Origin of the sequence: Sphingobium salicis subsp. salicis, from assembly GCF_049472635.1 — a bacterium.
GTDB classification, from domain to species: domain Bacteria; phylum Pseudomonadota; class Alphaproteobacteria; order Sphingomonadales; family Sphingomonadaceae; genus Sphingobium; species Sphingobium yanoikuyae_A.
The window spans coordinates 2,053,578-2,111,248 of sequence record NZ_JAYRCS010000001.1; the positions used below are offsets into that span (position 1 = coordinate 2,053,578).

Here is a 57,671-nt window from a genome sequence, read left to right on the forward strand (position 1 = left end):
TCGGCGACTATCTCGTCAATCCGACCGAACCGGCCGCGCGCGCGCCGATCCTTGAACAGACCAAGGCCAGGCCCACGCTGCCCGATAGCGATATCCCGGCGCCGCCACAGGAGCAGGATCAATGAGGGGGCTCGGCACACGCCATGGCGGCGGCATGACCATCAAGCGGCTGCAACAAAGCGTGTCGCGCGACGCTTATTCAGACTTTTTGCCCATGGTGAGCTGGGTCGAGGAAGAGGAAGCCTTCCTCACCATCGACGATGGCTGGGGTCAGGCCTGGGAGCTGGTGCCGTCGGCCTATCTCTTCGCCCATGTGCATCAGGCGCTGCTCGGCCTTCTCAACATCCAGTTCGGCACCGGCACCGTGGTCCAGCTCCACTGCTTTGCCGATCCGCTGATCGACCAGGCGCTCGATGCCTATCTCGATCTTAAATCCCGGCCCGATCCACTCGTCCAGGCATCGGCCCGGCGCACGGCACAATATCTGCGCCATGGAACCGAAGGACTCCCAGCCCTTCATGGCATTCCCGTCCGTAACTTCCGCGTGCTGCTCGCAATCAAATCGCGCACCCCGCTGGGCGCGGACCTGCGCCGCCAGATCGAGGAGCAGCTCTCCAAGCTCGGGATCGTGCGCATGGCGCCTGAAGCGCTAGTGAGTTTCTATCGCCGCATCTTCAACGGCGCCTTCGATCCGGCTCCGGGCGTCTTTGCCACGGGCGCCCCTGACCATCCCGCGCGCCCGGTGCGCAAACAGATCATCGATGCAGGCCCGGACCTGCTGTTCGATGGCCCGGAGCTTTATTTTGGCAATCAGGTGGCTCGCTGCCTGACGCCCAAATCACCAGCTCGCCGGGTTACGGCCGAGCGCTGCAACCGGCTGCTCGGAGGCATGCGCGGCGCGGCCGAGGATAGCGACCAGATTGGCGGCCCCTTCCTCTATACGCTCAACATCCTCTTCGATCACTCGGCTTTCGAGATCCACAAGCGCGCGCAGATCCTTTCCGCGCAAAAGGCGGCCGGAAGCTTTGCCGTCGAGGTCGGAAAGCAGATCGAGGAGATTGGCTGGGTGCTCGATGAAGCGGGCAACAGCCGCTTCGTCTCGGTCATCCCAACCGTCTGGGTCTTCGGCCGCGACAGCGCACAGGCCCGTGAAATGGCCGCCCGCGCCAAGCGCCTTTGGGAAAGCGAGCCGCTGCCATGGATGATGCAGGAGGAGAGCTATCTCAATCCCATCCTGCTGCCTATGAGCCTGCCCTTCGGCTTCTACCCTGAGCGCCGGACGCTGCGGATGCTGGAGCGCGATCTTCCCATGCCGGCCAAGGCGGCCGCATTGCTGGCGCCTGTCCAGACCGACTTTCGTGGCGGCGGGCGGCCTGCCCTTCTCTATGTCGGGCGCAAGGGCCAGCTCATCACGCTCGATCTCTTCGACCCGCGTATCAACAATTATAACTTCATCGTCTCGGCCGAGAGCGGCGCGGGCAAGAGCTTCCTCCTCAACAATCTCTGCCTGCAATATTATGCGCAGGGCGCGCTCATCCGCATCATCGATATCGGCGGCAGCTACCGGAAGCTCTGCACCCTTTGCTCGGGCCGCTATATCGACATTGGCGAGGAAGCGCTGGTCCTCAATCCCTTCGACATGGGCTTTGCGCTCGATGGCGATGATCGCCAGTCAGCCATCTCCATGGCCGTTGCGATCGTCGCTGAAATGGCCAATGCCGCGACCCGCAAGGGCGTCACGACGTCCGAATGGAATTTGCTCAAATCCGCCGTCCAGTGGACGATCGACAGCGGGCGCGCGGAAGCGGGGATCGATGCGGTGCGGGATTGGCTCGGTGCCTATCCAGCCGATGCCATAAGCGATCTCGACAAGGTCGACCATCTCGTCCCCGTTGCGCGTGAGCTCGCCTTCAACCTGCGCGATTTCGGCAGTTCGGGCGCCTATGGCCATTTCTTCAACGGGCCCTCCACCTTCGACATCTCGGCCGACGAATTTGTCGTGCTTGAACTCGAACGCCTGAAAGCCATGCCGGACCTCTTCAACGTCATCGTCATGGTGGTCGTGAATGCGGTGAGCCAGGAGCTTTACCTCTCCGCCCGGGACCGACCGAGATTTGTCCTGTGCGATGAAGCCGCCCAGTTCATGACCCGAACCGATGGCCAGGATCTCTCCCGCCTCGCCGAAGTGTTCGGCCAGGGCTACAGGCGCGCGCGCAAATATCAGGGGAGCTTCGGGGTCGTCCTCCAGTCGATGAACGATCTGCTGCTGTTCGGCGGCACAGGGCAGGTGATCCTGGAAAATGCCGCTACCCGCTTCCTGCTTCAGGGCTCCACCTATGAACGCGCGGTCGAGAACAAGATCCTGGATTACTCAGGCTTCGTCCTCGATCTCCTGAAGTCGGTCCGGAACAACAAGCCGCATTATTCCGAGGTTTTCATCGACTCGCCGCTCGGCCTCGGCATCGCCCGTCTGGTCGTCGATCCCTTTTCTTACTGGATCAACACCTCAGCACCCCAGGAGGTAGCCGCGTTCGAAGCGCGCCTGCGCGCCGGCCTCTCGCCGCTCGAAGCGGTCTGCGATCTCGCCGGCGTCGACCCCGCGGAGCTGCTCGGCGCGCCAAGATCCTACCCGTCGCAGGAGCTCTCATGATGCGAAATCCTCCCGCCCAGCAACCGCACACTAAGCCTACAGGCCCACAGCTGGACCTCGATCTCGATCCGACGATCGAAGCTTTGATCGAAGCGCGCGCCGCGAGCCTCGCCCAGCACCAGGCCCTGTTCTGGCGCTTCCGGCTCGTGACGATCGAAACCTTGATGATGGGCGCGCTCATCCTCTGCGCCGGCCTCGCCCTCCACCAACCTGCCGCCATGGTCCTGCGCGCCGCCATCATGGTGTCGGCCGGCTGCTTTGCGAGCGGCATGCTGCTCATCGGCCTCACCGGTGCCTTCGATCGCGGCCTCGATCATTTCACCCGCTGGCGGCGCGGCCAATGAGCGGGATCCTCACCTCTTCCCCCGCCCATGGTCCGGTCCGCCTGCTGCTCGGCACCCATCTCCTGTTGCTGATCCAGACGGTGCTGGTGCTGCAGGCATCGGATCCACTGCCCACATCCCTCCGCCTGTTTCTCGGTGTGACAGGTGTGCTCGGTCTCGCCGCGCTGATCGTCGCTGTGCGCGGGGAGCGTGATGACGAGGGCAAGCCATGGTGGGCGAAGCGTCATGTCCACTGAAACCCGCTTCCCCGCTCGCGCGCGCCACGCGCTTCTCGGTGCCCTCATGCTGGGCCTCGCCTGCCAGCAGGCACAGGGCGCGACCTCGACGATTGGCCGCACCTGGCCGATCGCTGAGCCTGACGCGATGAGCGAGATCGAGGCACGGGTCGCCAATGCGCCTCACATGGCGGCGAAGTTCGGCCCTCGCGCCAAATGGTCGGCGCTCAAGGCTGCGTCGCTGGGACCAGCTCCGGCCGATCGGACCCGGACCATCATTCCCTTCTACACGGTCGATGAGGATATCCGTCTGCCTGACGGCCGTGTCCTTTATCCCAAGGGCTTCACCTTCAATCCCCTCGAATATGTCTCGCTGCTCCAGCGCCTCATCATTGTCCATCCGCGCGATCTTGCCTGGGCGCTGAAGGCCGCGCGCTTCACCGATTTCATCCTGCTGACCGCTGGCGATGCGCTTGAACTCTCCGAACGCACCGGCCGCCCGCTTTTCATCCTGGAGGAGCGCGTAAAGGAAAGGCTCGGGCTTACCGTCGCGCCGGTCATCGTCGCGCAGGAAGGGAAGAAGCTCGTCCTTTACGAATATGCGCCGGAGCGTCCCGCAGCTCGGAGCGCCCGGCCATGAAGTGCCAGCCCCTCCTACGTGCCGCCGCCCTCTCTCTCGCGCTTGCGCTCGGCTCTGCCAGTGCGCCCGCGCGGGCCTCCAAATGCGAGGCCGGCACCATCTTCAATCCGCTGACCAAAGTGCGCTGGACCTGCATCTTCCCGATCACCATCGGCGGCGTTCGGGTCGGAAGTTTCGACAAGCTCGACAAGGAACTGGACGCCCAGTCAGCCTCCAAGCCGCTATGCGCCTGCCGCAAGGGCGCCACCTTCTGGTTCGGCGTGAAGGTCAGCTTCTGGTCGCCCAATCGCATGATCGATGTGGTGACCGAGCCCGGCTGCATGATGGCGCTCGGCGCAGATCTCCTGCCAACCGGCGGCAAGCTCCAGGGCAGTCAGTCGTCGATCGCCGATGGCACAAACAGCCAGAAAATGTTCGCGCAGATGCATTATTATATCTCGCCGGTCTGGAAGATGCTCGACATGTTCACCGACCTGCCCTGCATCGAGGACGACGGGTTCGATGTGGCGATGATCACCGAGGTGCTGCCGACCTGGCAGTCGGGGACGCTGGGCGCGATCATCCAGCCCGAGGGCATTCTCTTCGGCAACCCCGCAGCCGGCCTTGCCTGCATGGCCGACAGCGCCGCGGCGGCGGCCGGCAAAGTGCTCGATCCGCTTTTCTGGTGCATGGGCAGCTGGGGCGCCACCTATCCGGTCGCGGGCGACATCCATTTTGGTGACAGCGTCGAGGCCTGGGCAGGGCTTGCCGCGCGCGGGACTTATCTGATGGGCCGTCTTGGCGCGCTCACTATCAGTTCGGCTGACGGCTGCTCCTTCAAGGCGCAGCCCATCTGGACCAAGAGCCGTTACAAGCTCCAGATCATGGAGCCGGTCAAAGGCGGCAAATGCGTCAATATCGGGCGTCCCGGCGCCCTCTGGTCGAGCGGCAAACATGCGCCCGGCAAGGACAATGCCCAGTTCATGTCTTTTGAAAAAGTGATCTGCTGCGCGGGAGTATCCACCCCGTGAGCCAGATACCTCCCCCATCCCCCGTAGCGATCAACGAGCATTCCGGATGGTCTGCCCGCCTAGGCCATGCCGGCACGTTCGATCGCGGCGAGGGCGGGGCGACGCCGTTCTTCCACAGCGTCGCTCCAACCCCCATTTCCCTCGCGCGCCCGATAACCGCCAGATCGGGCCCAAGCGTGGGAAAGGTCAGCACGGTCGGTGAGCCCCCTGCTCGGATCGGGTGCCCCCCCTCTCTAGCGCCTGATCCGACATCGGCCGTGCTGACCACCTTTAAAAGGCCGTGCCTGCGCCCGCGTGAAAGCCAGCGGACAGGCCTTTCGTCTGCCCCCTGCGGAAATTTCGAGTTCGCCCGGAGGCTTCCGATGAAGAACATGATCCTCATCTTCATGGGCAGCGTGGCGCTCGCGCCGCAAGGTACCCAAGCGCAGGATATGGAGGCCCGCGCGCGCGCCGCGACGGCTGCATCGCGGACGAAGTCGAGCGACAGCGACGCGATCACCAGCAATTACGTCAATCCAGGTCTGTCAGGTGAGGCGATCAGCACCGTCGACAACAGCCGCACCTTCACTACCAGCCTGGCCTGCCAGAAGAGCGCGACGATGCTGGAGCTGCTGGTCCAGCCCGGCACGACCGGCGACATCACCCATTTGAGCATAGCGCGCGACAGCGATCTCGACGGCAGCTTCGATCAAAATTTGACCCTTCCCGTCCCGGTCTCGGGTATCTGCGCGAACGGCATCGTCTCCTGCGACCCTGGCAGCTGGAACAACTGCACCCCCTTCCAATGGGATGTCGCGTCGTCCGGCAACCTCAAGCTTACCCAGGTGCCGCTGACCGACCTCTCCGCCTGCTATTGCGTCAATGCGAGTTGCGGCAGCAACCTGGTGCTCGGCAACCTCAATTCTGTCCTCAAGGATTTGGGCGGGGGCATCATCGGCGCGCTCACCACGGCCGATCCCCGGATCGGGGTGGCGCAGGCAAGCATCGAAGGGCCTGTCATCCGTTATCTCGGCGCCCAGACGACGGCCTGTACCGCGTCGCCTTCTCTATCTTCGACCAGCTATCGCGCCGATCCAACCGCGATCAGCGGGGACGCCAGTGCGAGCGCGCAGGCAAGCAGCGTCTTTCAGGCGCTGGCCGGTTCGGCGTCGGCGACCGGCAAGGCCGAGGTCACGCGGAGCTGCTCGATCGATCGGGAGATCAGCGTCAAATCCTGGGACTATGACGACATATTGGGCGTTGCCGGAACGGTGACCTCCACCGCCTGCGGCACCGGCTGCCGTCGCTATCAGATCCGCGGTTCCGGCACCTGCGGCAGCGTTCCGCCCATTCATACAGCCACCTTCGACCCAATCGCGCCGGCACGCATCGTCTCCGCCCGGATCGTGGAAATGGGCGCGGACGACTGGGTCCAGGCACGGGTCAACGGCCAGATCGTCGGCTATGCCGGGAAGCGCCCCTGGACCGGTGAGGCCCTGCCATCTGGTGACTGCCGGATCAGCGGCGATCCCTATTATAATCGCACCGCCATCGACATCACGCCCCAGCTGCGCGCCGGCGCCATGACGGTCGGCGCGCGGGTGCGAGCCGGGGGCGATGGCAATTGGGGCTATGTCACTGTCGAGGTTCAGGTCGATACGGCCTGCGAGGTTTCCGAACGGCTGGTGGATCTCTGCGCAGGCTATGCCCAGGACGCGGCGTGCAGGCTGGACAGCGAGAGCGTCGACGGCGTCACGACCTTCGCCAATGGCGTGAATACAGGTCTCAAACCCCTCGCCCAGACCCGTCTAATCGGTACGGGCCATTGCACGTTCCAGTATAGCCGCGACTTTTTCGAGCGGGACCGCCGCTATAAATGCCTGATTGATAGCGGTGAGCTCAGCGCGCCCGATCTGTCGCGCAGCGCCTATATCATTGACCATTCGACCGAAACCCTGCTCGCTGATCGCACCCTGTCGAGCGACGGAACGATCTCGACCTCGACGCGGGCATTTTCCCTGCCCGATCGCGGGACGGTTCCGGCCTGCGAGCCGATCTGCAAGACCCGTGCGCCCAGGGCGAACAGCGACGTCGCTATCTCCGGTGTGGTCGGGGCTAGCCAAAATGATCCGGCCGGCTGGAACAGTTTCTATCATAGCTGCACCGCGGACAATGTCTGCCCCTTGGGCGAAGGGGAGGAACTGGTCACCGCCTGCGGCTGCCTCGACGATTTCCCTGAAGCCGCCGTCATGATGCAGACCGTGCGCCTCGCCGGCTCCGACCTTGCCTGCACTGCGGGGACGCCATGAGACAACGGATCATATTCGGACTGCTGAGCGCCGCGCTCGTTGCAGTCACCATTCCTGGGCCGGCATCGGCGGCCCAGCTCTGCGCCGCTGATTTGAACGGCAATGGCGATGCGGCTGACGAAGGCGAGATGGCGAGCTGCGTCACCATGGCTGGCGGCGCGACGCAGTGCCCGATCCAGCAAATACCCTGCGTGGTCGACGCCGCAGGCGCCTATAGCTGCCCGCTGGGGGCCGATCATCAATGCCTGGTGCCAGCAGCAGGCGGAACACCGACCTGCTCGCCCGTCGCCTGCATCGACACCGCGCTCAATCCGGTCGAGGATGAGCTTCTGGTCGATGACGCGGGACCGGACAATGACGGCCCGGTCGACGCCGATGGCAACTGCCTCGGCACGATCGAGATATTTGGCGGCCGGGCGCTGCGCTGCCGTCCGCCTGGCGCCAGCGTCACCTTCCAGAATTGCTGCAAGGATCGGGACAAGATCGTCAAGGACGGCATGGGCGGTTCGATCAGCTCGATCACGACCAAGATCGCGATCGCTAAGGGCGTGTTCACCGGCGCCAAGGCCGCCTATCTCGCCTTCAAGGCGGGCGCGACGGCGGGCCAGGCGGCCAGTGCCGGCGCCAACGCGATCATCGTCGGGCTCGATCCCACCTCGATCGCAATCAGCCTTGCCATCAACTTCATGATGGAGGTGCTGCTCCAGGGCTGTGACCAACAGGATATGGAAACCGGCATGCTGCGTGGTTCGGGGATGTGCCACGAGGTCGGCACTTATTGCTCCTCCTCGATCCTTGGCATCTGCATCCAGAAGGCCCGCGGCCATTGCTGCTTCAACACCAAGCTTGGCCGCATCATCCAGGAGCAGGGCCGACCGCAGCTCAGCGCCTTCAACGCCATGGGATGGGGAACACCCAAGCAGCCCTATTGCCGGGGCTTTACCGCTGAAGAATTCCAGGCGCTCGATTTCAGCCGAATGGATCTCTCCGAATATTATGAGGAGATCGAGGCGCGCGCCCAGTCCAACATCCAAATCGATATGGAGGAGAAGGTCGATGCCTATCTGCGCATCGTCAATCCCTGACAGCCATATGGCCCCGCTCGTGCTTGCACTCGCGCTTATGGGCGCCGCGCAAGGGCAGGCCCGGGAGGCTCAACCGGCAAACGAAGGGACGGCCGCCATGGAGCGGCTTCAAAAAGCCAAGGCAAGCGCAAACCCAGCGGTGCACGCCGGGCCTGACACGATCCCTGACCCCTCTCCGGCTCTCAAACGACGTGCCTTCGAGGCCATGCGGAAACGGCGGGTCGATCCGCGGATGGAGGCGCAGGCGCGCGCGGCGCAAATCGAGGCAGCCAATGCACTCGCCGCGGAGCAGCAGGCCATGAGTGCCCGGCTCCACCAGGCATTGGGCCTGGCACCGTTAGATGCCACCGCGATGCCCAACCCCGCCACTTCGAACGCATCGGCCAAGGCCTGGGTGCCGCTGCTGTTCGCTTCCTCATCGATGCCGATCGAGACGTTGCGCACCTACGCCAGGCAGCTCGAACGGGTCGGCGGCGTGATCGCCTTCCGCGGAGTCCCCGGTGGCCTCACCAAGATCGGCCCCATGGCCGAGCTTACGGCAAGGATGCTCCGGGTCGATCCCGGATGCGAGGGTCCGGCCTGCACGATGCGCAACGTCCAGGTGGTGATCGATCCGATCCTCTTCCGCCAGCATGGCATAGGCCGCGTACCGGCCCTCGCCATGGTACCGGGTGACCCCACCCAACCCTATTGCGAGCGGGAAGACGAGACCGCCCCCCGTGCCGCCCATCTCGTGCTCGGCGATGCAGCGCTTTCTGGCTTGCTGGATGAATATGCCCGCCTCGGCGGCAAGGAGGAGGTGCGCGATGCTTCGGCTCGTCTGGCTGGCCGCTAAAAGGCTTTTCCACGGATTGAAAGCGCTCCCGCGCGAGGCAGTGCTGGCGCTGGGCGGCGCGGTCGGCGATCAGCCGGTGCGTCCCAAGCGCTTCTGGCTGGCGCTTGGTATCACCGTGCCGCTGGCGACGCTTACCTGGCAGGCAATCCCTTCGGTCACCATCGTCATGAGCCCCTCGATCGACGCCTGGGCCGTGCGCGCGGCGCCTGGGGCAATCCACAAGGGCGATCTCGTCATGTTCGCACTGTCCCATCCGATCGCCGGTCCCCGCCCCGTCAGCGTCACCAAACGGGCGATGTGCATGCCAGGCGAGCGCCTGCGCGAGGTCGAGCGCCATTCAGTCTTCGATGGCAGGGTCACAAACAGCAGCTATTATTGCGGAGATCTCCTGCTGGGTATCAGCCGTCCTGTGGGCCGTGATGGCCAGCGCCTCGATCATCTGCACTGGGGCGATCATGCGATACCCGCAGGCTTCGTCTATGTTGGTTCCGACCATCGCGAGGGCTTTGACAGCCGGTACTTTGGCCCAGTGCGGATCGAACGTCTCACCCGCATGGAGCGCGTGCTGTGAGGCGGAGCATCGCCGCTGCCGCGATCGCGCTGGCGGTCGCCATGCCATCGGCTGCCGCGCAGCCCAACGGCGAACCCAAGCTCGGCTACTGGTGGTACGCCCCCAAACCCGCGGAACCCGGCGAAGCGGACGAGGATCAATTGCCTCCGGCGCCCGTCATCCCACCGATGACCGAGCTCGCCAGATGGAGCCCGCTCCGGATCGCCAAGCTCATTACCGAGCAGCGCGACTACGCTGCCACGGTGCTGACGGTCGATGCCGTCACTGATTTCTGGCGGCTCCAGGACTTCGCCAGGCGCAAGGCCCGCGCCTTTGCCGGCGTCACCCAACTCGCCATGCTCACCCACCCGGAACTGAGCGCCCGCTCCGCCTATCCAGTCGTGGGCGACGCGCGCGACGCCATGGGCGCGCAGAAGGACGCCACCCGCCGCGCCTATCTCCGGTCCAAGGGGGGCGAGTTCGCGCTTATCATGTTCTCGCGGGCCAGCTGTGGCTATTGCCGCGTCCAATGGCCGATCCTCCAGCGCTTCCAGGAGGAGATGGGCTGGCAGGTCAGCAGCCAGGATCTCGATCGCAAGCCTGAGCTTTCCAGTCGATTTGGGGTCGATGTGACCCCCACGACCATGGTGATCCGACGCGGTTCGTCCCAGCGCATGGTAATCGCCAATGGGGTCGAGGCCTATCCCAATCTCATCCAGACCGCCTATCAGGCCGTGAAACTGCTCTCCGGCGACATTCGTCCCGAGCAATTCCTGACCGGCGCGGGCGAGGAAAATGGCTTCTTCGACGCGCTGGCCAACGGTCCGGTTGCGGCCAGTGACCCGGCCGTCAGCCAGGGCGCCCAGCCGTGAGATCGGTGGTCATGTTCTTGGCAGCTGCGGTGACTGCGGGCGCTACCACAGCGATCGCCGCGGGGCCGCCGAGCCGGGCCGAAGCCGCGCGCGCCGCGGTCCATCCGGTCAGCAGCGAGCAGGCGATGAAAAGCTGGCTCGATCGCGTTCCGCGCACCAGCGTCTTTCCGCCCGACTTCGAGGCGACCCTGCGAGGCCAGGGCGCCGCCTATGTGGTCGAAATGAGCACGGCGCCCGGCTGCCTCCCCTGCGGCGATCTCTGGACCAAGCTTGGCGTGCTGAAGGCCCGCTATGGCTGGACCGTCCGAACCATATCGACCCCGGAAGCGATGATCCGGTCCGGCCGCCTCGGTCTCCCCTGGGTCGGGCACCCTGTTGCCTGGGTCCGGCCATTGGCCGACCCCAATCGCGTCATACCGGTAGCCATTGGTACCGATCACTCGGTCAACATCAGTCGCAATCTCTATCTGGCGGCCAAGATGCAGTCGGGCGTGCGCGTGGCCGTAGGGGTGCGCGCCATGTCCAAATTCACCGGGATCGTCGGTGTGCCGGCGTCCTCCCCATCCACCCATCGTCGGAAAGGCTGAGCAATGGCGGGCGCAGTCGATCCTGATCCGTCAACCCATTGGAGCCCGCCATGCGCCACGCCCCCACCCCCTGCCGTTCGCACCTGAAGATCAAGGCGCTCCTTCGCCGGTTCGCCGCCTTCCTTACCCTCTGCGCTGCCAGCTGCGGCATGACGCCCGCCCCCGCGCAGGCGCAGAGCTGGGCTGAGCATTGGTTCGACAATGTCACCTATACCAACCCGGGCAGCTTCGAGGACCAGACGCGCGGCTATGTCACCGCCGGCGGCATGTCGGGCCGCATCGACGTCCATAACGACTATCTCATGAGCTTGACGCTGCCGAAGGTAAAAGCCGGCTGCGGGGGCATCGACATGTTTCTTGGCGGCATGTCCTTTCTCGATCCAGACTATCTGGTCGAGAAGCTCGAAAGCATCTTGCAAGCGGCCCCCGCAGTCGCTTTCCAATATCTGCTCGAAACGCTCGATGAGAAAATGGGCAACATCATTTCGAAGATGGAGGCGGCCACCAATTACCTGAACTCCATCCAGGTGAACGACTGCCGCCTCGCCAACCGCATGGTCCAGATCGCCAAGGGCGACGACAATATGTCCGGCATCATCGAGGAGATGACCGGCTACAAATCGGTCAAGGAAGGCTATGCCAAAAGCTATCAGCAAAGTCGCGAGAAAATCCAGTCGAATGGCAATAATCCGACCGAGGATCTGCGCGATGCGCTCGCCAACTGCCCGGCTGAGGTGACGGAGATATTCAGGACCGGATCGCTCATCTCTCACGCCGCAAACCGGGTCGGCGCGGCGGACTGGGCCGCCGTCATGCGCGCGCGGGTGGGCGACGTCTATATGCGCTGGGACGCGACCGACAAGGTGCCGCTTTTCTCTGCCATTCCGGCCTGCGCCGGCCAAGATAGCGAATCTTCCGACGACTTCTTGAGCGGTCGCGTCATGCGGCGCGCGCTCAACATCCCCGCCACCAGCGCCGATTGCACACGCGACGGAGCCAAGGGCGCGCTTACCCTCACCCGCGAGCGCATGACAGCGATCGCCGAAAAAATCCGCACACGCGCTGCGCTGACGGCCGAGGAGCGGCAGTTTGTCGCCAATGTGCGCACCCTCCCTGTCTACCGCATGCTCGAGTGGGGCGTCCGCCAGGATGTGGTGGACTCTGTCATCGCGGATACCGACGAACTGGTGGCGCTGACCCTCGCCTATCAGATGCTGAATGACCTCACCCGCAGCATTGATTTCGCGCTGACCAACGCCGAGCGTGGCACCAACGCGGCAGGCGCAGCGGATAGCAGTAACGCCAATATCTGCCAGACCCGGATCCTCACCAAGGGGATAGAGCAGCTTCGCGATCTGCGCGAAGAAGTTCTGCGGCAGCGCTCGCAGATGCGACAATCCTATATGGCAGCGCTTGAGGCTGCGAACCTCTCGACCAACTATGCCGGCCTCGTCCGCCAGCGTGATCGGGACGCCCGCGACGCCGCCGGCACAGCCACCAACCGCAATCGCTAAAGGGGAGCCGTTCCCATGCGCCTTGTCGTTCGCCTCATTGCGATCTTGACCGGCCTTGCCCTCGCTGAGCCGGCCCTTGCTCTGGAAGCCAGCTTTCATAGCTATGATGGCTTTGCCGAGACAATCGATGCCTTTCGCCTCGTCTCGATGATCTTTGCCGATCCGCGCTACGAGACGCTGGTGCTGATCGTGGCGGTGGTCGGCATGGCGTTTGGAGCCGTGCTTGCCATGGTCCGCGGCACAGGCATGGGACTTGTTGCCTTCGGATTCCAGATGCTGGTCGGGATCGGCATGTTCGTCGGCCTGGTCGCAACCACCGGCACAGTCCATGTCTATGACCGCGTCCGCAATGCCTATCAGCCGGTGGGAGACGTTCCCAACCTCATCGTGCTGGTGGCGGGCGTCACCAACATGATGGAACGCGCGCTGGCCGAGACGATCGACGACAATACGCTCGATCCCCATGCCAAGCTGGAGTTCGGCGCGGGCGGTCATGCCTTCGATCTGTTCCTGAACGCCGTCTCGCCGCGTGGCCCCATGACTGACAGCTTCCTCGATGCGACGGTCAAGGATTATGTCCGCCAATGCTATCCGGTCGCCCGCGTGTCGCCGGCTTACGGCGTCGACGATGACCAACTCTTCCGCGCCAGCACCGATCTCCCCACCGCCTTTGCCGCCATGGCGGGTCCATCAACCTTCAGCACCGTCTTCACAGCGTCGGACAAGGGCGGCACGACGGTCAGCTGTCAGGAAGCCTGGGAGCATATCGCCGATCGCCTGTCAGACCCTGCCATCTTCGAAAGCTATTCGGCGCAGGTCTGCGCCCGAACCGGCTATGACATCGCAAAGCCAGATCAGCTCGCGCGTTGCCGCAGCAATCTTGGCGAGATGGGCGACATGATGATGGGTACACCACTCACCGCACAGGCCTTCCTCACCAACATCCTGCTCGGCAATAGCGTGGGCGATGTTCTTTTCGAGGACAGCCCGACAACGGCCTCTCGCGTGATGGCAAACCGCGCCGTCGTATCGAGCGGCCTCGCGACCATGTCGACGGCGAATGAATGGTTTCCAACGATCCGCGCTGTCGTGTTCGGGATCATGCTCTTCATGGTGCCAGTCGCGCTCCTCTTCATCCTCACACCGATCAATCTGCGGGTGGCGAGCTTTGCGCTCGGACTCTTCGTCTTCGTTGCACTGTGGGGCGTGATCGACGCCGGCATCTACCAGCTCACCCTTGGCCGAGCCACGGCAGCACTTGCCGAGATGCGGGCCAATCATCTTGCTGCCAATGCCTGGATGCTCGCCCCCTCCTCCGCCATGAAGGCGCTCGCCATATTCGGCAGCTTCCGCACGGCAGGCGCCGGACTTGCTGGCGCTTTCGTGTTCACCGTTTTCCGTTTTTCGGGTAATGTCTTCTCGTCCTTCACCGGCGGCTCGCTCGGCGTCACGGCGCAGGCCTCCTCCGCAGCGGCGACGGTCTCCACATCAGAAGGCTATGCATCGGCACTCGAAGCCCAGGCATCGGCCGCCGGCACCAACACTCGCCGCGGCGCCGCTTCCTCATTCGGCGACTTTGGCGCCCGCTCCAGCTTTGGAGCAACGCGCAGCTTCGGCGCCGCCGGCGCCGTCGAAGGCGCGCATGGGGGCGTTCCAGGTCAGGCCGCGCTGGGGCTCGGCGGGATCGACGCCGGCCGCGAACTGGGTGGGCTTGCACCAGCGCTCGCCGGCCGGGATCTCGCTGATCCGTCAGTCAAGAGCGCTGTCCAGGCGGCGGCCGCCACGGGCGCCATCCACAATTTCGCCGAAAAAGACGCGCTCCGGAAGCTGGGTACGGGCTATTTCGGCACAGGTCAGGGCGGAGAAAAGGCCTTTGCCGCCTTCACCCAGAACCTTGTCCAGTGGCGCGCCTTTGGCGATACCCGCGCCTACGACATGATGATGCAGGGCGCGAGCCGGCATTTCGAGCGCGCAGGCTATTCCCCTGAGGATGCGGCGCTCAAGGCCAGCGGCCTCATAGCAGAAGCCCATGCCGATCCGACCTTTGCCAAGCTCATCGCCAACAGCTTCTCCCAGGAGGAGATGCTCCGGAATGAGCTCACCGGCGCGCAAACGCAGGTCGGCGCGATGGAAGGTCGCCGCGACTATGCTGGCGATCAGGTTTCCGCCGTAGAGCGAGGCAATGTCGCGACTGAACAGGCGCGGCGGACTGGCGGGAATGACGGCCAGCGCTTTGCAGCGCGGATGCTTGGCCTGCCGGTGGATGAAATGAACCGCCGCATCTCCTTCATCAACGCCCTCTCCGGCGAAGCGCGCTCTTCCGCCATATCCCAACTCTCCCGCTCCACCGGCCGCAATGAAGCGCAGGTCATGCATGCCCTTGAGACCTACCGGGCGGCGAGTGAGGTCGGCACCGCCGATGGGGCAACCGCAGAGGCGGCCCGGGAAGGCACGAGCATCTACGGGCGTACTCGCGAGGCCGCAGGTTATGATTTTGCCGAACGCTCAGGCAAGCTCGATGCGCAACGCGAGGTCGGCCATGATGGCACACGCGGCGCAGCCAGGATCGGCGAGCAACGACGCCAATCCGAGAATTTCGGCTTTGCGGAAGGTGCTGCCGCCGCGGGCATGTCGACGCGTGAAGCAGCACGCCTCGACAGCTTCATCCGAGCCCTGTCAGACGGTGCCGGAAACCAGGTCGACATGGCTGAGGGCGGCGCTGAAGGCGTGGCTGATCGCGCGCGCAATTCCAGAATGACCAGCATTGTCGACAAGGAACGCCTGTCACGCGTGCAATCGATGCTCAAGGACAACGGCATTGAGATGACCAAGCGAGAGATCGCAATGGATCAGAATGGCGATTTCAGCCTCAACCTGACACCTGCGACGGCGGCCCAGATGTGGAAGGCTGGGCTTCTCAATGAGAGCCAACTCGGTGCGGTCGCGAACGGTGGCCATGCCCGCTTCAGCCTCGCCCACAATGACCTTCTCGTCTCCAGTAGCGCGGGATTTGAGAAGTCGGCACGGAATGACAGCAGCACGAGGTTCGAGGCCGGAAAGCAGGCCGGGCCCGACACGATCGAACATTTCCTCGGAGGCGGTGCCGAAGGCAAGGCAGCGATGGCCGATTGGCTCCGCGGCGGATTTGAGATGGACCGCAGAGGCAACTGGCGCCTCAAACCCCAGGTCGCAGACACCCTTCAGCGGGATGTGCAGGCGATCATGGTGCAGACTGGATGGGAACGAACGATCGCACGTTCCGCACAGGACCAGACTGGCGTTTCAATCTCGGTCAGCGGAGAAGTCTCAGGCGGATCGGGCTCTGGTACGGGTGGACGATCCAAAGGGAGCCGAAGCGGGATTGCCTTCGGCCGCGCAGGTGGCTCATTGGGTGTGTCGAGCCAGGAAAGCGGAATGACGAATGAAACGGCTACCGCGCAACTGAACATCATCAACTATGACGTCCGGCAGGCACTCGCGAATGCCGAGCAGTCGGCCGCTCGTTCGCCCAAACCCGCCGAAGCCTTCTCAACCCGGCTTGCCGACGAGATACTTGGTTCTACGGGGCTGAGAAACCGATATCTTGGCGATGCTGACAGTGGGCGGGGGGTGGTCGACCTGGCAGCACCGATGACATCGATGGAACAGGTTTCGATTTTAAAAAGTGGTCGGCTATCAACCGACCTGAAATCAGGCCCATTTGACGGTAATCCCGATTTTAAGAAGGGTGCCGATTGATGTATCCTGGGTTTAACGGGTTGAGAGGATTTCCAACCCATAAAGCCCCCGACGCCGGATCGAGCGGATCGAACTCGCGCAGCATACCAGAAGGACCGTAGCGCTTACGTCGCCATTCCAGATATCCTTCCGCTTCCTCATCTAGCTCGAAGTTCGCCTTTGCGAGCCGGTCCCTAAAAAAGCCGTAGCATAAAACAAGCCCAACAATGGGCGGGAAGAAGAGGACGTTAGCGAAACCGGCCGCTGCGGAGTGATAGAAGCCGGCCAATGCATCTATCCAAAGCGATGCAAGCATCGTCCCCCAGTATAGCAGCACCGCAGACCACCAAAGTTTCGCTCGCCTAGGTCGCCAAAGCCAATCAGCGGCCTTGGGACTTGGCATAGTTTCAATTTGCTTATCCGACACTTTAGAGTTCGACATTCTAGCTTATCCTCAAACCAAGGGTATCATTTCCTCCCCGTATCGCAAAATACTCCTTCCCTCCCCAAGGCCGGATGCGACGCAACGACCGCGTAAGGCGATACAGAGAGGTGGCCTGGAGAATCTGCACACTGAGATAATTGGATTTTCTGCCTCGGAGCAGCCAGGAAGGCTGCGAGACAGGAGCAGAGAATGAGCAGACGACCCCGGCGCAACCACAGCCCGGCATTTAAGGCGAAGGTGGCGCTTGCCGCGATCAAGGGCGAGAAGACGCTGGCAGAGCTGGCGCACGACTATGATCTGCATCCCAACCAGATCACGACGTGGCGCACGCAGTTGCTCGAAGGGGCGGCGGGCGTGTTCGGCTCGGAGAAGGCGTCGGACGAACCGGCCGTCGACGTGAAGACGCTTCACGCCAAGATCGGCGAACTGACGCTGGCCAATGATTTTTTGGAAGGCGCGCTCGGCAAGGCAGGTCTGTTGCCGAGCGCAAAGCGATGATCGATCGAACGCACACCTTGCCGGTGAAGCGGCAGGCGAAGGAACTGGGGATCAGCCGGGGCAGTGTCTATTATCTGCCGCGGCCGGTTTCATCCGAAGACCTCGCAATCATGCGTCGCATCGACGCGTTGCATCTGGAGTTCCCGTTCGCAGGAAGCCGGATGATGCGCGACTTTCTTCGTCAGGAGGGCATCACGATCGGCCGCTGCCATGTCGCGAGCCTGATGAAGAAGATGGCGATCGAGGCGGTCTATCGCCGTCCCAGCACTTCCAAGCCGGCACCAGGACACAAGATCTACCCCTATCTCCTGCGCAAGCTTCCGATCGTGAGGCCCAATCAGGTTTGGGCGACAGACATCAGCTACATCCCCATGGCCAAGGGGTTCGTCTATCTCGTCGCCATCGTCGACTGGTTCAGCCGCAAGGTTCTCAGCCACCGGATCTCGATCACGCTGGAGGCCGACTTTTGCGTGGAAGCGCTCGAGGAAGCCCTGGCGCGCTATGGCAAACCGGAGATTTTCAATACGGACCAAGGCAGCCAATTCACGAGCCAGGCCTTCACCAGTGTGCTGATGCGAGAAAAGATTGCCATCAGCATGGACGGCCGCGGCGCCTGGCGCGACAATGTCGTGGTCGAGCGGCTGTGGCGCTCAGTGAAGTACGAGGAAGTCTACCTGCACGCCTACGCATGCGTCAGCGAAGCGCGCAGTTCGATCGGCCGATACCTGGGCTTCTACAACGCCCGGAGACCTCACTCGAGCCTCGGCGGACGTACGCCCGATCAAACCTACTTTGACAATCTGCCACAGGCCGTGGCAGCGTGAATTGGCCGCGACTTGCGGGGCGTCACTCCGGCCGGGCTACGCCCGACCTCCATGACGCCCCGCAGGCAGCAGCTTGAACAACCAAACCGCAGACGATCCACTTATCAAACGTCAAAGGCTGTTCAGACAAACCGAGCCACTTCTACAGTTAGACGCGCGAGAATATGGTAAGCGAAAGAATAGCCCACGCTGGCAGGCGTTAGGCGGTCTGTTCGATGTCGGCCCTGGCGGCGAGGCGCCTATCGCCCCAGTTGAAAGTGTGCAGATCATCAATTGGATCTACGTCGCGGTGCAGGACGATATGAGTGAGGACATCGGTGCGGCAGGCCTGATGGTTGATGCCGCCCAGCTTGCACGTTTCGATGAGGCCGACAAAGGTCGCCCAGTTTTCAGCCCCCAAATCATGACCTGCGAACAAGGCATTTTTGCGGTTATGCATTAACTTCCACAAGCGGAAGAATGCACTCTTTGCCGGCTCCTACGAGGGCGGCGATAACTGATCTGCCCCCCGCTGAGTGGCCCAGAGACTATGATAGTCTGGACCGCGAAAGGGACATTGAATGCCGAGCAAGAAGCACAAGCCGGAAGAGATCATCGGCAAGCTGCGTGAAGTTGAGATCGTGCTGGCGCAGGGGGCTTCGACCGCCGAAGCCTGCCGTCGGATCGGGGTCAGCGAGCAGACCTATTATCTCTATGGACGGCTCTCCCTTTGCAAGCGGCATTGAAACGTTCTGCGTGGATCAGTTGCAAACATCTATCCGGCGTCAGCTGGTTGTCCAGAGCGCCCAAATGGGAAATCCGCACACGCGCACCTCTACAGCTGGTAGGCCTCAAGGGCCTCGATAATAGTCAGGCTCGTCGCGCGTCGGCTCGATCAGTGCAGTCCATTTCTCCGTCTACTCGCAAACTGGTTCGGTTCTTCAGGCGGCGGCGCGGTATTGATCGCCCGTTCGAAGCACGGCCCAGATTATCCGTGCATTCTTGTTGGCGATGGCAACCGTTGCGCGGTTGAACCCGCGTCGCTCCCGAAGCTGGTTGGCCCATTGGCTGATGGGATCATTTTTATTGGGTGCCGTTCTCACGACGGCACGCGCGCCGTGAACCAATAGGCTGCGCAAATGCTGGCTTCCTCGTTTAGAGATGCCCATAAGCACCGCCTTATCACCGCTCGAGAACTGGCGCGGTACTAATCCAAGCCAGGCCGCCATGTGGCGCCCATTCCTGAAGTCCGAACCATCGCCGACCGCCGCGACAATCGCTGTTGCCGTTTTGGGCCCAACGCCTTTGATCCTGGCGACACGCTGACAGGGCTCGCTCGATTTGAAGACGGCTTCGATTTTCTTGTCGAAATGCTCGATGCGGCGTTCGAGATCGCAGAAGAAATCCCAGAGCTCGGCAATGGTCTCACGGGCCATAGTCGAGAGGCCGGAGTCGGCGCGTGCGAGTATCTCCGGAATCATGCGTCTCACCCGGGTAATCGACTTGGCAAAGGCAATGCCACGATCAAGCAGCAGCCCGCGCATCTGGCTGACCAGGGCCGTTCGGTGGTTCACAAGACGCTGGCGGGCGCGGTGTAGAGCCTGGATATCCTGTTGCTCAACGCTTTTCTTAGGCACCAGCGGAATGTGGGGTTGACGCACAGCCGTACAGATCGCCTCGGCATCGTTGCCGTCGTTCTTCTGCCTGCGGACAAATGGCTTCACATATTGAGGACTCACGATCTTCACGTTGTGGCCCAACTCTTCAAATTGGCGGGCCCAGCAAAATGCTCCTGTGCAGGCTTCGATCGCGACGGTGCAGGGCTCAATCCCGGCCAGCACCGAAAGTAGTTGGTCGCGCATGACCCGCCGTTTGAAAATCGCATTGCCCTTGCGATCAACGCCATGCAGCTGGAAGACATTCTTCGCCAGATCAATACCAAGTACATCGATGGTCATCATTCCTCTCCTTCGACTGCCGGTTGCACAACGATGCTCCGGGGTGGGAGAGCCGTCCATCCCATTAGCTGGCGCAAGGAATATGGCGGGCTGAAGACCGACCAGGCACGGCGGATGAAGGATCTGGAGAAGGAAAACCAACGGCTGCGCCGGGCGATCTCGGACCTGACGCTGGACAAGCTGATATTGCAGGAAGCTGCACGGGGAAACTTCTGAGCCCCGCGCGGCGACGGCGCTGCATCGATCATATACGACGGGATCTGCCAGTCCGGCTATCCGAGCGACGGATATGCCGGGTTCTGGGGCAGCATCGATCGACACAGCGTAAAGTGCCGCGTGGGGCGGATGACGAACAGGCGCTGACGGAGGACATCATCGCCTTGGCAAAGCAATATGGTCGTTACGGCTACCGCCGGGTCACGGCGTTGCTGCGCCATGCGGGGTGGACGGTGAACCATAAACGGGTCGAGCGGATATGGCGGCGCGAAGGGCTCAAGGTGCCGCAGCGCCAGCCCAAACGCGGGCGTCTATGGCTCAACGACGGATCATGCATCCGCCTGCGGCCTGAGTATCCTGGGCATGTGTGGGCCTACGACTTCGTCGAGGGGCGCACGCATGACGGCCGCAAGTTCCGCATCCTGACGATCATCGACGAGGCCAGCAGGGAATGTCTGGCGCTTATCGTTGCGCGACAGCTCAAACATGAGGATGTGCTGGCGGCCTTGGCGGACCTGTTCATCTCGCGCGGCCCGCCTGCACATATACGGTCAGATAATGGCGCCGAATTTATCGCCAATGCCGTCCAGCAATGGCTGCGGCAGATCGGCGTGAAGACGCTCTACATCGCGCCGGGATCGCCATGGGAGAATGGCTATAATGAAAGCTTCAATGGGTCGCTGCGCGACGAACTGCTCAATGGTGAAATCTTCTACAGCCTCGCCGAGGCCAGGGTGCTGATCGAAGCCTGGCGGCGGCATTACAACACCGTCCGCCCGCACAGCAGTCTTGGCTATCGGCCACCGGCACCAGAAACGGCGACACCGCCATATCCGGCCTCCGGTTCCGCTTCGCTCCACCTCCGTCCGGATATGGCGGCGATGAGCTTAATGCACTAACAAACCAATCGGTCCACTCGGTGGGGGCAGATCAACGTCCTGATCGCGTACCGCCGCCGCCCACCAACGCGTCTCAGTCGGCCAAAAGTGCCGTGACAGTCTTCGTTTCGGTGTAGTGAAGAACACCTTCTTCGCCGACTTCGCGCCCCCAGCCGCTCTCCTTGACGCCGCCAAAGGGGGCAGAGGGATCATTCATGCCATGGGTATTGATCCACACTGTGCCGGCCTGCAACTTGCGCGCTGTCAGGTGGGCGCGGGAGAGATCGCGGGTCCAGATATTGGCGGCCAGACCATAGCGCGTGTCATTCGCGGTCCTGATGACCTCTTCGACATCGTCAAAGGGCGTGGCGACCAGCACGGGGCCGAAAATCTCTTCGCGCACGATCGATGCGTCCGCTGAGGGATTGGCGAAAATCGTCGGTTCGACGAAATAGCCGTCACCGGCGCCTGCCTTGCCGCCCGTCACCAGTTCGGCGCCGCTCGCCAGCCCCTGTTCGATATAGTCGAGCACCCTGCCCTGCTGCGTCCGCGACACCAGCGGTCCCAGCATCGTGTCGGGATCACGGCCATGCCCCAGTTTGAACTGCTTCGCCGCGTGCGCCACGCCCTCCACGACCTGATCGAACACCGGCCGTTCGACATAGAGACGAGAGGCGGCAAGGCAGACCTGCCCGGAATTGAAGAAAATGGCGAGCGCAGCGCCCAGCGACGCCTTTTCCAGATCCGCGTCGGCGAAGATGAGCGACGGCGATTTGCCACCCAGTTCCAGCGTCACGCGCTTGAGATCCTGCGCCGCCGTCTGCACGATCTGCTTGCCCACACGGGTCGATCCTGTGAAGGCGATTTTATCGATGCCGGGATGCTCCACCAGAGCCTGACCGGCCTCATGCCCATAGCCCGTCACGACGTTCAGCACGCCTTCGGGCAGCCCTGCCTCCAGCGCCAGTTCCGCCAGTCGCAGTGCGGTAAGGGGCGTCACTTCGGAAGGCTTCAATACGATGGTGCAGCCTGCCGCCAGCGCCGAGGCAATCTTCCAGGCGGCCATGGCGAGAGGATAATTCCAAGGCACGATCTGGCCGACGACGCCGATCGGTTCGCGCACCGAATAGCTGTGATATTGGCGGCCATCGCCGGAAATGGGATTGACCTGGCCATGGATCTTGGACGTCCATCCCGCCATGTAGCGGAAGATATCCACGGCCGCCGGCACGTCTACCGCCAGTGCGTGATGCACCGCCTTACCATTGTCATAGCTTTCAAGTAGCGCCAGTTCCTGCGCATTTTCCTCGATCTTGCGTGCGATCGTTTCGATGATTTTGCCCCGATCCAGTGGCCGCATGCGCGACCATGCAGCCGACTCGAACGCGGCCCGCGCGCATTTCACGGCCCGATCCACATCCTCTGCGGTGCCCGCCGGCACATTGGCGAATATCTGCCCGGTCGCAGGGTCCTCGACATCGATGCTACGCCCACCCGCGGCCTCTTCCCAATCGCCGCCGATCAGCATGCGGGTCGTGGGCAGGCGAACCTGATTCTCGTCGTCACCATGAAGTCGATCGGCAGCGAATATGGGTGCATTCATCTTCTTTTCTCCAGCAAACAAGAAAGGGCCGCGCCGCCTTTCATGGCGCGGCCCAGGGGGAGAGCATTCAAAAGCGCGCCGACAGATTGACCCCGAAGGTGCGTGGGCGCCCGGCGAAGCGGACCGTCGTGTCGGTGATGCGCGTGGCATTGGTCCAGTAATAGGTGTTGCCGAGATTTCGGACGAAGGCGCTGATCTTGTAGCGCTTATCGTCGAAGGAAAGCCCCGCCCGGAGATCGATCAGCGTATAATCCTCGATCGTGAGGCCTCCCTGCGCGGAAAGTTCGGCCGATGGGGTGGCGCGTGCATTGCCCAGAACGGCCTTGGTATCGCTCTGGAAATTCAGGTTCGCACCGACAAAGGCTTCGACATCGTCGCTCAATGCCCAGTCATATTGAGCGTCGGTCACGATCTGGAACTTGGGCGTGTAGGGAAAAGCCGATCCACCGAAGTCCACCTGATTGCCATAGCTGTCATAGTTGACGAAGCTTTCCTTGATTTTGGTGTCCAGATAGGTGGCACCGATGCTGACGTGCAATCCATCCGTTGGCGCCAGATCCAGTTGCACTTCCGCACCCTGCACCCGGCTTTTGGGGACGTTTACCAGGGCTTCCAGCGGGCCGAAAACATCGGGGTTTGCGATCACCCGCCCCTTCAACTGCTTGTCGCTATAGTCGTAATAGAAGAGCGCACCATTGATCTGGGCGGTATTTTCCAGAACAGTCAGCTTCGCGCCTACTTCATAGGCCGTGATGGACTCCTGCGTGACCGGGTTGAACTGGTTTGCATCGCTGGCCGACAGCATGGGGAAGCTTCCGGACTTGTAGCCCTTGCTGACCGAAGCGTAGAGCAAGATATCCTTGCTCGGCTTATAGTCGACACCTGCGCGCCATGAGACATTATCTTCGTTGAGCGTGCGCTGCACTTCTCCCACGGTCAGCGTCGATCCGTCGATGGTCACGCATGCACCTTCTGCGATGGAGATGGGCGCCAGCCCTGCGCCTCCACGAATGAAGTTGACCAGATTCTGGATGCCCTGCCCCAGTGCAAAACCGCGATCGGCCGTACAACCGGCAAAATCGATGTTGGTCTTGGTATAGCGCACCCCGCCATGCAGGGTGATCTTGTCGCCAAGATCATAGTCGAGATTGGCGAACACCGCCTTATTCACAAATTTCTGCCGCGCATACTGGCTATAGACGAAGAAGGGTACGCCAAGGCCGGCATCGACGAAATTATAGGCCGGCGTCGATTGATCATAAGGCCCCGCATCATCCTGCTGATAGGTTTTTTCCCGCGCATAATTGCCGCCCAGGATATAGGTCAGGCCGCCGACACGGCCCTGCAACCGCAGTTCCTGCGAAAGCGCCGTGATCTTACCGGTGGTGTTGTAGAAATAATCGCGAAGCGCCACACCATCCGGATCGATGTCCTGATCGTTATGATATCTGGAATAGCTGCTGATCGAAGTCAGGGTGATGTCATCGGTCAGGTCGATGTCACCCCGGAAAGCCACCTGATAGAACCAGTCGTCGCGCTTGGGCTTCTGCTCCGGCGTCCAGTCAGCATCGCGATTATTGTGTGGCGCAATCGGGTAGGTGGCGAGCGGACCCAGTCGCGCGGGATTGCCCAAGGGCACCACGCCGATCAACTGGCCGGCCTGCCCATCGCTCTTGTCGATAAAGCCATTGAGGTTCAGCGAAAATCGCACGCCGTCCGACGGCTCGAAGTCGAGGAGGATGCGGCCTGTAGTGAAATTGCGATCGCCCAGCTTTTCATCGCGGGTATAGCTGCGCTGCCACGCACCGCCCTGTTCGGTTCGCACCGCAACCCGCGCTGTCAACGTATCGCTGATCGGTCCGCTGATGAACCCGCCGCCGCTGACCTGTCCGAAACTGTCCACCCCGGCATCCAGCCCGGCCCTGAAGGTCGAAGTCGGCTTGGCCGCGATATAGTTGATGGCGCCACCAGTTGCGTTCGATCCGAACAACGTGCCCTGCGGCCCCTTCAGCACTTCGACCCGTTCCAGATCCAGCGTCGCACCGCGCGTCATGATCGAAAAGGGGATCGGCACCTGATCCTGATAGATGCTGACCGTAGGCTTGGCAGCGAGGCTGGTGTCGTAGAAGCCGATGCCGCGCAGCGTATAGACCGGCGTGGAAAAGGCGCTTTCGGTATAGTTGAAGCCGGGCACGATCTTGACCAGATCGGCAACATTGGCGACGCCCTGGCTGGCCAGTTTTTCGCCCGATGCCGCCGTGATCGAGAGCGGCACGTCGTTTATGGCCTGCTCCCGCTTCTGCGCCGTCACGACGATATCCCCCAGGCCCACAGGCTGCTGTGCCTGGGGCGCCGTATCGGCCTGGGCGAAGGCCGGCGATTGCAGCGCCACCGCCGATACGCTCGCTACGAGCAAGATCATCCTGTTGTGCATTTCAGACTCCTCCCATTGTCGCCCGGATGTTCCACCCTTGGGCCATGTGCCGGTCCCGCCTGAGCGATGTCCCGGCCTTGAAAAATCAGGCTTTCTTGAAACGGATCGGCAGCGCCTTGTAACCGCCGACAAAATTGGTCTCGACCAGCCGGGGATCGCCTGCCATCTCAACCGACTGCAAATGCGGCAGCAATTCCTCGAACAGGATGCGCATCTCCAGCTTGGCAAGATGCTGCCCCAGACACATATGCGGGCCGAAGCCGAAGGCGATATGGGGATTGGGCGAGCGGGTAATGTCGAACCGATCAGCGTCGGTGAAGACATCCTCGTCGCGGTTGCCGGACGGATAACAGATCATCAGCCGTTCCATGGAGCGGATGTCCATGCCGCGAACCTGGGTATCGGCGGTGGCATTGCGCATAAAATGCTTAACCGGACTGGTCCAGCGGATCGCTTCATCGACCAACCCGGGAATCAGGGACGGATCGGCTTTCACCTTCGCCCAATTTTCCGGATAGACCATCATGCCATGCAGGCCACCGGCCGTGGATGACGATGTCGTGTCGTGGCCAGCGGTCGCGATCGCCACATAATAGCCATTGGCCTCATCGCGCGGGATCGGCGCACCGTTGATCCGGGAATTAGCGATCAGCGACAGCAGATCGTCGGTTGGCTGTTCGCGCCGCTGGGCGCTAAGTTTGTCGAAATAGACGTAGAAATCCTCGATCGAAGCCGCCCATTGTTTCGCCGCGACGACCGGGTCCGCCGCCATTTCCGGACGCTGCTCCTCCGGATCATGGACGCCGAAAAACTCCTGCGTCAGCTTCAGCATTTTGGGCTCGTCTTCGGGCGGCACGCCGAACAGCGTCATGATCACCCGCAGCGGATAATGCAGCGCAAAGTCGCGCACGAAATCGCACTCGCCATCGAAGCTGAGCAGGTTATCGACGGACTGACGCGCCAGCACCCGGATCTGTTCTTCCAGCTTGCTGATCTTGCCGGGCAGGAACCAGTTGGCCGTCAGCATGCGGTAGGAGGCATGTTCGGGCGGGTCCATATAGGTCAGCGACGACAGGAGCCGCGTCGTGCCGCCGGTGATTTCCCGCGTGAAGGCATCGGATGCCTGATCGTTCAGAACCGGGTTATGATCGGCATTGTGGAACAGCTTGGCGTTCCGCTCAATCTCGCGAATGTCGGCATGCTTGGTCACGATCCAGAGCGGATCATAGCCAGGCACCTGTGCAATCCCCAAAGGCATATGTTCGCGGAGCCATTGGAACGCACGATAGATGGTCGCATCATCCGTGTAGCTTTTCGGCGCGATCACGATCCGCGCAATATCGTCTGGAATGATGGGACGCGTGTCAGCATCCAGCGAAGTCGCCATGAATCTACCCTCTCCGATTAACGCCGTCCTCAGGACATTTGCGTATTGCGTATGTCCATTACGTAATAGTGGACAAGGCCGTCGGTCAATCGTAAAAACAGGTCCGACCATTCAGCTTTTCAGCGAACGGAAATGACGGATTTCTGCGGATCATATCCATCAGCCATCCCTTATCCGTCCCTGCAATTGAATGGACGACACCAAGTTTGAATAGGAGGATGCATATGGAGATAGAGGCAGCCGTCGCCCGGACAGCAGGCGGAGACTTCAGTGTCGAACGTCTGACACTGGGCGAATTACGTCCGACCGAAGCATTGGTGCGCGTCGTCGCGACAGGCCTGTGCCATACCGACCTGGTCGTACGCGACCAGATATTGCCGCTACCCCTGCCCGCCGTGCTGGGGCATGAAGGGGCCGGTATCGTGGAGGCTGTGGGCGATGCCGTGACATCGATTGCACCAGGTGATGCTGTCGTCATGGGGTTTGCCGCCTGCCGCGCCTGCCCGCAATGTGATGCCGGTCAGCCCGCTTATTGCCGCGACTTCGCTCCGCTCAATTTCGGCGGCCACCGCACCGACGGATCGACATGCCTGCATGACGGCCAGACCCCTGTCAGCAGCCATTTCTTCGGCCAGTCCTCCTTCGGCACATATGCCATCGTCGCCGCGCAAAATCTGGTGAAAATGCCGAGCGACGCGCCGCTGGAACTACTGGGTCCGCTAGGCTGCGGCATCATGACGGGCGCTGGCGCGGTGATGAACGCGCTCAAGCTGCAAGCGGGCGAATCGATCCTCATCATTGGCGGTGGCCCGGTCGGCCTGAGCGCCGTCATGGCCGCCAGGGCCTTGCATGCCGGTCAGATCATCGTGGCCGATCCTTTGGAGAGTCGCCGTGCCATGGCCGTTGATCTGGGTGCAACCGGCACCATCGATGTGAGGCTGGGCGATACCGCCGAACAATTGCGCGCCATCCAGCCGCAGGGAGTCCATTGCGTGCTGGACACGTCGGGGGTCATCCCGGCCATCGAGTCCGGCATAGCGGCGCTTGCCCCTCTGGGGCGCCTGGCCATGGTCGGCGTTCCCAAGGCGCAAGACGCAGCGATCAGCCTCAACATCCTGCACATGCTGTCTCTGGGCATCAGCATTTGCGGCGTGACGGAAGGCAATGCCGACCCGCAGACATTCCTGCCCGAACTGGTTGCCCTCAACGCAAAGGGGCTTTTCCCGTTCGAAAGGCTGATTACCCGCTATCGACTGGAGGATATCAATCAGGCCGTGGCCGACCAGCATGCCGGGCGGTGCGTCAAGGCTGTCCTGACGATGGGCTGATGCCCTGTGCGGGGCGATCCGTTTCTTCGCCGGCACGGATCGCCTCGACATGGCGGAAGAAGGCGCGCTGACGCATCAGACCAAAGAAATCGAGCATGAGCGGCAAAGCGTGCTCGACCATGGTCGCGGCCTTTTCGACATCGATATGGCCTTCGACGCGCTCCATGAAGGTGGTCGCTTCCCATCGCCCGACAAAATCCGCGGCCTCGGTGTAGAAGCCCAGAATCTCCGGCGTGTAGTCGAGTTGCTGGTCGAACCCGGCCTTGCGCATATCGCCCCATAGCCGCACGAGTTGCGCGCAGGTGATGCTGAGCGCCTCGCCCTGTTCGGTATCAATGATGTCCAATATGCCGATCTTCGCCAGCGTGCGCGCATCTTCCGCCGCATGGGGGTAGCGCTCGAGCAATGAGGATATTGTCACCGGCGGGCCATCAGCACCAGCCCGGTGCGCGACCAGCTGTTCCAGTTGGTCGAAGGCGCTCGCCTCTACCCGCGCTTCGGTCCCTTCGCCAGCGATGATCGCCTTGATCTGGGCCAGGGTCAGGCGGTTTTCGTGCTGCAACCGCCGCACCGCTAATATCGCCTGCACATGCTCCACGCCATAGTCGGCGACGGTCTTGCGCGGCCTTTCCGGCTCCGGGATCAATCCCTCGCGAAGATACACGCGAATCGTTTCCCTGTGGACCCCGGTCCGCTGCTCCAGCTCGCGCATCTTCATAGATGCGCTACAGCATGGGGCAGCGGCGGGAGCAAGCCACTATGTTATCGACATACGCAAGGGCGCGCCATCAGGCCGCGACCTTTCCGCCTTCTTCCGCTTCCTGCATGTTGCTCAGGAGGCGGCGCGCCTGGTTGACGGCGCCGTCGCTGGCGATGCCCACGAAGGGCCGCCCCGGCTCATCATCGATCCGGCGTTGCTGCGCCTCCAACGTTTCCTCATCTTCGGTGATGGTATCGAAAAACTGGTCGAACAGCGTGTCGGGTACGCCACTTTCCTTGGGCGCTGTCGTGCAGATCGTCCAGAGATAGTGGCTGGTCGTTTCCGTTTCTGGCGTGATGAAATGGTTGTTCGCCAGCATGAAGCCGTTGTTGCGACGCCCTTCATAGGCGCCGGTCCCCGCATCGCAGCCACCGGCATTGACCCGGCAGGTCATGCCGATGCCCGGTTCGAACCGTACTTCCTGCCAGCGATCGACTCGCCCCTTGAAGCCGCCTGCATCGATATAGGATTTGGGCGGGATCGAATTGGGCATCTTGCGCAGCAGGGTCACGCGGCGGCCGTCAAATTCGACCTTGGTATCCGCGTTATAATGTTGCTCCGGATTTCCCCCGATGGTGCGCGCGTGGATATAGGGCACATGGGTCAGGTCCATGATGTTGTCGATGATCAGTTGCCAGTTCGACTTCACCGGGAAAGTATAGGGCCGCCATGTCCAGGCCGGATCATTATGTTCGGGGCTGTCGACGATCACGCTGGGGTCGGCCAGCGCCGGTTCGCCCATCCAGATCCAGATCAGATGATCCTTTTCGACCACGGGATAGTGGCGGACATTGGCAGAAGCCGGAATACGTGCCTGATTGGGAATGCGGGTACAGGTGCCGCGACCGTCAAATTCGACGCCATGATAGCAGCAACGCAGGATATTGCCTTCGACATGCCCGGCAGACAGGGGCATGGCCCGGTGGCTGCACCGATCCTCCAGCGCTGCGATCTGGCCATCTTCGGTCCGGAACAACACAACCGCCTTGTTCAGATACCTGCGCCCCAGCGTCTTGCCGGGTTCGATATCGGCGGCAAAGGCGGCCACATACCAGGCGTTGTAAATGAACATAATCTCTCCATCTGTTCGGCCGGCCCGCTAGACGGTTCCGGCGCTACCCTATTGTTGGTTGTAATTATGGAGTCCCAACCGGCGAGCGCCAATCGCAATGCCGTAAAGCCATAAGAAAAGCGGGAAACCAACGTCGCGAACCGGGATCAGCGCAGATAAAGGCCGCCATTCATGTCGAGCGTCGCCCCGACAAAGAAGCCGCCCCGGTCGGATGCCAGCAGCGCCGTGGCGGCCGCGATTTCGCCTACGGCCATGAAGCGCCCCACCGGCACTTCCGCTTCGACCCTGGCGATCTGTTCGGCGGACAGGCGCGCCTTGGCCGTATCGATCGGCCCCGGCGCGATGGCGTTTACTGTAACGCCAGTCCCGGCCAGATAGCGCGCGAAATATTTGGTCAGCATGATCGCTCCGGCCTTTGAGGCGGCATAATGGGGCGAGGCCACCGTGCCGCCATTCTGCCCGGCGAGCGAGGTGATGTTGACGATCCGCCCATAGCCATTTTCGCGCATATGTTCGGAAAATATCTGACAGCTCAGGAACACGCTGCGCATATTGATCTGGACGATCAGGTCAAATTCTTCCGGACTGATGTCCTGCGTCGGCGTCCGCTTGGCAAAGCCGGCATTGTTCACCACGATATCGGTCTTGCCCCAGAGCGCTGCAATCTGGTCCCTGGCCGCCAGGAAATCCGATTTTTCGCGCACGTCCAGCTGCAGCGCTATCGCCGTCTCTCCCGACGGGTCGAGGGAGTGGGCAACGGCCTGTGCCACATCCATGTCCACATCGCTGACCGCGACCCGCCCCCCGCCAGCATGGATTTCCCGCGCGACGGCTTCGCCGACGCCCCGCCCGCCCCCCGTGACAAGCGCAGCCCGCCCGGCAAAGGAGAAGCTGCCATTGGCGGGAAGTTCGAAATTATCGTCCATCGTTCATCCTGTAAAATCGAGGGGAGCGGCCAGGGCCACTCCCCGATTGCATCGGCTTCAGGGGCGCAGCGACAGCGTCACGCCATAGGTGCGCGGCGTGTTGGTGAAGATTTTCCAATAGGTCGTGCCGTTGCCCGGCACCGCCAGAAAGGCGGTGATGTCGTCTGCATTGACGATCTGATAATTGTTGGTGAGGTTCTTGCCCCAGATGCCGACCGTCCAGCGCCCATCGGCACCTTCGTAATTCAGCCGCGCGTTGAGCGTCCGCCCCTTCGTGTCATTATAGAGATTGTCGTAAAGACGCAGCGTGTTGGCGTCGTCCGTGGAAATGCGCGCGGAATAGTTGAAATCGGCCTGCGGCGTGAGCTTGGCACCGTTCGCCATAGCCAGATCATAGCTGGCCCCGACCGTGAAGCTGTCCCGCGGCGCGAATTTAGCCGGGTTGCCGGAATAATCGAGATTGACCAGCGGATCGCGCAGGTCGCTGTAAGTGCCGACAAGATGGGTCCAGTTGCCAGTCAGGCGCAGACCGTCGAGCGGACGGAGCACGGATTCAACCTCGATGCCCTTCATCTTCAACGTGCCATTATAGGTATGCGCAATGCCGCCCGCGCCCGAGAAATTCTGGAGATTCTTCGTCTTCTGCTTGAACAGCGCAACATTGAAATCGAGCATATTGTCGAACAGCCGAGACTTCGCGCCGATTTCGTAATTCTGCGCCTTTTCCGGCTCCAGCGGGATCGTCGGGTTGAGATAGGCATTGTCGACGAAGCCGCCCGATTTGAAGCCCTTTGCCCAGGTGGCATAGAGATTCACGTTCTGCATCGGACGATATTTGACCGTCACCCGCGGCGTGAAGGCATTCCATGTCTTGCCACCCGACGCGAACACTTCGCCGGGGAAGCCGAAACCGGGAATCGCGCCTGCGTCCGTGGTGGAAAAAGCGTGATAGTCGATCTTTTTGCGATCCGACGTGTAGCGTCCACCTGCGACCAGCGACAGGCCATCGGTCACTTCGAACGTCGCCTCACCAAATACCGCGAGGCTGCGGACATTGCCTTCCTGTTCGCGCGTGATGTTGGTCACGCCCGGATTGCGCCGGACAGTCGCGTTGACGGCCGATCCGGGCAGCGGGCTGTAGTTGAAGATGTTCGTCGTCGAGACATCCGCTGACAGGAAATAACCGCCCACAACATAAGACAGACGGCCCGGCGCGGAGGCGAAGCGGACTTCCTGCGTGAAACTGCGATTCTTCACCACCTGCCGGCGATCGAAGACAGGAACCTGCGTGGCGACCGGTACATCGTCGTTGGTCGCATGGCTGTCGTTCATCCGGTAGCCGGTAATCGACGTCAGCGTGCCGCCAAACAGATCCAGATCGCCGCGCAGATAGCCCCCGCGCAGCCGTTGGCGATAGGGCGAGCGAGCAAAGTCGTTATTCGTCCACTTGCTGTCATCATAGTCGCCAAAGCTAGCGGGAACGACCTGATTGCCGCCGATACCCAGGCTGATCGCACCGCCGTTGCCCTGCGTGTAGCTATAGTCCCCCGACAGGACGATCTTGAGCGTATCGGTCGGCCGGAACAGCAGTTTGCCGCGCATGGCGACGCCATCGGTCTTGCCATAGCTGCCCTTCTGGTTGGGCGTATCGATCAGGCCGTTCGACGTTTCCGTGCTAAATGCCGCTCGAAAGGCCAGCTTGTCATCCACCAGCACGCCGTTCACCATGCCTTCGGTGCGGACATAGGCCCCGTTGCCTGCTGTCACCTGACCGAACCAGTCTTCCTTCATCTCCGGATTATTGCTGATGACGGCGATCGCACCGCCCACGACGTTACGGCCGAACAGGGTACCCTGCGGCCCGCGCAGCACCTCGACCCGCTGCGTGTCGAAGAAATTGGCGTTCAAGTCATTGTTGAACACATAATAGACATCGTCCATGAAATAAGCGACCGGCGTGTCGAGCGTGGCCGTGCGGAACGTCGACACATTGCCGCGTATCGCCACGATCGACAGTGACTTGTCGGATGTGTTGACGGTGATGCCCGGCATCTGCTGGGTCAGCGCCGCGGGGCTGAACACCTGTGATTGGCGCAGCAATTCGCCGCCAAAGGCGGCTATTGAAAATGGCACTTCACGCACGGTCGACTCACGACGCTCTGCCGTCACGACAATATCTTCAGGCAACATGCTGGGCTGTGCGGCGGCATCCTGGGGCGCGCCCTGATCCGTCTGTGACCAAGCCGGCGCGGCGACCATCATGGCAATGAGGGCCGATGCTGCGACCGAGGATTTGAAGCTGAAAGGCATACCCATACTCTCCCTTAACGACGCGGCTTGATGCCGCCTGAGCTTGGTGAAGCAGCAAAAGGAAGAAGCGCGCAATAACATCGTCCCGATTATTGAATGGTCCGACCACATTCCGATTGGGGTCGCCGCGAGCGACCCTCTAGCTAGGAGAAACAAGATTTCATGTGTCGTGATACAGCGAGATCACGACCAGGGTACAACAACGAAGACAAGGAAGAGGCTGAGCCATGCAGTCCAGTGATAGCGCCGACATGACCCGCGTGGGACCGGGAACGATCATGGGCACGATGATGCGTCAATATTGGTTGCCGGCCTGCCTGTCGTCCGAAGTGACGGCAGATGGCGACCCGGTCCGCCTGATGATCCTGTGCGAAAAGTTGATCGCTTTTCGCGACAGTTCAGGCCGCGTCGGCATCATGGACCATCGCTGCCCACATCGTTGCGCGTCGCTGTTCATCGGCCGCAACGAGCAGAATGGTATTCGCTGCGTCTATCATGGCTGGAAGTTCGATGTGGACGGCAAGTGCGTCGACATGCCTTCCGTCCCGGCGCGAATGGATTTCAAGGAAAAGGTGCATGCCAAGGCTTACAAGACTCATGAGGCCAATGGCCTGATCTGGGTCTATATGGGCGAGAACCAGGCGAGCCCGCCACCGCTGCCCGAAATCGAGGCGACCATGCATCCCGACGCGGAAATCTGGTGCCTGCAACGTGATTGCAACTGGCTTCAGGCGCTGGAGGGGGACATCGACACCAGCCATGTCGGCTTCCTTCATGTCGGCTCGATTGAGGCGGACGATCTGGATGAAGATCATCCGATGCGCCCGACCGTACTCAACCGCGCTCCGGAATATGAGGTCGCACAGTCCGACTGGGGCGTCATGTATGGCGGCTATCGCCCGAACGACGATGGCCAGATGAGCTGGCGCGTCGCCCATTACATGTTCCCCTTCTGGACGCAGACGCCCAACAACCGTTTCCATACCCGCGCCATCGCCCGCGCCTGGGTGCCGATGGACGACGAGCATTCCATGCTGTTCGACATCACCTGTGGAGTCGATGCAGGCAATCCGGCCTACACCTCGACGCTGAAGGATGGGACGCCACTTTTCGCGCCGCTGGAATATGCGCCCAACACGACCGATTGGTATGGCCGCTGGCGATCGCCCGACAGCCAGGCCAATGACTGGGCCATCGACAGGGAATCGCAGCGCAACGGCACGCAATTCACTGGCATCCCCAATATCACAATGCAGGATCAGGCGGTGACGGAGAGCATGGGACCGATCACGGACCATAGTTTCGAGAATCTGGCGCCGACCGACCAGATGATCGCCCGCGTGCGTCGCCGGGTGTTGCTGGCCGCCCGTGCGCTGGCGAACAAGGGCACCCTGCCGCCGGGTATCGAAGATCCGAGCATCTTCTATCGTGCCCGTGCCGGATCGTTCCTGCATGATCCCAACGACACGCTTGCCAACGCCTATGCAGCCGCGTTGGCCAAGGCGGTCCGCTGGCCCGAACAGGTCGAGGCGGCGGAATAGAATGACAACCGAGGCCGGCGCGATCCAAGCGCCGGCCTCCTGAACAAGGATATGAGGGTGACGAAATGCTTTGCGGCTCGTCCGGTCCGTCGATCCATGATGGCCCGGCCCTGCCAAGACACGCATCGCACCAGATGGAGAGGCAGATGCGCGCAAGATTGAAGAACATCCGTTGGGAAGCGGAAGGGATCAACAGCTATATATTGGAACCCGTGGACGGCGGCCTGATGCCCGCATTTGAACCGGGCGCCCATGTCGACGTCCAGTTGTCACCCGGCCTCGCCCGCAGCTATTCGCTGGTCAACGACCCGGCCATTCGCAGCCATTATGAGATCGCGGTGCATCACGCGATCGACAGCCGGGGCGGGTCGCGCCACATCCATGAACAATGGCGCGTGGGCCAGATCCTGGACATTTCGGACCCGAAGAATAATTTCCCGATGGTGGAAGATGCCAGCCACACGGTAATGATCGCGGGTGGCATCGGCATTACCCCGATGCTGCCGATGATCGCCCGGCTGAAAAAGCTGGGGCGTAGCTGGGAACTCCATTACGTCGCCGCCAGCCCGGATCGTGCTGCCTATGTCGATCGCCTGTCCGACCATGATCGAGTGGAAATCGCCTATGACGGCATCCCCGGTGGCCGCCGGCTGGACCTCGCCGCCATCTGTGCCGCCGCTCCTGCCGATGCGCATCTGTATTGTTGCGGGCCGGGCGGTATGCTCGAGGCATTCGTCGCCACCAATTGCGACCGTCCCAAGGGCCACGCCCATATCGAATATTTCTCGGCGGAAACGGAAGTCGCCACCGAGGGCGGCTATACGCTGGAACTGGCCAAGAGCGGCAAGACCATCAGCGTCGATGAAGGGGAAACCATGCTGGACGCTCTGCTGAGCGCCGGGGTCGATATCGGCTTTGCCTGCGCCGAGGGGATTTGCGGCACCTGTGAAGTCAAAGTGCTGAGCGGCGTCCCCGACCATCGCGACCATTTCCTGACCGATGAGGACAAGGCCGCCAACACATCGATCATGGTCTGCTGTTCGGGTTCCAAAACACCGACGCTGGTGCTCGATATCTAAAATACGAAATTCCGGTTTTTCAATGCCGGGCCAGAAAATGAATAAGCGGTCGAAAACGGCCCAAGGGTAAGGAGAATGTCTTGGCGGTTGCCACGATAGACAGCAGCAGCTCGCAATCCATGCTGGACGACCTGCCGATGTCGGCTTTCCAGCTATGGTCGGTGCTGATGATCGCCGCGACCGTCATCCTCGACGGGCTCGACAACCAGATGCTCGGCCTGGCTGCGCCGTCGCTGCTCAAGCAATGGGGCATTGGACGGGAGGCGCTGGGGTCGGTGTTTGCGCTGGGTTTCGTCGGCATGGCGGTCGGCACCTTGACGTCGGGCTGGGTCGGTGACCGGTTCGGGCGGCGCGGCGCTTTGATCATCGGCGTCGCCATTTTCGGCGTGGCGACGCTGCTGACCGGTTTCGCCGATGCGTTGTGGCAGGTGGCGATACTCAAGATGCTGGGAGGCGTCGGGCTGGGCGGGGTGCCGGGCACGGCGAGCGCCATGATCGCGGAATTCACCCCGGTCCGCTGGCGCAGCATCGCAGTGACATTCGGTGTGGTCTGCGTTTCCATCGGCGGGATACTGGGCGGGATAGCCGCCGCCCTGATCCTGCCCGGTCTTGGCTGGCGCTGGCTCTTCTACATTGGCGGCACGGCGACGCTCCTTTTTGTAGCCTGGCTATGGTCGGTCCTGCCGGAATCTCCCCGCTATCTCGCACAACGCCCTGATCGTGCCGACGAGCTGGAACATATTTTGCGCCGCATCGGCCATCCCGATCCGGCATCGGTCAGGCATCAGGCGCACACGACGCGCGACGCCGTGCATTATGAGCCCATGCGCAAGCTGTTCGGGCCTGCGTTGCTGCGCGATACGATGGCGCTGTCGATTGCCATGTTTTCGGGTATGTTCATGATTTACCTCATGTTCAACTGGGCTCCGACGATGCTCAACAGCGCGGGGTTCGGTCTTCAGACCGCCAGCCTTGGCCTGACCAGCTTCAACATGGGCGGCACCACCGGCGCGATGATCGCCAGCCTTGCCATCATCCGCTTCGGGTCGCGACCGGTCTTGATCCTGATGGCTGTCGTCGGCGCGAGCGTATGCGCGACGCTGGCTCTGCTGCCGATCGATGGCGGTCGCAATGAAGGGGCGGTGCTCGCCTGCCTCGGTGCGCTTGGCCTTTTCGCCAGCGCCGCCCAATCCGCCATGTTCGCAGTCGGCGCTCATGCCTTTCCCACCGTCTTGCGCGCGCGGGGTCTTGGCTTGATGGGCGCGGCCGGGCGAGCAGGCGCGATCGTAAGCGCCATCGCCGGCGCCATATTGATCGGCTGGAGCAATCTGGGCTTCTTTGGCGCGCTGGCCGCATTGATGCTGCTCAACGCCATCGGTTTCATCGCCGTGCGGGGCCATATTCCGCCACTCGGCCGCAAGGACATGCACATATGAGCGACGCCTTCGACTATATCGTGATCGGTTCCGGTTCGGCCGGCAGCCTGATGGCCAATCGCCTGTCCGCCGATCCCGCCAATCGCGTCGCCCTGATCGAAGCCGGGCCGTCCGACAGGAAATGGCCGGTCAACATCAAGACAGCCATGCCGGTCGGGAATATCTTCCTACTGCCTCATGAAAAATATAACTGGAAGCAGTCGCTTGCCGGCAATTCCGCTGTCCACAACCGCCAGATCAATTTCCCGCGTGGCAAGCTGTTCGGCGGGTGCAGCGCGATCAATGGCGGCGTCTATATTAGGGGCCAGATGGCCGATTACGACGCCTGGGCCGATGCCGGCAATCGCGGCTGGTCCTATTCCGACGTGCTCCCCGCCTTCAAATCTGTAGAAAATTATGCCGGCCCTGACAGAGCCTGGCATGGCAAGGGCGGTGAACTGGATGTCCAGAAGCCCAAAAGCTGGAACCCGATCGCAAGCGCCATCGTCGATGCCGCCGCGCAGGCAGGCCATCATCGCAACGATGATTTTGCCGGTGTACGGCAGGATGGCTTTGGCCGCTATGACCTCAACCAGCGCAATGGCACCCGCCTGTCGAGTGCGCGCGCCTTTCTGCATCCCGCGCTGGGACGCGGTAACCTGACGGTTCTGGACGAAACCCTGGTGCGCCGCATCCTGTTTGATCGCGGCCGGGCCGTGGGCCTGGAAATCGAGAAGGACGGTGCGCGCCGCACGGTCAGCGCCCGGCGAGAGATCATCCTGTGCGCCGGCGCGACCAACTCGCCGCAATTGCTGATGCTGTCCGGCATCGGCCCGCAGGACCATCTGAAGGATATGGGGATCGATCTGGTCCATCATCTGCCCGGTGTCGGGCAGCATCTTCAGGACCATCCGACCGTCCATGTGGCGATGGAAAATCCCTCGGCCGAATCCTACGCCATTTCGGCCAAGGCACTGCCCCGCATCCTTGCCAGCCCGCTGAAATATCTGACCAACCGCACCGGCATGCTGGCGTCCAACGTCGCGGAATGCGGCGGTTTCCTCTGCACCGACGGAAGCGGCCGACCTGACATCCAGATTACCTTCCTGGTCGGGCTGAAGATCGACGCCCGCGCCATTCCCCGCCGCCATGGCTATATGGCGCTGATCCAGTTGCTGCGTCCCAAAAGCGCCGGATCGGTGCGGCTGGCTAGCAACCGCCCGGAAGACAAGCCGGTGATCGATCCCAATTTCTTCGCCGATCCTTATGACATGAAGACCCTAATCGCCGGTTTCCGTGAAGCCCGGCGCATCTTCGCCCAGCCTGCGCTTGCCGCCATGACCGGCGCGGAGATCGAGCCGGGCGCGCAATATCAAAGCGACGCGGAGATCGACGCGGCCCTGCGCAAGATCGTCAACACCGCCTACCACCCGACCGGCACCTGCAAGATGGGGCCGGACAGCGATCCCATGGCCGTGGTTGACGGGCGCCTGCGCGTGCGCGGCGTGGCCGGTCTGCGCGTGGTCGATGCGTCGGTCATGCCGGAGATCATCAGCGGCAACACATCCGCGCCCACCATGATGATCGCTGAGCGGGCGGCGCGCTTCATTCTGGAAGACGCTCATCAATCGAATATCGCCGCCTGATCGCGGCACCGGAGAGAATGCCATGAACATGATGACCATCCCGCCCCGCCCCGCCCTACTCGACACGCCGCAGCAGGATATGCTGATCGGCGGCAAGCGTGTCCCCGCCCTGTCAGGCAAGCGTTTCGAAACCCGCAACCCCGCGACGGGTGAATTGCTCGCCACGGTAGCGCAAGGTGGCGCAGAAGATGTCGATCGCGCGGTAAAGGCTGCCCGCGCCGCCTTTGAAGGCCCCTGGCGCGCGATGAAGCCGGTCGAGCGCCAGCGCATCATGCTGCGCCTCGCTGATCTGGTCGAAGAGCATTACGAGGAACTCGCGATGCTCGACACGCTGGACCTTGGAGCGCCCTATAGCCGCACCATCATGGGCAAGGCGCGCGCCGGGGCGCTGCTGCGCTATTATGCCGGGCAGGCGATGCTGATCACCGGCGACACAATCGACAATAATGCACCCGGCGATGTTATATCGCATACGCTGAAGGAACCGATCGGCGTCGTTGCCGCGATCAACCCCTGGAACGGTCCGATCGGCATGTCCGTCTGGAAAGCCGGGCCGGTTCTGGCCACCGGCTGCACCCTAGTCATGAAGCCCGCTGAGCAGACGCCACTATCCGCCCTGCGCTTTGGCGAACTATGCCTGGAAGCCGGTGTACCCGAAGGTGTCATCAATATTGTTACCGGATTGGGCGATGCCGGTGCAGCCCTGTCCAGCCACCCCGACGTCGACAAGATCGCCTTCACCGGTTCTACCGGTGTCGGCGAGAAAATCCTCCATGCCGCCGCACCGACGATGAAGCGCGTCACCGTCGAACTCGGCGGCAAGTCGCCCAATATCGTCTTTGCCGATGCTGATCTGGAAAAGGCGGTTCCCGCCGCCGCCATGGCCGTGTTCGCCAATGCCGGGCAAATTTGTTCGGCTGGCACGCGCCTTTTCGTGCAGTCCACGATCCATGACGAATTCATGGAACGACTTGCTGCCTATACTAAGACGATCCGTGTCGGCGATCCGCTCGATCCAGAAACCCAGATCGGCCCGGTCGTCTCAGCCCCCCAGATGGACAAAATTCTGGCCTTCATCGACAGCGCACACAAGGAAGGCGCGCAGCCACTGACCGGCGGCAACCGCATGCGCGGTACAGGCTATGATGCCGGCTATTTCATCGAACCGACCATCTTCACCGGCGTTGCGGACGACATGACCATCGCGCGCGAGGAAATTTTTGGCCCTGTCCTGTCCGCCTTCACCTTCGACACGATCGAAGAGGTGCTCGCCCGCGCCAATGCCACGGAATTCGGCTTGGGCAGCGGCGTGTGGACCCGCGATCTGGCAACGGCGCATCGTATGGCGCGCGGCATTCGCGCCGGATCGGTCTGGGTGAACTGCTATCAGATGCTCGATCCTGCTGTTCCTTTTGGTGGCTACAAGATGAGTGGCTTTGGCCGGGAATCCGGGCCGCACCATATCGAGGACTATCTTGAGACCAAGGCTATCTGGATGAAGCTTGACTGAAGCGGGGTTCCGAAGTGGAGACCAAACAGAGCAGTCATCGCCCAGCCGTGCATCTGGACGATCATATCATTGCCCAAATGCAAGTCCTGGCAACAGGACGGACCGATGAAGCGCTCAACGCGCGGTTCGGGATCAGCTATAATACCTGGCGAAAACTGTTGGCGGGCGAGGCAGTGCGCCCATCGCTCGCCCATCGGCTCAGATTGCGGATTGAAGCGCTCCAGGCACCCGAGACCTGACCCCCGACCCGATAATCAGACCCAGCCAGATGCCCGCAGATCAGAGGGGGCGCCCTCTGCGGTCTCGCCCGTCGCTGCGTCCCCGAGCATTTCCAGAAATCGACGCTGTGTAGCGGTCGGTCGCCAACTGCGTCGCGTGGTAATGCCCACGACACGCTTCGTCCCTTCCAGAGCGGGGCCGACCTGCGTCAACAATCCGCTCCGGATTTGGAGCGCGACCTGATCGGGCGACAACAGCGTCAAGAAATTGCCCTCTGTCAGCAAGCGGCCGATGATCATGACCGATCCGCATTCAACAGGCGTCGAGGGTGTCGTCACTTCTGCAAAAAGATTTTCCCATTGCTCGCGCAGCGGTGAATTGGCGGGGGCGACAATCCAGGGATAGGTCGCCAGTTGCTCCATGCTTGGCTTCTCCACGCCGGCCAGCGGATGCTGGCTGCCGGCCGCAATCACGAGCCGATCTTCCGTCAACGGCAATTGATAGAGGTCGGCGATCTCATAGGGACGCAATGCGCCGACGATGATGTCGATCACGCCATCACGCAGCGGTTCGACAAGTTCACGCCAACTGCCTTCCAGTACTTTAAAGGCAGCGCGCGGATCGCTTCGCGCCATCCGGGCCATGGCGGCCGGCACCAGATAGGGGCGAGACAACGGCAGGGCACCAAAAGCGATCAATTCACTGCCGCTGCCGCTATCGCGGCCAATATCAGCCAGCGCCGCCACGATCTCCGCAACAGCCAGGCGCGTCCCGCGCGCCAACTTCTTGCCGGCCGAATTGAGCCACACCGCCCGCCCCCGCCGCTCCACCAGCTTGCCACCGATCATATGCTCCAGATCGCCGACGGCCCGGTGCACGGCCGTCTGCGACAAAGTGCTGCCATGGGCCGCCGCTGCAAAACTGCCCGCTTCTGCCAGCGCCAGAAACGCCCGCAACTGGGTCATCGTCATCAGCCGTTCGGGATATTGGAACACGCCTGACAGACCCTTGGCCGCCTGCGATAAATGGTCCAGCGCTGCGCTGGCCCGCTCGATGACGATCTCCCCCATTGCCGTGGGGACCATCCCGCCCGATCGCCTTTCGAAAAAACTATAGCCGAACTGCCGCTCCAGCTTGGCCAGCCCCTGAGTCAGAGCGGGCTGGGACAGGCTCACGACATCGGCCGCGGCCGTGATGCTGCCATGTTCGCGTATTGCCAGCAGAGCGCGCAGGTGCCGCAGATTGAGGTCGAACGGATCGGTCGCCATGCCGCTTACTCTTGTTACCCTCCGCCCGCGCCCTTTCCGGGTCGTCGGTCTTGTCTCCGACTCCTAAAGGATGATTCCGCACCCGCCAAGAGCGACAAAGCTTTTAATGGACTGACCATTAGACAAATGGTAGGACCATTTCACGCCACGGCATAATCGTGCTGCGGATTCGAGTGAAAAGGAGGTTGCTCATGGATTTTGAACTGCCAGACGATGTCCGGGAATTTTGTGAGGTGACGCGCACTATCGTTCGCGACCTTTTGCCCTACGAGATCGAATTTCAGGAAACCGGCAATGTCCCGCCGATCGTGCGTCAGACATTGGTTGACAATGGCTATTTCGGCATGGCCCTTCCCGAACAATATGGCGGGCTTGGCCTTGGCGCCCTCGCGCAGGCGGCGGTACAGATCGAACTTGCGCGCCTGCCTCCGCAATTCTGGACCGAACTGCGCCCGCTGATGGGGCCGGGCGCAAAAAATATCATGTATCATGCATCGGAAGCCCAGCGTGAAGCCCTGCTGCCTGGTATGGCAACCGGCGAAATCCCGATCGCCTTCGCCCTGACCGAACCTAATAGCGGTTCGGACCCCGGATCTATGCGCACCACCGCCGTCCGCAACGCAGATGGCTGGCTGATCAACGGCAGCAAGACATTCATCTCGAATGGCAAGAAGGCCAAATATGTGATCGTCTATGCCTATACGGATAAATCGGCAGGCGCGCGCGGCGGCATCTCTGCCTTTTTGATGCCGGCCGATACGCCCGGCTTCTCGGTCACCGGTACGATCGAACTTATGGGGACCGCAACACCGGGCGTCTTCGAACTGAGTTTCGATGAATGCCAGGTCGGCCCAGACGCCCTGATCGGCGAACTGGGCCGGGGCTTTCACTATGCGCTTGAAGGCCTGAACGAAGGCCGGATGAATGTCGGCGCGACCGCTGTGGGCATGGGCGAATATGCGCTGGAACTGGCGATCGAGGAATCGAAGCAACGTCCGGCTTTTGGCGGCGTGATCTCCGACTTCCAGGCGATCCGCCACTATATCGCCACCATGGCGACCGACATGCGGGCCGCACGCTTGATCCTGCTCGATGCCGCATGGCGTTATGATCAGGGCGAGAAACGGCGCGAACTGGCGTCCATGGCGAAATTATTCGCCACCGAAGCGGGCAGCCGCACGGTAGATACGGCGGTCCAGATATTCGGCGGCACCGGCTATTGCCGGGGCTTTGCGGTCGAACGTCTCTATCGCGACATTCGCATCACCCGCATCTATGAAGGATCGTCGGAAATCCAGAAGAACACGATCGCGCGCGAACTGCTGCGATAAAATTAAGGGCGGGACGCGCAACGCCTCCCGCTCTTCGATCCTTGCAAGGGCGGGTATATCCCCGCCCTTTTCCTGTCAGAGCAGATCGCCCTTCTCTCGCAAGGTTGCGATCCGGTCGTCATCCAGCCCAAGTCCGGCCAGAAGTGCTGCGCCATCCTGCCCCAGACATGACACATGATCGCGCGCTTCGACCCGCGAGCCACTCATACGGAACGGCGGATTGGACACTTTGTAGCGCCCGGCGCCATCCGCTATCTCGGCAAAGGCGCCACGCACCGCCAGTTGCGGATCGTCCAGCAGTTCGCCTATCTCGCGATAGCGCGCGCAAGGAACGCCGTACCCCGAAAGGATCGTTTCCGCTTCCTCAGCAAGATGCTGCTCTGTCCATTTTTCGGTCAAGGCCAGCAGGGTCGCCCAATTAGCGTTACGATCGGCACTGGTGCGGAAGCGCGGATCGTCCCGCCATTCCGGATGACCAACCGCATCGGCAAGCTGCTCGAAATTGCGCGGTGATGTTGGCGCAACCATGATGAACCCATCGCGGGTCTTGAGCGGCGTATAGAGCGGGCGCCGGGCGTCGCCGGGAAATTGCGCCTCCTGCGTTTCGAACACCAGCATGCCGACCATCGCTTCGAGCATGGATACGTCGATATGCTGCCCCTCGCCCGTCCGTTCACGCTGGTAGAGCGCAGCCTGAATCGCACCGAAGGCATGGGTTCCGCCCAGAACGTCCGCAACGAATATGCCGCTGGTCGCCGGTCGTTCCGCCCCGTCCTGATAACGTAGATTGACCATGTCGAAGCCGCTGGCCGCATGGATGACGGGCGCATAGGCCGGGAACAGCGCTTTTGGCCCCGTCTGGCCATAGCCGGAGATGGAACAGTAGATGAGGCGGGGATTGATGTCCTGCAGCGTAGCATAATCCAGCCCGAACCGCTGCATCACGCCCGGCCTGAAATTTTCCACCAGCACATCGCAGTTTGCAACCATCTGCTTGATCAGCGCCACCATTTCGGGTGATTTCAGGTTGCACGCGATGCTCTGCTTGCCTGCGTTAAGGTTGCCGAAATAGGCGCTGAACCCTTCACGTAGCGGCGGCCGCGCCCGCACCTGATCGCCCTCTAGCGACTCCACCTTGATCACCTGCGCGCCAAGATCGGCCAGCATCCGCGTGGCGAAAGGCCCCGCCATGACACTGGTAAAATCCAGCACGCGCACCCCGTCCAGTGCCCCTGCGCTGACAGCCATCCCGTTTTCCGCCATATCCTCACCCATGATTAGGACTTAATATTTAATGGTCCTACCTATCACATGAGGTGCAAGATGGGTCAACTGCCAGATGGCGGCACGGATGGGCCCTTATCCGGTTATTGGGTTATGGGGACTATCAGCCCCTGGCTGCCTTGCTGTTCTTGCGCACATGGCGATGCACGCGCTCCAGATGCTTGCGCATTTCCGCGACGGCCGCATCACTGTCATTGGCGCGCAGATGGCGCACCAATCTGAAGCGGGATTCGATCAGCGACTGTTGCAGCATCTCATAATCCGGCCCCCGCACGAACTCGTGCAGAATCGCAGAGAGCGAATTCACGAAAATGCCGAAAATGCGGTTCCCCGTCGCACGGGCCAACACCGCATAGTATTCCACCGCACATTGATAGCGCGCTTCGACATCGCTTTCCTGCTTCGTTCGTGCCGCTATCGCTTCCAGATCAGCCAGATCGGCCTCGGTCGCCCGCTCGCACGCCAGTCGCACGATGATATCCTGAAGCGCCAGCCGTGCCTCTGTCAGTTCGGCGAGAGAAATATCGCCCAGATGCACATAATCCTGCATCGCCTGCACGATGCGATCCGGTTCGGCTGTCTGCACGAACGCCCCGCCCTTCACCCCCTTCACATTGCGGATGATGCCGGCAACTTCCAGACTGCGCAATGCTTCCCGCAGGGCGCTGCGGCTGACCTGGAACTCTGCTGCCAACTCTCGTTCAGCCGGCAATTTATCGCCGGCTTTCAAACTTCCCGCAGCCAGTTGCGCCCGTATCTGCTCGCAAATGATCTCAAATGCCCTCTGCGTTTTTATGGGGGCGAAACTGGGTTTGGTCGAAGGCGTGAGCGCCATGTCATAAGCTCCGAATGATAACAGCAATCTATAGTGGTCGCCCTGAAAGGCGCAATGGCCAGACCGAAACCTATTGACAGCCAAATCCATTCTAATAATGGTCCGACCATTACAGAGAGGAAGGTTTCTATGAAGATCCTTGTGCCCGTGAAGCGGGTTATCGATTACAACGTAAAGCCGCGCGTGAAGGCGGATGGCACGGGCGTGGACCTGGCCAACGTCAAGATGAGCATGAACCCGTTCGACGAAATCGCCGTCGAGGAAGCCATTCGCCTGAAGGAAAAGGGCGCGGCGACCGAGGTCGTGGCGGTATCGATCGGCGTCGCCAAGACGCAGGAAACGCTGCGCACGGCGCTGGCGATGGGCGCGGACCGCGCCATCCTGATCCAGACCGATGATGAGGTCGAACCGCTGGGTGTCGCCAAGCTGCTCGCCAAGGTTCAGGAAGAGGAAGGCGCTGGCCTGATCATCCTGGGCAAGCAGGCGATCGACGACGACAGCAACCAGACCGGCCAGATGCTGGCCGCGCTGTTGAACCTGCCGCAGGGCACCTTTGCCAGCAAGGTCGAGGTCGAGGGCGACAAGGTCAACGTCACCCGCGAAGTCGATGGCGGCCTGGAGACGGTGAAGCTCAACACCCCGGCGATCATCACCACCGACCTGCGCCTCAACGAGCCGCGCTATGCGTCGCTGCCGAACATCATGAAGGCCAAGTCCAAGCCGCTGGCGAACAAGACCCCGGCTGATTACGGCGTCGATATTGCCGCCCGTCTGGAGACGCTCAAGGTCTCCGAACCGCCCAAGCGCTCGGCCGGCATCAAGGTTGCCGACGTCGATGAACTGGTGGCCAAGCTCAAGGCTCTGGGAGTTGCAGCATGACGAAGACGCTCGTTTGGGTTGAACATGAGGGCGGCGCCGTCAAGGACGCGACCCTTTCCGCCGTGACCGCTGCAGCCAAGCTGGGTGAAGTCCATCTGCTGGTCGCCGGCCAGGGCGTCGACGGCGTTGCCGCCGAAGCCGCCAAGATTGCCGGCGTGGGCAAGGTCCATGTCGCCGATGACGCGGCCTTTGGCCATGCGCTGCCGGAGAATGTCGCGCCGCTGATCGTCGAGCTGATGGGCCATCATGATGCGTTCGTCGCGCCGGCCACCAGCAACGGCAAGAATATCGCGCCGCGCGTCGCCGCCCTGCTCGATGTCATGCAGATCAGCGACATCCTGTCGGTCGAGAGCGAAGATACCTTCACTCGGCCGATCTATGCCGGCAACGCGATTGCGACGGTCAAGTCGAAGGACGCCAAGAAGGTCATCACCGTTCGCGGCACGGCCTTTGAAAAGGCGGCCAAGGACGGCGGCAGCGGCGCGGTGGAAGCCGTGGCCTCGACCGGCGACAAGGGCATTTCCTCCTTCGTCGGCGCCGAGATCGCCAAGCTGGAACGCCCCGAGCTGACCAGCGCCAAGGCGATCGTGTCGGGTGGCCGTGCGCTCAAGGACGGTCCGACCTTCGAGGAATATATCATGCCGCTGGCCGACAAGCTGGGCGCGGCCGTCGGTGCCTCGCGCGCTGCGGTCGATGCGGGCTATGTCCCCAACGATTATCAGGTCGGCCAGACCGGCAAGATCGTCGCCCCGGAAGTCTATATCGCCGTCGGCATTTCCGGCGCGATCCAGCATCTGGCCGGCATGAAGGACAGCAAGACCATCGTCGCCATCAACAAGGACGAGGATGCGCCGATCTTCCAGGTGGCCGACATCGGCCTGGTCGGTGACCTGTTCAAGGTGGTGCCGGAACTGATCGGCAAGCTGTAAGCTGATTTGGCTTGAGTAGGTAAGGGCGTGGGGAGTGATCCCCACGCACTTTCCTTTCTGAATCTCCACATTGTGTGCGATGGCAAAGGCCGACCGCTGGTCGCACTGCTGAGCAAATCCCATATGAGCGACTACAAGGTAGCCGCACTGATGCTCGACGCCTTGCTCCGTGCCAAAGCTCTGTTCGGCGATTGAGGCTATGACGCCGACTGGTTCCGCAAAGCCCTCACCGAACGCAACATTGCGGCCTGCATCCCGTCAAAGGTAAACCGGAAGGACCCGATCCCGCACGACACCATGCTGTATCGCCAGCGCCACAGGATCAAGAATATGTTCGGCAGGTTCAAGGACTGGCGAGGCATCCATACCCGCTACGGTCGATGCGCCCCACATTCATGTCCTGGATCGATCGATGATTTCTGATCTTAGCTCCGTGGAGGGTCTGCGGTAGTCCAGCCGCACTTCGCTCAACCATTGCAGTTAGGCGCTCAATTCAATTAGCCCCGATCAGTATAGCTCCCTTTCCCCAATGCCAGGTCATTGATGAGCGAAAGAGTTTCGGCTCGGTCCCGCGCCTGCTCGCATGAAGCGATGCGCAACGTCAGACAGCGGTGCCAATCAGCGGGACGACAGCCCGGGCGACGAGATCGTCAAGCCCATCGACGATCCACCGCGAATAATGGCGCTCGATCATAACCACAGAGGTATCGTGAAGTGCTGCTACGAGCCGGATCGGCAAGCCCATGCGCAAGCCGCGTACAATCGAACTGTGCCGCAGAGCGTAGGGGATGGTCGCAGCCGGCAACCCCGCCTCCTTCACAACCAAGTTCCAGCTACGGGTCATTTCTGACGGAGACTTCCATGGACCACGCTCATAGCGTTCCCATTTGACCGCAGATACCTGACGGACACGCCAGCGCTCGAGCAATGGTGCACTTAACGACCGGTCCGCAACGATCGGCCGCAGCAGTTCGACGATATCGTCGCCGATCGCTACGCGAATATGCTCGTTACTCTTTTTGTTACCCTTGTAGGATTGCGGGATCATGAGCCGGTTCCGCTCGAGCAAAGCGTCTGCGACCTGCATTCGCCGCAGCTGCGCGAAGCGCGCACCGGTCGCCGCCATGACCGCGACCAGGCGCCCCAGATCCGCGTCCATCGCGCAGGCTGCCGCGACGATCCGGCGCACCTCGGCATCGGCCAAAATTTGGTTCTCTCGGGCCTTGGACTCGGTGACGGCCGGGGCCTCGAGGGACAATCCATATTTGATGGTCAGCGGCAGATCGACCGGAAGGACCTTACGATGCTCAGCCCAAGCCGCATTGAGGGCTGCCTTGAAATCGTTGAGCAGTCGCTGCGTACTGGTGAACTTCTGCCGCGCCAGCCGCTTCTGCCAAGCGCGTAAATCCGCTTCTGACAAATCCTTGAGTGCCAGTCCTGCCATCTGCTTGTCGCCAAGGACATGCTTGTTGAGCTTGTAGTGCGCGTCCGACCGGACCTCCCTCCCCGCCTGCGCCGCGCGCCGCGCATCGCGTCGCACGACATAGGCCGAGATCGCCATCCCGACGGTGATGTTGGGGTCTAGCGCCGCCGGCGCACCGTTCGTCTGCCGCTCGACCCATTCGAGCGCCTTTGCCAGCGCCTGCTTCCAGCTGAGGATCGTATCATCGTCAGCGGCACGGACATCGTCCGGCTCGCCCAACGTCGCGTTCAAATAGGCATTAGGCACGTCGGTGCGCCGAAAACGGACCACCCAGCTGACCTTCCGCGCGCCTTTGTAATAGCCGATATGGAAGCCCTCGGAGACGAGCCGCCAATAGGCCTTGGTCTTGACCGGCAGGCGCAGGCGCACGGCCCGATCCTGGATACGAACGTCGGCAACTAGGCGAGCCATAAGCGAAAGGGACCATCCGATTTCTTGTCCTTTTGCTATAGCAGGATTGCCTCGGATCAACAAGGATGGCAGAGCGCTAGGTATATGAAATTGAAGGTGTCCTAGGGCATCCCCAGACGTCTTGACGGCGCTCTCTCACGGCTGAAACACGGGTTCGATTCCCGTAGGGGTCACCACTTAAGTGGTTGAAATTGCTGGATAAAACCGGGAATTTTCGGTTTTCGTGGCACTTTTGTGGCACATTTGAGGTTTTCCGGCCGGATTTTCACCCCCATTTCGGGACCGTTGACAACCCCTTCCCACGGGTGAGCACGCATCCTCCGTTGCCGAAACGAGGGTTTTCCACCATATTTTGCGGATGGACAGAGCGATCAGCGCCAGCGAGGCCAACCAGCACTTTTCGGAGCTCCTGCGCGAGGTCTCCGAGGGAGCGAGCTTTACCGTGATGTCGCGCCGGCGGCCCGTCGCTCGCGTGATGCCGGTCGACCGCCATCAGGACAAGCAGTCGACCCAGAAGATGCTGGCTTTCGCCGCGGGCCTGTCTGTCCGTAATTCGGGGGGGGCTGGTCGCGCGACAATCTGTACGAATGACCCGCGTAGCTGTGGACAGCAACATCCTCGCCTACCTTGCCGGCGTAAGCCGCGGGGGCCGAGGATGAAGCCAAAATCGCGCAAGCGCGCGAACTGATCGAGCGGCTTGGCGATGCCGCCAGCCTGGTCGTTCCCGCCCAGACGCTCGGAGAACTTGTCGCGTCCTGCGCTGTAGCGGAGCCAGCGCCGAGGAAGCGCGCGCGATCCTGCTCGAATTTTTCGAAGCGTTCGGCACATCGGCTTCGGAGGCGAGAATCGCGCTGGCGGCTACGAATCTCGTAGTGACCACAAGCTCCAGTTTTGGAATGCACTCATCGTCACCGCCGCCGCGGAAGCCGGCTGCACATTGCTCCTGTCCGAAGATATGCAGGACGGCTTCGTGACGCGGGAGCTCAATATCGTCAATCCTTTCAATGTAACTCGGCACCCGAGGCTCGCGGCCCTCCTCGCTTGCCGCGACTCAGCCGTAGATCTGACTGAGCTTCGCCGCCTCGCGACCGAAATCGCCCTGGTCGATCCATTTCGAATAGTGCTTGAACAGCATCGCCGCGCTTTTGTGGCCGAGCTGCCGGGAAATATAGGCAGGGTTCACGCCGCCCATCAGCGCGGTGGTCGCGTAGGTATGCCGCGTCTGGTAGGCGTCCCGGCTGCGGATGCCGAGCGCGCGCAGGGCGGGATGGAAGTAGAGCTTCCGCTGGTCCTGCACATCAGGCCAGGGTGTGCCGCTGGCCGGATTGAGGAAGATCGGCGAATCGAGGCCAAGCATGAAGCTGTGGATCTTCTGGCGTTGCAGTACGGCCATCATGCGCGGGGTGAGGTCGACGTCCCGCACGGTTCGGGTTTTCGTCGATTTCACGACGGCGCGGACGCGGGCACGCTCAACCCGGATTGTCTGCCCCTTCCAGTCGACGTCGCGCCACTGGACGATGATCTGCTCGCTGGGGCGCATGCCGGTGCCGAAGGCGAACTCGTACCAGTTCCAGACCTGCTCGTCATAATGGTCGCGGATATAGGCGAGGATGCGCTCAGTTTCTTCGCGATCGAACGGATCGGGCTCGCGCTTCTGATATTTAAGGCTCTTGATCCGCTCCATCGGCGATCGATCGATCAGCAGGTCATCAATCGCGAGTTCGAAAATCCCGCGCAGGGGAATGAGGTTGTTGTTGACCGTCTTGCCGCTGACCCGCTTCGATCGCTCGACGATGATCCGTTTGATCTCGCTCGGCTTGATGCTCTTGAGCGGCCGCTCGCCGAAGGTCGGCGACCAGACCTTGTTGATCGCCCCGATATAGTCCGACATCGTCGATTTCTCGACAACAAGCGTTTCGAGCCACTGTTTCGCGAAGGTGGTGAAGCCGGTGCCCGATGCCTTTGTCCCGGATTTCGGAAATGTGCTCTCATAGTCGAAGATGCCGAGGTCGATCTCCTGATGGACCCGCGCCATCATGCGCTCGGTCGCCTTGATGTTCGCGGAGGTGGGTTCGAGTTGGAGCGTTTCGCGATGGAGCTTGCCGTTCCAGCGGAAGCGGACACGAATGCAGCTTTTCAGCGGCTCGACGCCAGTGCCTGGCCTTTTTCTACCCATTTCTGGAAGCCTTCGATATCTATGCAGATGCTGCCATCGGGAGCGCGCCGATATTCGCGGCCGTGGATCCACACGCCGTCCGCGATCTTTCGATAGACCGCTTTCTCGGTGTAGCCGGTCAGCTCGGCGAAGCGCTTGATGCGCACATAGCGAGCGCCTGTCATGGCAGTGCTGCGGTTGAGGAAGTGGAGCCGCGGACAGCCCTCTGCCCGCTGCTTCCGCTTCCCTTCCCCCTCCTTCCCTTTGCATCGGCTCGGGATAATCGGGGCGCGATGCCGAAGCTGTGTCCAGTGGCGGGCTGTAGACGATTATGTGAGGCTGCATGAGAATAGCGCATGATTTGCTACCCATTGGGCTAAGCAAGCAGGTCATGACGCCTTGCCAATCTAGCGTTTCCAACTGATCGGCTAAAGAATCAATATTCCACTTATCGGCAGATAATTGCCGATCCTAAGGCCCCGGATTGCCAGCACGGCCACGGCTGCGGAGCTATTTAAGCGCCTTGCCGAAAATCCCGACACGCGGTCGCGTCTGTCATTTCTCATCAATGTGCGAATCGGCGACGATATAAAACCGAGTCTTCATGCGGGTTTCCACTTCTTCGAAATGTTCAAGAATTGTGAATCGGCGCGAAAAATGTTCATTAGAGCGTTTTCCGATCATTCTGGGTCATATCCGCACGAGCTAAAGTAGTTGGCGCATTCCGTTGGCTGGAAGATGCCGACGAGTTTACCGATCAGATCCCACAGGCTGCTGACGGTTCGCTCTTCGGCCTTTCGCAGCATCGCTTTGAGTTTGGAAAAGGCTTTCTCAGAAGTGGCTCGGTTTGTCTGAACAGCCTTTGACGTTTGATAAGTGGATCGTCTGCGGTTTGGTTGTTCAAGCTGCTGCCTGCGGGGCGTCATGGAGGTCGGGCGTAGCCCGGCCGGAGTGACGCCCCGCAAGTCGCGGCCAATTCACGCTGCCACGGCCTGTGGCAGATTGTCAAAGTAGGTTTGATCGGGCGTACGTCCGCCGAGGCTCGAGTGAGGTCTCCGGGCGTTGTAGAAGCCCAGGTATCGGCCGATCGAACTGCGCGCTTCGCTGACGCATGCGTAGGCGTGCAGGTAGACTTCCTCGTACTTCACTGAGCGCCACAGCCGCTCGACCACGACATTGTCGCGCCAGGCGCCGCGGCCGTCCATGCTGATGGCAATCTTTTCTCGCATCAGCACACTGGTGAAGGCCTGGCTCGTGAATTGGCTGCCTTGGTCCGTATTGAAAATCTCCGGTTTGCCATAGCGCGCCAGGGCTTCCTCGAGCGCTTCCACGCAAAAGTCGGCCTCCAGCGTGATCGAGATCCGGTGGCTGAGAACCTTGCGGCTGAACCAGTCGACGATGGCGACGAGATAGACGAACCCCTTGGCCATGGGGATGTAGCTGATGTCTGTCGCCCAAACCTGATTGGGCCTCACGATCGGAAGCTTGCGCAGGAGATAGGGGTAGATCTTGTGTCCTGGTGCCGGCTTGGAAGTGCTGGGACGGCGATAGACCGCCTCGATCGCCATCTTCTTCATCAGGCTCGCGACATGGCAGCGGCCGATCGTGATGCCCTCCTGACGAAGAAAGTCGCGCATCATCCGGCTTCCTGCGAACGGGAACTCCAGATGCAACGCGTCGATGCGACGCATGATTGCGAGGTCTTCGGATGAAACCGGCCGCGGCAGATAATAGACACTGCCCCGGCTGATCCCCAGTTCCTTCGCCTGCCGCTTCACCGGCAAGGTGTGCGTTCGATCGATCATCGCTTTGCGCTCGGCAACAGACCTGCCTTGCCGAGCGCGCCTTCCAAAAAATCATTGGCCAGCGTCAGTTCGCCGATCTTGGCGTGAAGCGTCTTCACGTCGACGGCCGGTTCGTCCGACGCCTTCTCCGAGCCGAACACGCCCGCCGCCCCTTCGAGCAACTGCGTGCGCCACGTCGTGATCTGGTTGGGATGCAGATCATAGTCGTGCGCCAGCTCTGCCAGCGTCTTCTCGCCCTTGATCGCGGCAAGCGCCACCTTCGCCTTAAATGCCGGGCTGTGGTTGCGCCGGGGTCGTCTGCTCATTCTCTGCTCCTGTCTCGCAGCCTTCCTGGCTGCTCCGAGGCAGAAAATCCAATTATCTCAGTGTGCAGATTCTCCAGGCCACCTCTCTCGATCGGATTGAAGTCCGGGCTGTATGGCGGCAAAAACCGCAGCGTTGCGCCCGCTGCTTCAATCAGTTCGCGCACTGAAGCACGCTTGTGGCTCGACAAATTGTCCATGATCACGACATCACCGGGCTTCAAATCGGGGACAAGGACCTGGGTGACATAGGCTTCGAACCAGTCGCCGTTGATCGGGCCATCGAGCACCATCGGCGCGACCATGCCGGTCATGCGCAATCCGGCCACCAGCGTGGTGGTTTTGCGGTGACCGTGCGGAAAGCCCATGCGCAGGCGTTCGCCTCTGGCGCAGCGGCCATGCCTGCGGGTCATGTTGGTGGCGGTCCAGGTCTCGTCGATGAACACGAGACGTTCCGGGTCCAGATCAATCTGACCATCGAACCAGTCGTGCCGCTGCTTCAGGACGTCGGGCCGGTCCTGCTCGATGGCATGAGCAGTCTTTTTTTGCGCGTCATGCCACGGCGCACGAAGAAGCGGTGAAGACCGGCGACAGAGACGGTCAGCCCAATCTCGCCCAGCCCCGCGCGCAACTCTTCAAGCGTGATATCTTTACGCGCTTCCCAGATAGACAAAATGTCGGCCGCCCGCTCTTCAACCCGGCGCGAGCGCATATCGCCCCCTTGAGGCTTGGGGGCAACGTTGCCGGTCACCCGGCGTTGCCCGGACCACCGGATCGCCGTTGATGGCGCAATACCAAACCGAACCGCTGCCGCCCGACAACTCAGGCCTTGGTCAATCGCCGCCAAAACGCGGACACGCAAATCCATCGAAAGAGCCATCCATGCCAGCCTCCTTCACCGGCACGAAGGCTGAATCAGAAAATCAGTCTTTTGGGAATCCTCGCCCGATTCATGGCGGTCGAAAAACGCTCTAATGCCAATGGAACTCTCGACAGAGAAAGCATAACCCAAGACGCCACCAGCGGCGCGTGGGGCGTTTGGGACGGTGACGGGAGCTTCAGTACCGGAAATGCCTTGGTTGATTTCGTCTATGGTCTGGGTAGCGTCGTCCCGAAGTATGATCTCGCGATATTTGGCCCCAATGCCGAAGAAGTGGCTGGCGTGATCAAGCTGAATACCTCGATCGGGAACATTGGTATTGCTGGCGCACAGTAAGTCTATTTCTCAGTCATTCCCCGTCCGATGGTCGGGGAATGACCTTTTTCTGGCTATCCTCCAGATGTGGACGCTCTATCTTGCGAAATATTTATCGCTGCCTCCCAGCATTGGCATTTTGGGTGTCGATCCCTGCCTCGGCACAGATTGTCGATCGCCCTCCCGATGATGGCGTGCTGCGTGTGCCCGAAGTTACCATCGATGTTCCTCGGATCGGTGATCCGACGTCGGACGAGCCGTCTAGGCCCACCCAAGAAACGCAGGAGCCTGTCAAGCTGGATGACGATGACCTGAAAGCCAATCAGGACTTGGCCAGTTTCATTCTCGGCACGAGCGTTCAGGCGCGCAATTGGCGCACGGTCCGGCGCGTGCTGGCCTATTATGCTGATATTCCCGGTTACGATCCGCTCCTGGAGCTTTACGCTCGGGGCGCGTTGGAGCGGCAGGATGGGCATCACGGAAGGGCGATCGCTGCCTATCGCGAGATGCTGAGCCGCGATGCAAGTCTGAGCTATGTGCGGCTTGACCTCGCCGCGATGCTTTTCGAGGACAAGCAGCTTCGAGAGGCGAAAAGACTGTTCGAGCTTCTGAAGCGTGATCCTGAAGTGAAACCCGCAGCGCAGCAGGCGATCGACCAGTATCTTGCGGCTATCAGCAAACAAGGCCAATGGACCGGCACGCTTCGCGTTGGGTATAAATATAATGACAACGTAAATAACGCCTCTGATGATCGTTATATTTATCTCGGCGGCCTGCGCTTCGAGAAAAACCCGGAAAGCCTTCCCCGTTCTGCCAACGCGATCAGCTACTATGCCAATATGAATCGCAACTTCAACCTCTCTGGAAATCATTTCCTGAGCGTGGATGGAACAATCGAAGGCGATCACTATTGGGATGATCGAGACTGGCGCGAGACAACCGCAACCTTGCGGCTTGGCTATCGATACCGCAATCTCAAATCCTGACTTTCGGTCCTTCCAAGTTATAGCCAGACATGGCTGGGCAGCGAACCATTCCGAGAGATAATCGGGGTGAGCGTCGAATATGGAAGCTGGATTTCGCCGAAGCTACAGATCATGGGCGGCTATTCCTATTTTAACAAGCAACACAGTGAACGGTTCGACAGGTATGATGGCGACCTGCATGCGCTATCGGCGACGGCGGTCTATTTTCACTCTCCAAAGACAATCTTCTATGGCGGCCTTACCACTCAGCGCGATCTGCTGTCGGTAAAATATGAATCTTCATCACGCGATGGCGCGAGCCTGGGGTTCATCAAGTTGTGGGATAACGGTATCAATGTGCGCGGTAATGCGCGCTACAGCTTCCGCAAATTCCACGACTACAGTCTTTTTTCGCAAACCAGCCTACGCCGTGATCATGAATATCAGATCGATCTCAGCGTCACACACAGCAAGCTAGGCTTCGCCGGTATCTATCCCCGGCTGAGCTATCAGTATCTCAGGGTCGATAGCAGCGTCCCCTCGCTCTACTCGCGGACAGGCAACCAGTTCACCCTCTCCCTTGAAACGACCTTCTGAGGGCGCGGCGATGTCTTAGATGTCTTACAAGGAAGCACGGCCGCCCCTTTCAAGCATCTGGCCCCTGAACGAGCCTGATGGCGGTTCGCCAGTGCCGGAAGAGTCGCGCGGCGCGCGGCCATCTCCGGCGCCGAGCGTACCGTCAGGCGGACGGAATGTCGGTCTCTCCAGCTCCCTCAGTGGAGGACCGGCATCCGTCCGCTACAGCGATCGGCCGATGCCGCTCGGCACCCGGATGTTCGGCCTGGGCGGAACCGGGCTGGTGTGTCTCGCCATTGTCGGCGCCGCCCTGTTCAAATGGGCCGGCCCGCCGCAGATCATCGCCCCGACGACGCTGACCGTTTTTGATGTTGCGCCACCTGAAGCACCTCCCGCGCCGGACACCGAGATCCCGCCCGGTCCCGAACAGGTGCAGAAGGAGGACAAGCCGAAGGTGGAGATCGTGGAGACGCCACCTCCACCGTTGGTGCAGATACCGAGCACGAACAGCGTGAGTTCGCCGCCGCAACAGGCCGACCCGGCGCCCGATCCCGGTCCGCCGGTCGATCAGACCACCGCGCCGCAATCCTCGCCCAAGCCGCCTGGATCGCGAAACAGCGATGCGAAGCCCACTTGGGAAGGCCAGATGCTCGCCGCGCTCAACGCGGCCAAGCGCTACCCCCTGGAGGCCAAGCGCAACCGACAGCAGGGAATGCCGTGGATCAGGTTCACGATCGACCGCGAGGGACGCGTGCGCTCCGTCCGCCTCGAACGTCCCTCCGGCTTCGACGCGCTCGACCGCGAGGCGCTGGCGCTGCCGATGCGGGCGTCGCCCTTGCCGAAACCGCCCGAGAGTGTGACCGGCAACCGCATCGAGCTGACGGTGCCCATCGAGTTCTTCCTGTCTTGAGGGGCGTTTCATGATCCTGCGCATCATTCGGCAGCGGCTCACAATAGCCGCGTTCGGGCGGCGGCGGGCGGTGTTCGGCCATGCGGCAAGCCGCGAGGCGCTGCCGAATGGTGCTGCCGCAGGCTTCGATTGGAAGGCGGCACAGGCATGAGCCGGGGGTGGTATCCCGACGCCGCCACGACGCGGATGCAGCTCGCGGCGGCCGATCTCGGCTTCGACATCCATAGCTGGGATACGACCCGGGACGATATGCGCGCGGTGCGGCGCGAGGCCGGCATCGAGGTCCCGGACGGGCAGGCGTCGTCACGCGATACCGACAGCGAGTGGGAGCCGTCATCGTGACTGGTCCGTCGATGTCAACGCTGGCGCTCAAGCGCCGCCCTCTCGTCGAGCGCAAGACGATCGCGCTCTTGCGAGGTGCAGACATAGCGCCTCAGCGGATCGGGACGGTGCGGCCGAGCCGGACGCGGACGGCGGCGGGACCAACCCCGGCGCAGGCGCAGCATTTCGCCGAGTTGCGGCGCCATGCAGCGCGGCATGGCCTCACGATCCTTTCGCCCGCCTCGCCCTGGCTCGGTGCGGGTGAACTGACCCTGCTGGCCTGGCTCGCCGGGACGCAGCGCGTTCTTGGGGCGGGGAACGCCTCGGTGCACGACCCCGCCCTTGCCGCCGCGCTGCTCCGCTGCGCCGGCCTGCTCGACGGCATGGGCCTGCGCCTCTCGCCGCTCACTCTCTATGCCGCGCGCCTGCGCGCGCCTGCCCCGCAAAGGACAATGCCGCATGATGGTTCGGGCGATCGTCGAAAGCATCCGCACCGCCGCCTTCAGGAAGAAAAGGCAAGCCCTCCATGACGGGGCGGCCGGGGTGCGGCACGGCCTGCTCGAAGCGGTTGGCTCGGACCTGCTCATCCCCGACATCCAGCAATATCGGGCGCGCGGGCCGAACGGAGACTACACGATCTTCGTCACCCTGCCGAGCGCGCCGCCGCCAAAGACGGACTATCCCGTC

General features: G+C 61.6%; 47 protein-coding genes and 6 pseudogenes (2 of these 53 cut by a window edge). 34 read left to right on the forward strand and 19 right to left on the reverse strand.

The genetic code is table 11. From position 1 onward, the window contains the following. The 14 genes from VHN57_RS09930 to VHN57_RS09995 all read left to right on the forward strand — a co-directional run. Window positions 1-125 carry the final stretch of a TraV family lipoprotein gene (locus tag VHN57_RS09930; protein WP_017500734.1) on the forward strand. Its footprint begins 484 nt before the window's first position, so 125 of the gene's 609 nt are visible here — the last part of the coding sequence; its start codon lies off the left edge, out of view; its stop codon occupies window positions 123-125. Next, window positions 122-2,650, forward strand: a complete 2,529-nt coding sequence (locus VHN57_RS09935; protein WP_017500733.1) for a TraC family protein — start codon at window positions 122-124, stop codon at window positions 2,648-2,650. The genes VHN57_RS09930 and VHN57_RS09935 overlap by 4 nt, the downstream gene beginning before the upstream one ends. After that, on the forward strand, window positions 2,647-2,994 hold the full coding sequence (locus VHN57_RS09940; protein ID WP_038292639.1) for a hypothetical protein: 348 nt from the start codon (window positions 2,647-2,649) through the stop codon (window positions 2,992-2,994). Before VHN57_RS09935 ends, VHN57_RS09940 begins: the two co-directional genes overlap by 4 nt. Next, window positions 2,991-3,230 (forward strand): hypothetical protein, encoded by a 240-nt coding sequence (locus tag VHN57_RS09945; protein ID WP_017500731.1) that lies wholly within the window; start codon window positions 2,991-2,993, stop codon window positions 3,228-3,230. The genes VHN57_RS09940 and VHN57_RS09945 overlap by 4 nt, the downstream gene beginning before the upstream one ends. A 46-nt stretch (window positions 3,231-3,276) precedes the next feature. Beyond that, complete coding sequence (locus VHN57_RS09950) at window positions 3,277-3,849, forward strand: hypothetical protein (RefSeq protein WP_017500730.1); 573 nt, start codon at window positions 3,277-3,279, stop codon at window positions 3,847-3,849. Continuing rightward, window positions 3,846-4,859 (forward strand): TraU family protein, encoded by a 1,014-nt coding sequence (locus tag VHN57_RS09955; RefSeq protein ID WP_017500729.1) that lies wholly within the window; start codon window positions 3,846-3,848, stop codon window positions 4,857-4,859. The genes VHN57_RS09950 and VHN57_RS09955 overlap by 4 nt, the downstream gene beginning before the upstream one ends. Before the next feature lie 362 nt (window positions 4,860-5,221). Beyond that, window positions 5,222-7,147 (forward strand): hypothetical protein, encoded by a 1,926-nt coding sequence (locus VHN57_RS09960; protein WP_423283729.1) that lies wholly within the window; start codon window positions 5,222-5,224, stop codon window positions 7,145-7,147. Continuing rightward, a complete protein-coding gene (gene traN / locus VHN57_RS09965) occupies window positions 7,144-8,232 on the forward strand; it encodes a conjugal transfer protein TraN (RefSeq protein ID WP_375188730.1) in 1,089 nt (362 codons plus the stop codon). Before VHN57_RS09960 ends, traN begins: the two co-directional genes overlap by 4 nt. Further along, window positions 8,204-9,067 carry a type-F conjugative transfer system pilin assembly protein TrbC gene (locus tag VHN57_RS09970; protein ID WP_375188731.1) on the forward strand — a complete coding sequence of 288 codons (864 nt, stop codon included), beginning with the start codon at window positions 8,204-8,206 and terminating at the stop codon, window positions 9,065-9,067. Before traN ends, VHN57_RS09970 begins: the two co-directional genes overlap by 29 nt. Then, window positions 9,039-9,638, forward strand: coding sequence for a S26 family signal peptidase (locus VHN57_RS09975; protein WP_037520702.1), 600 nt, complete (start codon window positions 9,039-9,041; stop codon window positions 9,636-9,638). Before VHN57_RS09970 ends, VHN57_RS09975 begins: the two co-directional genes overlap by 29 nt. Then, window positions 9,635-10,489 carry a conjugal transfer protein TraF gene (locus tag VHN57_RS09980; protein ID WP_037520704.1) on the forward strand — a complete coding sequence of 285 codons (855 nt, stop codon included), beginning with the start codon at window positions 9,635-9,637 and terminating at the stop codon, window positions 10,487-10,489. The genes VHN57_RS09975 and VHN57_RS09980 overlap by 4 nt, the downstream gene beginning before the upstream one ends. A gap of 11 nt (window positions 10,490-10,500) precedes the next feature. Next, complete coding sequence (locus VHN57_RS09985; protein ID WP_051886822.1) at window positions 10,501-11,076, forward strand: hypothetical protein; 576 nt, start codon at window positions 10,501-10,503, stop codon at window positions 11,074-11,076. Between the two features lie 149 nt (window positions 11,077-11,225). After that, the gene (locus VHN57_RS09990; protein ID WP_375188733.1) at window positions 11,226-12,590 is read left to right on the forward strand and encodes a conjugal transfer protein TraH; all 1,365 of its coding nucleotides are present in this window, start codon (window positions 11,226-11,228) and stop codon (window positions 12,588-12,590) included. Between the two features lie 15 nt (window positions 12,591-12,605). Continuing rightward, window positions 12,606-16,328, forward strand: coding sequence for a conjugal transfer protein TraG N-terminal domain-containing protein (locus VHN57_RS09995; RefSeq protein WP_423283733.1), 3,723 nt, complete (start codon window positions 12,606-12,608; stop codon window positions 16,326-16,328). Here VHN57_RS09995 and VHN57_RS10000 read toward each other — a convergent pair. Next, window positions 16,309-16,623 carry a hypothetical protein gene (locus tag VHN57_RS10000; RefSeq protein WP_237235322.1) on the reverse strand — a complete coding sequence of 105 codons (315 nt, stop codon included), beginning with the start codon at window positions 16,621-16,623 and terminating at the stop codon, window positions 16,309-16,311. The two genes, VHN57_RS09995 and VHN57_RS10000, sit on opposite strands and share 20 nt — an antisense overlap. 318 nt (window positions 16,624-16,941) lie before the next feature. Between VHN57_RS10000 and VHN57_RS10005 the strand changes: the two genes are divergently transcribed. Continuing rightward, window positions 16,942-18,074, forward strand: a protein-coding gene (locus VHN57_RS10005; RefSeq protein WP_148564904.1) for an IS3 family transposase whose coding sequence is annotated in 2 segments (ribosomal slippage) — window positions 16,942-17,203 and window positions 17,203-18,074 — 1,134 coding nt in all. Because the reading frame shifts where the segments join, the coding sequence is not laid out codon by codon here. Window positions 18,075-18,273: 199 nt separating this feature from the next. Here VHN57_RS10005 and VHN57_RS10010 read toward each other — a convergent pair. Then, window positions 18,274-18,507, reverse strand: a pseudogene (locus VHN57_RS10010) (IS66 family transposase); the annotation flags it as partial. A gap of 127 nt (window positions 18,508-18,634) precedes the next feature. Here VHN57_RS10010 and VHN57_RS10015 point away from each other — a divergent pair. Then, window positions 18,635-18,763, forward strand: a pseudogene (locus tag VHN57_RS10015) (transposase); the annotation flags it as partial. 231 nt (window positions 18,764-18,994) lie between these two features. Here VHN57_RS10015 and VHN57_RS10020 read toward each other — a convergent pair. Further along, window positions 18,995-20,011 (reverse strand): IS110 family RNA-guided transposase, encoded by a 1,017-nt coding sequence (locus tag VHN57_RS10020; RefSeq protein WP_026109761.1) that lies wholly within the window; start codon window positions 20,009-20,011, stop codon window positions 18,995-18,997. 69 nt (window positions 20,012-20,080) lie between these two features. Here VHN57_RS10020 and VHN57_RS10025 point away from each other — a divergent pair. Beyond that, window positions 20,081-21,126, forward strand: a pseudogene (locus tag VHN57_RS10025) (IS3 family transposase); the annotation flags it as partial. Between the two features lie 73 nt (window positions 21,127-21,199). On the opposite strand, the gene VHN57_RS10030 reads toward VHN57_RS10025, so the two are convergent. The 3 genes from VHN57_RS10030 to VHN57_RS10040 form a co-directional block, all read right to left on the reverse strand. Further along, window positions 21,200-22,708 (reverse strand): aldehyde dehydrogenase family protein, encoded by a 1,509-nt coding sequence (locus VHN57_RS10030; RefSeq protein WP_272869942.1) that lies wholly within the window; start codon window positions 22,706-22,708, stop codon window positions 21,200-21,202. 67 nt (window positions 22,709-22,775) lie between these two features. After that, entirely contained in the window at window positions 22,776-25,130 is a 2,355-nt protein-coding gene (locus VHN57_RS10035; RefSeq protein WP_237235395.1) for a TonB-dependent receptor, read from the reverse strand. A gap of 97 nt (window positions 25,131-25,227) precedes the next feature. After that, window positions 25,228-26,529 carry a cytochrome P450 gene (locus tag VHN57_RS10040; RefSeq protein WP_161734954.1) on the reverse strand — a complete coding sequence of 434 codons (1,302 nt, stop codon included), beginning with the start codon at window positions 26,527-26,529 and terminating at the stop codon, window positions 25,228-25,230. Between the two features lie 224 nt (window positions 26,530-26,753). Between VHN57_RS10040 and VHN57_RS10045 the strand changes: the two genes are divergently transcribed. Then, window positions 26,754-27,857 (forward strand): NAD(P)-dependent alcohol dehydrogenase, encoded by a 1,104-nt coding sequence (locus VHN57_RS10045; RefSeq protein ID WP_037523189.1) that lies wholly within the window; start codon window positions 26,754-26,756, stop codon window positions 27,855-27,857. Here VHN57_RS10045 and VHN57_RS10050 read toward each other — a convergent pair. The 4 genes from VHN57_RS10050 to VHN57_RS10065 form a co-directional block, all read right to left on the reverse strand. Continuing rightward, the gene (locus VHN57_RS10050) at window positions 27,832-28,575 is read right to left on the reverse strand and encodes a MerR family transcriptional regulator (RefSeq protein ID WP_037523179.1); all 744 of its coding nucleotides are present in this window, start codon (window positions 28,573-28,575) and stop codon (window positions 27,832-27,834) included. The genes VHN57_RS10045 and VHN57_RS10050 overlap by 26 nt on opposite strands. Before the next feature lie 70 nt (window positions 28,576-28,645). Continuing rightward, a complete protein-coding gene (locus VHN57_RS10055) occupies window positions 28,646-29,689 on the reverse strand; it encodes an aromatic ring-hydroxylating dioxygenase subunit alpha (RefSeq protein ID WP_037523177.1) in 1,044 nt (347 codons plus the stop codon). Between the two features lie 146 nt (window positions 29,690-29,835). After that, window positions 29,836-30,615, reverse strand: a complete 780-nt coding sequence (locus VHN57_RS10060; RefSeq protein ID WP_278985464.1) for an SDR family NAD(P)-dependent oxidoreductase — start codon at window positions 30,613-30,615, stop codon at window positions 29,836-29,838. Between the two features lie 57 nt (window positions 30,616-30,672). Then, window positions 30,673-32,931: a TonB-dependent receptor gene (locus VHN57_RS10065; protein ID WP_237235401.1), complete on the reverse strand. Its 2,259-nt coding sequence runs from the start codon at window positions 32,929-32,931 to the stop codon at window positions 30,673-30,675. Window positions 32,932-33,152: 221 nt separating this feature from the next. Here VHN57_RS10065 and VHN57_RS10070 point away from each other — a divergent pair, with 221 nt between their 5' ends. The 5 genes from VHN57_RS10070 (at window position 33,153) to VHN57_RS10090 (ending at window position 40,116) form a co-directional block, all read left to right on the forward strand. After that, complete coding sequence (locus tag VHN57_RS10070; protein ID WP_037521819.1) at window positions 33,153-34,466, forward strand: Rieske 2Fe-2S domain-containing protein; 1,314 nt, start codon at window positions 33,153-33,155, stop codon at window positions 34,464-34,466. A 146-nt stretch (window positions 34,467-34,612) separates the two neighbouring features. Continuing rightward, window positions 34,613-35,545 (forward strand): PDR/VanB family oxidoreductase, encoded by a 933-nt coding sequence (locus tag VHN57_RS10075; protein WP_037521816.1) that lies wholly within the window; start codon window positions 34,613-34,615, stop codon window positions 35,543-35,545. An 80-nt stretch (window positions 35,546-35,625) separates the two neighbouring features. Next, a complete protein-coding gene (locus tag VHN57_RS10080; protein ID WP_423283739.1) occupies window positions 35,626-36,981 on the forward strand; it encodes an MFS transporter in 1,356 nt (451 codons plus the stop codon). Next, the gene (locus VHN57_RS10085) at window positions 36,978-38,606 is read left to right on the forward strand and encodes a GMC family oxidoreductase (protein ID WP_037521815.1); all 1,629 of its coding nucleotides are present in this window, start codon (window positions 36,978-36,980) and stop codon (window positions 38,604-38,606) included. Before VHN57_RS10080 ends, VHN57_RS10085 begins: the two co-directional genes overlap by 4 nt. A gap of 22 nt (window positions 38,607-38,628) precedes the next feature. Further along, complete coding sequence (locus VHN57_RS10090; RefSeq protein WP_155276483.1) at window positions 38,629-40,116, forward strand: aldehyde dehydrogenase family protein; 1,488 nt, start codon at window positions 38,629-38,631, stop codon at window positions 40,114-40,116. A gap of 254 nt (window positions 40,117-40,370) precedes the next feature. Here the strand turns inward: VHN57_RS10090 and VHN57_RS10095 are convergent, their stop codons facing one another. Next, complete coding sequence (locus tag VHN57_RS10095) at window positions 40,371-41,603, reverse strand: LysR family transcriptional regulator (RefSeq protein ID WP_037521814.1); 1,233 nt, start codon at window positions 41,601-41,603, stop codon at window positions 40,371-40,373. 191 nt (window positions 41,604-41,794) lie between these two features. Between VHN57_RS10095 and VHN57_RS10100 the strand changes: the two genes are divergently transcribed. Further along, entirely contained in the window at window positions 41,795-42,934 is a 1,140-nt protein-coding gene (locus tag VHN57_RS10100) for an acyl-CoA dehydrogenase family protein (protein WP_037521813.1), read from the forward strand. A 75-nt stretch (window positions 42,935-43,009) separates the two neighbouring features. Here VHN57_RS10100 and VHN57_RS10105 read toward each other — a convergent pair whose 3' ends face one another. Together VHN57_RS10105 and VHN57_RS10110 are read right to left on the reverse strand one after the other, a co-directional pair. Next, the gene (locus VHN57_RS10105; RefSeq protein ID WP_237235404.1) at window positions 43,010-44,182 is read right to left on the reverse strand and encodes a CaiB/BaiF CoA transferase family protein; all 1,173 of its coding nucleotides are present in this window, start codon (window positions 44,180-44,182) and stop codon (window positions 43,010-43,012) included. 139 nt (window positions 44,183-44,321) lie between these two features. Continuing rightward, entirely contained in the window at window positions 44,322-45,053 is a 732-nt protein-coding gene (locus VHN57_RS10110; protein ID WP_037521810.1) for a FadR/GntR family transcriptional regulator, read from the reverse strand. A 129-nt stretch (window positions 45,054-45,182) separates the two neighbouring features. On the opposite strand from VHN57_RS10110, the gene VHN57_RS10115 reads away from it, so the two are divergent. Together VHN57_RS10115 and VHN57_RS10120 are read left to right on the forward strand one after the other, a co-directional pair. Then, window positions 45,183-45,932: an electron transfer flavoprotein subunit beta/FixA family protein gene (locus tag VHN57_RS10115; RefSeq protein ID WP_375188798.1), complete on the forward strand. Its 750-nt coding sequence runs from the start codon at window positions 45,183-45,185 to the stop codon at window positions 45,930-45,932. Continuing rightward, a complete protein-coding gene (locus tag VHN57_RS10120) occupies window positions 45,929-46,861 on the forward strand; it encodes an electron transfer flavoprotein subunit alpha/FixB family protein (RefSeq protein ID WP_037523217.1) in 933 nt (310 codons plus the stop codon). The genes VHN57_RS10115 and VHN57_RS10120 overlap by 4 nt, the downstream gene beginning before the upstream one ends. 601 nt (window positions 46,862-47,462) lie before the next feature. On the opposite strand, the gene VHN57_RS10125 is transcribed toward VHN57_RS10120, so the two are convergent. Further along, window positions 47,463-48,713 (reverse strand): tyrosine-type recombinase/integrase, encoded by a 1,251-nt coding sequence (locus tag VHN57_RS10125; RefSeq protein WP_051887101.1) that lies wholly within the window; start codon window positions 48,711-48,713, stop codon window positions 47,463-47,465. Window positions 48,714-49,113: 400 nt separating this feature from the next. Here VHN57_RS10125 and VHN57_RS10130 point away from each other — a divergent pair, with 400 nt between their 5' ends. Continuing rightward, complete coding sequence (locus VHN57_RS10130) at window positions 49,114-49,443, forward strand: type II toxin-antitoxin system Phd/YefM family antitoxin (protein WP_082166158.1); 330 nt, start codon at window positions 49,114-49,116, stop codon at window positions 49,441-49,443. Window positions 49,444-49,806: 363 nt separating this feature from the next. Here VHN57_RS10130 and VHN57_RS10135 read toward each other — a convergent pair whose 3' ends face one another. The 5 genes and pseudogenes from VHN57_RS10135 to VHN57_RS10155 all read right to left on the reverse strand — a co-directional run. Further along, complete coding sequence (locus VHN57_RS10135) at window positions 49,807-50,931, reverse strand: Arm DNA-binding domain-containing protein (protein ID WP_082166157.1); 1,125 nt, start codon at window positions 50,929-50,931, stop codon at window positions 49,807-49,809. After that, window positions 50,892-51,077 carry an excisionase gene (locus tag VHN57_RS10140; RefSeq protein ID WP_423283744.1) on the reverse strand — a complete coding sequence of 62 codons (186 nt, stop codon included), beginning with the start codon at window positions 51,075-51,077 and terminating at the stop codon, window positions 50,892-50,894. Before VHN57_RS10140 ends, VHN57_RS10135 begins: the two co-directional genes overlap by 40 nt. Before the next feature lie 513 nt (window positions 51,078-51,590). Beyond that, window positions 51,591-51,743, reverse strand: a pseudogene (locus VHN57_RS10145) (IS630 family transposase); the annotation flags it as partial. A 144-nt stretch (window positions 51,744-51,887) separates the two neighbouring features. Further along, a protein-coding gene (locus VHN57_RS10150) for an IS3 family transposase (RefSeq protein ID WP_148564904.1) occupies window positions 51,888-53,020 on the reverse strand; the annotation gives its coding sequence in 2 pieces (ribosomal slippage) (window positions 51,888-52,759 and window positions 52,759-53,020; 1,134 coding nt in all). A gap of 83 nt (window positions 53,021-53,103) precedes the next feature. Continuing rightward, window positions 53,104-53,897, reverse strand: a pseudogene (locus tag VHN57_RS10155) (IS630 family transposase); the annotation flags it as partial. A gap of 72 nt (window positions 53,898-53,969) precedes the next feature. Here VHN57_RS10155 and VHN57_RS10160 point away from each other — a divergent pair. From VHN57_RS10160 to VHN57_RS10190, 7 genes and pseudogenes are all read left to right on the forward strand, one after another. Further along, entirely contained in the window at window positions 53,970-54,233 is a 264-nt protein-coding gene (locus VHN57_RS10160) for a hypothetical protein (protein ID WP_148564787.1), read from the forward strand. Between the two features lie 182 nt (window positions 54,234-54,415). Further along, a pseudogene (locus tag VHN57_RS10165) lies at window positions 54,416-55,774 on the forward strand (surface lipoprotein assembly modifier). 217 nt (window positions 55,775-55,991) lie between these two features. After that, window positions 55,992-56,663, forward strand: coding sequence for an energy transducer TonB family protein (locus tag VHN57_RS10170; RefSeq protein ID WP_239659802.1), 672 nt, complete (start codon window positions 55,992-55,994; stop codon window positions 56,661-56,663). A gap of 10 nt (window positions 56,664-56,673) precedes the next feature. Further along, complete coding sequence (locus tag VHN57_RS10175) at window positions 56,674-56,814, forward strand: hypothetical protein (RefSeq protein WP_158501000.1); 141 nt, start codon at window positions 56,674-56,676, stop codon at window positions 56,812-56,814. Beyond that, on the forward strand, window positions 56,811-57,005 hold the full coding sequence (locus VHN57_RS10180; RefSeq protein WP_048577704.1) for a hypothetical protein: 195 nt from the start codon (window positions 56,811-56,813) through the stop codon (window positions 57,003-57,005). The genes VHN57_RS10175 and VHN57_RS10180 overlap by 4 nt, the downstream gene beginning before the upstream one ends. Then, entirely contained in the window at window positions 57,002-57,514 is a 513-nt protein-coding gene (locus VHN57_RS10185) for a hypothetical protein (protein WP_148564786.1), read from the forward strand. The genes VHN57_RS10180 and VHN57_RS10185 overlap by 4 nt, the downstream gene beginning before the upstream one ends. After that, window positions 57,444-57,671, forward strand: partial view of an alpha/beta hydrolase gene (locus VHN57_RS10190; RefSeq protein WP_048577702.1) — the 5' end (the start) only. 711 nt of this gene lie beyond the right edge of the window; the window shows 228 of its 939 coding nt (coding positions 1-228); the start codon lies at window positions 57,444-57,446; the stop codon falls past the right edge of the window. Before VHN57_RS10185 ends, VHN57_RS10190 begins: the two co-directional genes overlap by 71 nt.

Excerpts from the sequence above, each read along its gene's own strand:
- VHN57_RS09935 (WP_017500733.1), top strand. The coding sequence starts at position 122 with ATGAGGGGGCTCGGCACACGCCATGGCGGCGGCATGACCATCAAGCGG.
- VHN57_RS09940 (WP_038292639.1), top strand. The coding sequence starts at position 2,647 with ATGATGCGAAATCCTCCCGCCCAGCAACCGCACACTAAGCCTACAGGC.
- VHN57_RS09945 (WP_017500731.1), top strand. The coding sequence starts at position 2,991 with ATGAGCGGGATCCTCACCTCTTCCCCCGCCCATGGTCCGGTCCGCCTG.
- VHN57_RS09950 (WP_017500730.1), top strand. The coding sequence starts at position 3,277 with ATGCTGGGCCTCGCCTGCCAGCAGGCACAGGGCGCGACCTCGACGATT.
- VHN57_RS09955 (WP_017500729.1), top strand. The coding sequence starts at position 3,846 with ATGAAGTGCCAGCCCCTCCTACGTGCCGCCGCCCTCTCTCTCGCGCTT.
- VHN57_RS09960 (WP_423283729.1), top strand. The coding sequence starts at position 5,222 with ATGAAGAACATGATCCTCATCTTCATGGGCAGCGTGGCGCTCGCGCCG.
- traN (WP_375188730.1), top strand. The coding sequence starts at position 7,144 with ATGAGACAACGGATCATATTCGGACTGCTGAGCGCCGCGCTCGTTGCA.
- VHN57_RS09970 (WP_375188731.1), top strand. The coding sequence starts at position 8,204 with ATGCCTATCTGCGCATCGTCAATCCCTGACAGCCATATGGCCCCGCTC.
- VHN57_RS09975 (WP_037520702.1), top strand. The coding sequence starts at position 9,039 with ATGCTTCGGCTCGTCTGGCTGGCCGCTAAAAGGCTTTTCCACGGATTG.
- VHN57_RS09985 (WP_051886822.1), top strand. The coding sequence starts at position 10,501 with ATGTTCTTGGCAGCTGCGGTGACTGCGGGCGCTACCACAGCGATCGCC.
- VHN57_RS09990 (WP_375188733.1), top strand. The coding sequence starts at position 11,226 with ATGACGCCCGCCCCCGCGCAGGCGCAGAGCTGGGCTGAGCATTGGTTC.
- VHN57_RS09995 (WP_423283733.1), top strand. The coding sequence starts at position 12,606 with ATGCGCCTTGTCGTTCGCCTCATTGCGATCTTGACCGGCCTTGCCCTC.
- VHN57_RS10000 (WP_237235322.1), bottom strand. The coding sequence starts at position 16,623 with ATGCTTGCATCGCTTTGGATAGATGCATTGGCCGGCTTCTATCACTCC.
- VHN57_RS10020 (WP_026109761.1), bottom strand. The coding sequence starts at position 20,011 with ATGACCATCGATGTACTTGGTATTGATCTGGCGAAGAATGTCTTCCAG.
- VHN57_RS10030 (WP_272869942.1), bottom strand. The coding sequence starts at position 22,708 with ATGAATGCACCCATATTCGCTGCCGATCGACTTCATGGTGACGACGAG.
- VHN57_RS10035 (WP_237235395.1), bottom strand. The coding sequence starts at position 25,130 with ATGATCTTGCTCGTAGCGAGCGTATCGGCGGTGGCGCTGCAATCGCCG.
- VHN57_RS10040 (WP_161734954.1), bottom strand. The coding sequence starts at position 26,529 with ATGGCGACTTCGCTGGATGCTGACACGCGTCCCATCATTCCAGACGAT.
- VHN57_RS10045 (WP_037523189.1), top strand. The coding sequence starts at position 26,754 with ATGGAGATAGAGGCAGCCGTCGCCCGGACAGCAGGCGGAGACTTCAGT.
- VHN57_RS10050 (WP_037523179.1), bottom strand. The coding sequence starts at position 28,575 with ATGAAGATGCGCGAGCTGGAGCAGCGGACCGGGGTCCACAGGGAAACG.
- VHN57_RS10055 (WP_037523177.1), bottom strand. The coding sequence starts at position 29,689 with ATGTTCATTTACAACGCCTGGTATGTGGCCGCCTTTGCCGCCGATATC.
- VHN57_RS10060 (WP_278985464.1), bottom strand. The coding sequence starts at position 30,615 with ATGGACGATAATTTCGAACTTCCCGCCAATGGCAGCTTCTCCTTTGCC.
- VHN57_RS10065 (WP_237235401.1), bottom strand. The coding sequence starts at position 32,931 with ATGGGTATGCCTTTCAGCTTCAAATCCTCGGTCGCAGCATCGGCCCTC.
- VHN57_RS10070 (WP_037521819.1), top strand. The coding sequence starts at position 33,153 with ATGCAGTCCAGTGATAGCGCCGACATGACCCGCGTGGGACCGGGAACG.
- VHN57_RS10075 (WP_037521816.1), top strand. The coding sequence starts at position 34,613 with ATGCGCGCAAGATTGAAGAACATCCGTTGGGAAGCGGAAGGGATCAAC.
- VHN57_RS10085 (WP_037521815.1), top strand. The coding sequence starts at position 36,978 with ATGAGCGACGCCTTCGACTATATCGTGATCGGTTCCGGTTCGGCCGGC.
- VHN57_RS10090 (WP_155276483.1), top strand. The coding sequence starts at position 38,629 with ATGAACATGATGACCATCCCGCCCCGCCCCGCCCTACTCGACACGCCG.
- VHN57_RS10095 (WP_037521814.1), bottom strand. The coding sequence starts at position 41,603 with ATGGCGACCGATCCGTTCGACCTCAATCTGCGGCACCTGCGCGCTCTG.
- VHN57_RS10100 (WP_037521813.1), top strand. The coding sequence starts at position 41,795 with ATGGATTTTGAACTGCCAGACGATGTCCGGGAATTTTGTGAGGTGACG.
- VHN57_RS10105 (WP_237235404.1), bottom strand. The coding sequence starts at position 44,182 with ATGGCTGTCAGCGCAGGGGCACTGGACGGGGTGCGCGTGCTGGATTTT.
- VHN57_RS10110 (WP_037521810.1), bottom strand. The coding sequence starts at position 45,053 with ATGGCGCTCACGCCTTCGACCAAACCCAGTTTCGCCCCCATAAAAACG.
- VHN57_RS10115 (WP_375188798.1), top strand. The coding sequence starts at position 45,183 with ATGAAGATCCTTGTGCCCGTGAAGCGGGTTATCGATTACAACGTAAAG.
- VHN57_RS10120 (WP_037523217.1), top strand. The coding sequence starts at position 45,929 with ATGACGAAGACGCTCGTTTGGGTTGAACATGAGGGCGGCGCCGTCAAG.
- VHN57_RS10130 (WP_082166158.1), top strand. The coding sequence starts at position 49,114 with ATGGACAGAGCGATCAGCGCCAGCGAGGCCAACCAGCACTTTTCGGAG.
- VHN57_RS10135 (WP_082166157.1), bottom strand. The coding sequence starts at position 50,931 with ATGGGTAGAAAAAGGCCAGGCACTGGCGTCGAGCCGCTGAAAAGCTGC.
- VHN57_RS10160 (WP_148564787.1), top strand. The coding sequence starts at position 53,970 with ATGGCGGTCGAAAAACGCTCTAATGCCAATGGAACTCTCGACAGAGAA.
- VHN57_RS10170 (WP_239659802.1), top strand. The coding sequence starts at position 55,992 with ATGCCGCTCGGCACCCGGATGTTCGGCCTGGGCGGAACCGGGCTGGTG.
- VHN57_RS10175 (WP_158501000.1), top strand. The coding sequence starts at position 56,674 with ATGATCCTGCGCATCATTCGGCAGCGGCTCACAATAGCCGCGTTCGGG.
- VHN57_RS10180 (WP_048577704.1), top strand. The coding sequence starts at position 56,811 with ATGAGCCGGGGGTGGTATCCCGACGCCGCCACGACGCGGATGCAGCTC.